This window comes from Caenispirillum bisanense (assembly GCF_039523075.1).
GTDB lineage: Bacteria > Pseudomonadota > Alphaproteobacteria > Rhodospirillales > Rhodospirillaceae > Caenispirillum > Caenispirillum bisanense.
The window spans coordinates 1-45,020 of sequence record NZ_BAAAEP010000042.1 but is presented as its reverse complement, the minus strand read 5'-3'; the positions used below and the strand labels follow the sequence as shown (position 1 = coordinate 45,020).

The 45,020-nt window shown below is 69.5% G+C and carries 44 protein-coding genes; 25 read left to right on the top strand and 19 right to left on the bottom strand.

The window, feature by feature from the left end:
- Window positions 1-162 precede the first annotated feature (162 nt).
- From ABD056_RS16810 to ABD056_RS16795, 4 genes are all read left to right on the top strand, one after another.
- Window positions 163-1,281 (top strand): CgeB family protein, encoded by a 1,119-nt coding sequence (locus ABD056_RS16810; protein WP_343868492.1) that lies wholly within the window; start codon window positions 163-165, stop codon window positions 1,279-1,281.
- The gene (locus ABD056_RS16805) at window positions 1,282-2,382 is read left to right on the top strand and encodes a CgeB family protein (RefSeq protein ID WP_343868490.1); all 1,101 of its coding nucleotides are present in this window, start codon (window positions 1,282-1,284) and stop codon (window positions 2,380-2,382) included.
- Window positions 2,379-3,509 (top strand): CgeB family protein, encoded by a 1,131-nt coding sequence (locus ABD056_RS16800; protein ID WP_343868488.1) that lies wholly within the window; start codon window positions 2,379-2,381, stop codon window positions 3,507-3,509. The genes ABD056_RS16805 and ABD056_RS16800 overlap by 4 nt, the downstream gene beginning before the upstream one ends.
- 82 nt (window positions 3,510-3,591) lie before the next feature.
- Entirely contained in the window at window positions 3,592-4,011 is a 420-nt protein-coding gene (locus ABD056_RS16795) for a CBS domain-containing protein (protein ID WP_343868486.1), read from the top strand.
- Between the two features lie 84 nt (window positions 4,012-4,095).
- Here the strand turns inward: ABD056_RS16795 and ABD056_RS16790 are convergent, their stop codons facing one another.
- Together ABD056_RS16790 and ABD056_RS16785 are read right to left on the bottom strand one after the other, a co-directional pair.
- The gene (locus ABD056_RS16790) at window positions 4,096-4,590 is read right to left on the bottom strand and encodes a DUF4870 family protein (RefSeq protein WP_343868485.1); all 495 of its coding nucleotides are present in this window, start codon (window positions 4,588-4,590) and stop codon (window positions 4,096-4,098) included.
- Window positions 4,591-4,656: 66 nt separating this feature from the next.
- On the bottom strand, window positions 4,657-4,851 hold the full coding sequence (locus ABD056_RS16785) for a hypothetical protein (protein ID WP_343868483.1): 195 nt from the start codon (window positions 4,849-4,851) through the stop codon (window positions 4,657-4,659).
- Between the two features lie 624 nt (window positions 4,852-5,475).
- Here ABD056_RS16785 and ABD056_RS16780 point away from each other — a divergent pair.
- The 5 genes from ABD056_RS16780 to ABD056_RS16760 all read left to right on the top strand — a co-directional run bounded on the left by ABD056_RS16780 (window position 5,476) and on the right by ABD056_RS16760 (window position 9,628).
- Window positions 5,476-6,003, top strand: coding sequence for a putative pterin-binding protein (locus ABD056_RS16780; protein ID WP_343868481.1), 528 nt, complete (start codon window positions 5,476-5,478; stop codon window positions 6,001-6,003).
- Complete coding sequence (locus tag ABD056_RS16775) at window positions 5,973-7,814, top strand: sensor histidine kinase (RefSeq protein ID WP_343868479.1); 1,842 nt, start codon at window positions 5,973-5,975, stop codon at window positions 7,812-7,814. Before ABD056_RS16780 ends, ABD056_RS16775 begins: the two co-directional genes overlap by 31 nt.
- A complete protein-coding gene (locus ABD056_RS16770) occupies window positions 7,811-8,881 on the top strand; it encodes a response regulator (RefSeq protein ID WP_343868477.1) in 1,071 nt (356 codons plus the stop codon). Before ABD056_RS16775 ends, ABD056_RS16770 begins: the two co-directional genes overlap by 4 nt.
- Window positions 8,878-9,282, top strand: a complete 405-nt coding sequence (locus ABD056_RS16765) for a hypothetical protein (protein ID WP_343868474.1) — start codon at window positions 8,878-8,880, stop codon at window positions 9,280-9,282. The genes ABD056_RS16770 and ABD056_RS16765 overlap by 4 nt, the downstream gene beginning before the upstream one ends.
- A 124-nt stretch (window positions 9,283-9,406) precedes the next feature.
- Window positions 9,407-9,628 carry a hypothetical protein gene (locus ABD056_RS16760; RefSeq protein WP_343868472.1) on the top strand — a complete coding sequence of 74 codons (222 nt, stop codon included), beginning with the start codon at window positions 9,407-9,409 and terminating at the stop codon, window positions 9,626-9,628.
- A 35-nt stretch (window positions 9,629-9,663) separates the two neighbouring features.
- Here the strand turns inward: ABD056_RS16760 and ABD056_RS16755 are convergent, their stop codons facing one another.
- From ABD056_RS16755 to ABD056_RS16740, 4 genes are all read right to left on the bottom strand, one after another.
- The gene (locus tag ABD056_RS16755) at window positions 9,664-10,149 is read right to left on the bottom strand and encodes a YbaY family lipoprotein (protein WP_343868470.1); all 486 of its coding nucleotides are present in this window, start codon (window positions 10,147-10,149) and stop codon (window positions 9,664-9,666) included.
- Between the two features lie 2 nt (window positions 10,150-10,151).
- A complete protein-coding gene (locus tag ABD056_RS16750) occupies window positions 10,152-10,523 on the bottom strand; it encodes a ribonuclease HepT family protein (protein ID WP_343868468.1) in 372 nt (123 codons plus the stop codon).
- Window positions 10,524-10,805: 282 nt separating this feature from the next.
- Window positions 10,806-13,733, bottom strand: a complete 2,928-nt coding sequence (locus tag ABD056_RS16745; RefSeq protein ID WP_343868467.1) for a PAS domain S-box protein — start codon at window positions 13,731-13,733, stop codon at window positions 10,806-10,808.
- 79 nt (window positions 13,734-13,812) lie between these two features.
- Window positions 13,813-14,652 (bottom strand): alpha/beta hydrolase, encoded by an 840-nt coding sequence (locus ABD056_RS16740; protein WP_343868465.1) that lies wholly within the window; start codon window positions 14,650-14,652, stop codon window positions 13,813-13,815.
- A 269-nt stretch (window positions 14,653-14,921) separates the two neighbouring features.
- Here ABD056_RS16740 and ABD056_RS16735 point away from each other — a divergent pair, with 269 nt between their 5' ends.
- From ABD056_RS16735 to ABD056_RS16720, 4 genes are all read left to right on the top strand, one after another.
- Window positions 14,922-15,545, top strand: coding sequence for a PadR family transcriptional regulator (locus ABD056_RS16735; RefSeq protein ID WP_343868464.1), 624 nt, complete (start codon window positions 14,922-14,924; stop codon window positions 15,543-15,545).
- Between the two features lie 8 nt (window positions 15,546-15,553).
- Window positions 15,554-16,693 (top strand): efflux RND transporter periplasmic adaptor subunit, encoded by a 1,140-nt coding sequence (locus ABD056_RS16730; RefSeq protein WP_343868461.1) that lies wholly within the window; start codon window positions 15,554-15,556, stop codon window positions 16,691-16,693.
- Complete coding sequence (locus tag ABD056_RS16725; RefSeq protein ID WP_343868459.1) at window positions 16,690-19,839, top strand: efflux RND transporter permease subunit; 3,150 nt, start codon at window positions 16,690-16,692, stop codon at window positions 19,837-19,839. The genes ABD056_RS16730 and ABD056_RS16725 overlap by 4 nt, the downstream gene beginning before the upstream one ends.
- Before the next feature lie 288 nt (window positions 19,840-20,127).
- Window positions 20,128-20,616: a hypothetical protein gene (locus ABD056_RS16720; RefSeq protein WP_343868457.1), complete on the top strand. Its 489-nt coding sequence runs from the start codon at window positions 20,128-20,130 to the stop codon at window positions 20,614-20,616.
- Between the two features lie 77 nt (window positions 20,617-20,693).
- On the opposite strand, the gene ABD056_RS16715 is transcribed toward ABD056_RS16720, so the two are convergent.
- The 3 genes from ABD056_RS16715 to ABD056_RS16705 form a co-directional block, all read right to left on the bottom strand.
- Window positions 20,694-22,397 (bottom strand): methyl-accepting chemotaxis protein, encoded by a 1,704-nt coding sequence (locus tag ABD056_RS16715; protein ID WP_343868456.1) that lies wholly within the window; start codon window positions 22,395-22,397, stop codon window positions 20,694-20,696.
- Window positions 22,398-22,881: 484 nt separating this feature from the next.
- Window positions 22,882-23,784, bottom strand: a complete 903-nt coding sequence (gene pssA, locus ABD056_RS16710) for a CDP-diacylglycerol--serine O-phosphatidyltransferase (protein ID WP_343868455.1) — start codon at window positions 23,782-23,784, stop codon at window positions 22,882-22,884.
- A gap of 4 nt (window positions 23,785-23,788) precedes the next feature.
- Window positions 23,789-24,499: a phosphatidylserine decarboxylase gene (locus ABD056_RS16705; protein ID WP_343868453.1), complete on the bottom strand. Its 711-nt coding sequence runs from the start codon at window positions 24,497-24,499 to the stop codon at window positions 23,789-23,791.
- Window positions 24,500-24,672: 173 nt separating this feature from the next.
- On the opposite strand from ABD056_RS16705, the gene ABD056_RS16700 reads away from it, so the two are divergent.
- The 3 genes from ABD056_RS16700 (at window position 24,673) to ABD056_RS16690 (ending at window position 26,289) form a co-directional block, all read left to right on the top strand.
- Window positions 24,673-25,110 (top strand): hypothetical protein, encoded by a 438-nt coding sequence (locus tag ABD056_RS16700; RefSeq protein WP_343868450.1) that lies wholly within the window; start codon window positions 24,673-24,675, stop codon window positions 25,108-25,110.
- A 92-nt stretch (window positions 25,111-25,202) separates the two neighbouring features.
- Window positions 25,203-26,033, top strand: coding sequence for a DUF3108 domain-containing protein (locus tag ABD056_RS16695; RefSeq protein WP_343868447.1), 831 nt, complete (start codon window positions 25,203-25,205; stop codon window positions 26,031-26,033).
- 37 nt (window positions 26,034-26,070) lie between these two features.
- Window positions 26,071-26,289, top strand: a complete 219-nt coding sequence (locus tag ABD056_RS16690; protein WP_343868445.1) for a hypothetical protein — start codon at window positions 26,071-26,073, stop codon at window positions 26,287-26,289.
- 105 nt (window positions 26,290-26,394) lie between these two features.
- Here the strand turns inward: ABD056_RS16690 and ABD056_RS16685 are convergent, their stop codons facing one another.
- Complete coding sequence (locus tag ABD056_RS16685) at window positions 26,395-30,102, bottom strand: vitamin B12-dependent ribonucleotide reductase (protein WP_343868443.1); 3,708 nt, start codon at window positions 30,100-30,102, stop codon at window positions 26,395-26,397.
- A gap of 543 nt (window positions 30,103-30,645) precedes the next feature.
- Here ABD056_RS16685 and ABD056_RS16680 point away from each other — a divergent pair.
- From ABD056_RS16680 to ABD056_RS16665, 4 genes are read left to right on the top strand one after another with little or no spacing between them, the layout of a single operon-like run.
- Window positions 30,646-30,999, top strand: a complete 354-nt coding sequence (locus tag ABD056_RS16680; protein WP_343868442.1) for an NADH:ubiquinone oxidoreductase subunit NDUFA12 — start codon at window positions 30,646-30,648, stop codon at window positions 30,997-30,999.
- A 37-nt stretch (window positions 31,000-31,036) separates the two neighbouring features.
- Window positions 31,037-31,672 (top strand): MlaD family protein, encoded by a 636-nt coding sequence (locus tag ABD056_RS16675; RefSeq protein ID WP_343868439.1) that lies wholly within the window; start codon window positions 31,037-31,039, stop codon window positions 31,670-31,672.
- Between the two features lie 29 nt (window positions 31,673-31,701).
- Entirely contained in the window at window positions 31,702-32,184 is a 483-nt protein-coding gene (locus ABD056_RS16670) for an MlaD family protein (protein ID WP_343868438.1), read from the top strand.
- Between the two features lie 23 nt (window positions 32,185-32,207).
- Window positions 32,208-32,657 carry a DUF2155 domain-containing protein gene (locus ABD056_RS16665; protein WP_343868436.1) on the top strand — a complete coding sequence of 150 codons (450 nt, stop codon included), beginning with the start codon at window positions 32,208-32,210 and terminating at the stop codon, window positions 32,655-32,657.
- Here the strand turns inward: ABD056_RS16665 and aat are convergent.
- From aat to aroQ, 4 genes are all read right to left on the bottom strand, one after another.
- Window positions 32,600-33,259 carry a leucyl/phenylalanyl-tRNA--protein transferase gene (aat, locus tag ABD056_RS16660; protein WP_343868435.1) on the bottom strand — a complete coding sequence of 220 codons (660 nt, stop codon included), beginning with the start codon at window positions 33,257-33,259 and terminating at the stop codon, window positions 32,600-32,602. The two genes, ABD056_RS16665 and aat, sit on opposite strands and share 58 nt — an antisense overlap.
- A gap of 63 nt (window positions 33,260-33,322) precedes the next feature.
- The gene (accC, locus tag ABD056_RS16655; RefSeq protein WP_343868433.1) at window positions 33,323-34,666 is read right to left on the bottom strand and encodes an acetyl-CoA carboxylase biotin carboxylase subunit; all 1,344 of its coding nucleotides are present in this window, start codon (window positions 34,664-34,666) and stop codon (window positions 33,323-33,325) included.
- 20 nt (window positions 34,667-34,686) lie between these two features.
- On the bottom strand, window positions 34,687-35,151 hold the full coding sequence (gene accB, locus ABD056_RS16650) for an acetyl-CoA carboxylase biotin carboxyl carrier protein (RefSeq protein WP_343868430.1): 465 nt from the start codon (window positions 35,149-35,151) through the stop codon (window positions 34,687-34,689).
- On the bottom strand, window positions 35,152-35,607 hold the full coding sequence (gene aroQ / locus ABD056_RS16645; protein WP_343868429.1) for a type II 3-dehydroquinate dehydratase: 456 nt from the start codon (window positions 35,605-35,607) through the stop codon (window positions 35,152-35,154).
- A 295-nt stretch (window positions 35,608-35,902) separates the two neighbouring features.
- Between aroQ and thiS the strand changes: the two genes are divergently transcribed.
- On the top strand, window positions 35,903-36,904 hold the full coding sequence (gene thiS / locus ABD056_RS16640; RefSeq protein WP_343868427.1) for a sulfur carrier protein ThiS: 1,002 nt from the start codon (window positions 35,903-35,905) through the stop codon (window positions 36,902-36,904).
- A gap of 93 nt (window positions 36,905-36,997) precedes the next feature.
- Window positions 36,998-38,113: an App1 family protein phosphatidate phosphatase gene (locus tag ABD056_RS16635; protein ID WP_343868425.1), complete on the top strand. Its 1,116-nt coding sequence runs from the start codon at window positions 36,998-37,000 to the stop codon at window positions 38,111-38,113.
- Here ABD056_RS16635 and ABD056_RS16630 read toward each other — a convergent pair.
- From ABD056_RS16630 to ABD056_RS16620, 3 genes are all read right to left on the bottom strand, one after another.
- Window positions 38,108-38,944: a hypothetical protein gene (locus ABD056_RS16630; RefSeq protein ID WP_343868423.1), complete on the bottom strand. Its 837-nt coding sequence runs from the start codon at window positions 38,942-38,944 to the stop codon at window positions 38,108-38,110. The two genes, ABD056_RS16635 and ABD056_RS16630, sit on opposite strands and share 6 nt — an antisense overlap.
- Before the next feature lie 136 nt (window positions 38,945-39,080).
- A complete protein-coding gene (locus tag ABD056_RS16625; RefSeq protein ID WP_343868421.1) occupies window positions 39,081-40,298 on the bottom strand; it encodes an NADP-dependent isocitrate dehydrogenase in 1,218 nt (405 codons plus the stop codon).
- A gap of 178 nt (window positions 40,299-40,476) precedes the next feature.
- Window positions 40,477-41,079, bottom strand: coding sequence for an LOG family protein (locus ABD056_RS16620; RefSeq protein WP_343868419.1), 603 nt, complete (start codon window positions 41,077-41,079; stop codon window positions 40,477-40,479).
- Between the two features lie 277 nt (window positions 41,080-41,356).
- Between ABD056_RS16620 and ABD056_RS16615 the strand changes: the two genes are divergently transcribed.
- Both ABD056_RS16615 and ABD056_RS16610 read left to right on the top strand, forming a co-directional pair.
- A complete protein-coding gene (locus tag ABD056_RS16615; RefSeq protein WP_343868416.1) occupies window positions 41,357-41,806 on the top strand; it encodes a c-type cytochrome in 450 nt (149 codons plus the stop codon).
- Between the two features lie 138 nt (window positions 41,807-41,944).
- The gene (locus tag ABD056_RS16610) at window positions 41,945-42,721 is read left to right on the top strand and encodes a membrane-associated sensor domain-containing protein (RefSeq protein WP_343868414.1); all 777 of its coding nucleotides are present in this window, start codon (window positions 41,945-41,947) and stop codon (window positions 42,719-42,721) included.
- 26 nt (window positions 42,722-42,747) lie between these two features.
- Here the strand turns inward: ABD056_RS16610 and ABD056_RS16605 are convergent, their stop codons facing one another.
- Both ABD056_RS16605 and ABD056_RS16600 read right to left on the bottom strand, forming a co-directional pair.
- A complete protein-coding gene (locus ABD056_RS16605; protein ID WP_343868412.1) occupies window positions 42,748-43,173 on the bottom strand; it encodes a DoxX family protein in 426 nt (141 codons plus the stop codon).
- Window positions 43,174-43,305: 132 nt separating this feature from the next.
- Window positions 43,306-44,127, bottom strand: a complete 822-nt coding sequence (locus tag ABD056_RS16600) for a cytochrome b/b6 domain-containing protein (RefSeq protein WP_343868410.1) — start codon at window positions 44,125-44,127, stop codon at window positions 43,306-43,308.
- A 189-nt stretch (window positions 44,128-44,316) separates the two neighbouring features.
- On the opposite strand from ABD056_RS16600, the gene ABD056_RS16595 reads away from it, so the two are divergent.
- Window positions 44,317-45,020 (top strand): hypothetical protein (locus ABD056_RS16595; protein WP_343868408.1); only part of this gene is annotated, 704 nt, incomplete at its 3' end.

Sequence of the window (45,020 nt, the reverse complement as noted above, 5' to 3'; positions counted from 1 at the left end):
CGCCGCGCCGGCCGAGCGCGACGCCCTGGCCGCCGCCGCCGGCCTGCGCGCCCGCCTGTACGGCGCCGAGGCCATGACCGGCGGCTACCTCGCCGCCTATACCGAGCTTCTCGCCCGCCGCCCGCAGCCGGCGGAGCGGAGCGCGACGACGGAGGTTCCCCTGTGAAGTTCGTGCTGTTCTACCATTCGCTGCTGTCGGACTGGAACCACGGCAACGCCCACTTCCTGCGCGGCGTGGTGCGCGAGCTGCAGGCGCGCGGCCATGCGGTGTCGGTGTGGGAGCCGGCCGACGGCTGGTCGCGGCAGAACCTGCTGGCCGACCACGGCGAGGCGGCGCTGGCCGCCATCCAGGACACCTTCCCCGGCCTGCGCTCCACCCTCTACGACCCGGCGACGCTCGATCTCGATGCGGCGCTTGAGGGCGCCGACGCGGTGCTGGTGCATGAATGGAACGACCCGGCCCTGGTCGCCGCCATCGGCCGGCGGCGGGCGGCGGGCGGGCGCTTCCGCCTGCTGTTCCACGACACCCACCACCGCAGCGTCAGCGCCCCGCAGGAGATGGCGGCCTACGACCTCTCCGCCTACGACGGCGTGCTGGCCTTCGGCGAGGTCATCCGCCGCCTCTACCTCGACCAGGGCTGGAGCGACCGCGCCTGGACCTGGCACGAGGCCGCCGACACCGCCCTGTTCCGCCCCCGCGACGGCATCGCGCCGGAGGGCGATCTGGTGTGGATCGGCAACTGGGGCGACGGCGAGCGGTCGGAGGAACTGGCGCGCTTCCTGCTCGCGCCGGTGGAGCGGCTGTCCCTGCGCGCCAAGGTCCACGGCGTGCGCTACCCGGACGAAGCGAAGCAGGCCCTGGCGGCGGCGGGCATCGCCTACGCCGGCTGGCTGCCCAACCACCGGGCGCCGGAGGTCTTCGCCGCCCACCGGGTGACCGTGCACGTGCCGCGCCGGTTCTACAGCGAGATCCTGCCCGGCATCCCCACCATCCGGGTGTTCGAGGCGCTGGCCTGCGGCATCCCGCTCATCTCCGCGCCGTGGGACGATGCCGAGGGGCTGTTCACCCCCGGCGCCGACTTCCTGGTCGCCCGCGACGGCGCCGAGATGGAAGCCCACCTGCGCGCCGTGCTGAACGATGCCGACCTTGCCGCCGCCCTGCGGGCGCGCGGCCTCGCCACCATCGGCGCCCGCCACACCTGCGCCCATCGGGTCGAGGAGCTGCTCTCCGTGCTCGCCGACCTGGGTCTCACCGAAGCCTCGCCCGTGGAGGTCGCCTGAATGCAGATCGCCTTTTTCGGCTCCAGCATCGTTTCCGCCTACTGGAACGGCGCCGCCACCTATTACCGCGGCATCCTGGGGGCGCTGGCCCGGCGCGGCCACCGCATCACCTTCTACGAGCCCGACGCCTTCGACCGCCAGCAGCACCGCGACATAGAGCCGCCGCCGTGGTGCCGGGTGGTGGTCTACAAGCCCTGCGAGGATGCCGCCGCCCGCTGCCTGGAGGAGGCGCGCGGCGCCGACCTGGTGGTGAAGGCCTCCGGCGTCGGCGTGCTCGACGCCTATCTGGAACAGGCGGTGCTGGCGCTGAAGTCACCGCGCACCCGCGTAGTATTCTGGGATGTCGACGCCCCGGCGACGCTGGAAAGCATCCACACCAGCCCCGACGACCGCCTCGGCCCGCTGGTGCCGGACTTCGACATGGTGCTGACCTACGGCGGCGGCCCGCCGGTGGTCAGCACCTATGAAGCCCTCGGCGCCCGCGCCTGCGTGCCGGTCTACAACGCGCTCGACCCCGCCACCCACCATCCGGTGCCGGCCGATCCGGCCTTTGCCGCCGACCTGTCGTTCCTCGGCAATCGGCTGCCCGACCGCGAGGCGCGGGTGGAGGAATTCTTCCTGCGCGCCGCCGCGCTGGCGCCGGACAAGCGCTTCCTCATGGGCGGGTCGGGCTGGGACGACAAGCCCATGCCGGCCAACGTGCGGTCGCTCGGGCACGTCTATACCCACCAGCACAACGCCTTCAACTGCTCCGCCCGGGCGGTGCTGAACATCACCCGCGACAGCATGGCGCGCACCGGCTATTCGCCGCCGACACGGGTGTTCGAGGCCTGCGGCGCCGGCGCCTGCCTCATCACCGACGCCTGGACCGGCATCGACCAGTTCCTGGAACCCGACCGCGAGGTGCTGGTGGCCGCCGACGGCGCCGCCGTCGCCGCCCATGTGGCCGACCTGAGCCCCGAGCGCGCCGCCGCCATCGGCGCCGCCGGCCGGGCGCGGGTGCTGGCCGACCACACCTACGACCAGCGGGCGCTGGAGGTGGAACGGCTGCTGGAAGGCCGCGATACCGGCGCCGCCGTGGCGACGGAGGGCGCATCATGAGCCGCAGCCTGTCCATCGTCTTCATCGGACTGTCCATCACCTCGTCGTGGGGCAACGGCCACGCCACCACCTACCGCGCCCTGGTGCGGGAACTGGATGCCGCCGGCCATCGCGTCACCTTCCTGGAACGCGACGTGCCGTGGTACGCCGCCAACCGCGACATGCCGCATCCGCCGTGGTGCGTCACCCACCTCTACCCGTCGCTGGACGCCCTGAAGCAGCATGCCGCCACGGTGGCGCGGGCCGATCTGGTGGTGGTCGGCTCCTACGTCCCGGACGGGGTGGAGGTCTGCCGCTGGGCGCAGCAGACGGCGCGCGGCGTCGTCGCCTTCTACGACATCGACACGCCGGTGACGCTTGCCAAGCTGACCCGCGGCGACTTCGAGTATCTGGCGCCGGAGGTGATGCCCGGCTTCGACCTCTATCTGTCGTTCACCGGCGGCCCCACCCTGCGCCGCATCGAGGACGACTACGGCGTGCCCATGGCGCGGGCGCTGTATTGTTCGGTCGACCCGACGCTTTATTACCCGGAGGACACGGGGGAGCGTTGGGGCCTCGGCTACCTCGGCACCTATTCCGACGACCGCCAGCCCACCCTCGACCGCCTGCTGCTGGAACCGGCCCGGCAGGCGCCGGACAGCCGCTTCGTGGTGGCCGGGCCGCAGTATCCGGGCGACATCGCCTGGCCGGCCAACGTGGAGCGGATCGAGCACTGCCCGCCGGCCGACCACCGCAGCTTCTACAACGCCCAGCGCTTCACCCTCAACGTCACCCGCGCCGACATGATCCGCGCCGGCTGGAGCCCGAGCGTGCGGCTGTTCGAGGCCGCCGCCTGCGGCACGCCCATCGTCTCCGACCGCTGGGAGGGGCTGGACGCCCTGTTCGAGGCCGACCGCGAGATCATCATCGCCGAGCGACCGGAGGAGGTCGCCCGCCTGCTCACCGACATGCCGGCGGACGCAGCACGGGACATGGGCGCGCGCGCCCGCCGCAAGGTGCTGGCCGCCCACACCGCCGCCCACCGCGCCGGGGAACTGGTGGCGGCGTGGGAGGAAGCGGCCGAGGCGCGCAAGGCCAGGACCGCCCGCCGCCCTGCTGCCGCCGCCTCCACCGCCGCCCGCGCCTGAACCCGGCCGGCAGGGCCGCCGTTGTCTGAGCAAGAGCCGGCACCCGGCCGGCCGCCCCGCTCACGGGAAACGGAGGAAGACCATGGCGCAGCGCGTCAAGGAAATCATGGCCAAGAACGTCCGTCTGGCGGACCCGACGATGACCCTGAAACAGGTCGCCAATGCCATGAAGCAGTACGACATCGGCATGATGCCGGTGTCGGACAACGGCCGCCTGGTCGGCACCATCACCGACCGCGACATCGTGCTGAACGGCACCGCCAAGGGGCTCGACCCCAACACGGCCAAGGCCTCCGACGCCATGACGGAAGGCGTCGAGTACGCCTATGAGGACGACACCATCGACGAGGCGGCGCGCATCATGGCCGACCGCCAGATCCGCCGGCTGGCGGTGCTCAACAGCCGCAAGGAACTGGTGGGGCTGATCGCCACCGCCGACCTTGCCACCCGCGCCGCCGCCGAAACCACCGCCCGCACCGTCTCCGGCATTTCGGAAGGCTGAGGCGACTCGGACGGCACCGACGCGGAAGACGAAGACGAAGGGCGGGGGCCGTGCGGCTCCCGCCCTTTCTCCGTCGCCGCGCCGTTACGGCGGCGGGGCGCCGCGGTCGCCGGGGCGTTCCGGCCCGCCGCCGCCGAACATCCAGCTTTCCGGCACCGGCACCGGCTCGCCGCGACCGGCCCAGCTCATGCCCTTGACGGTGCGGATGACGATCCAGAACGCCCACAGCATCAGGATCAGCCAGCCGACATAGGCGTAGCTGAGCAGGGCGCCGATGACCACCGCCGCCAGCGTGCCCCAGAAGGTGCCGATCTGGAAGGTGTAGTGGGTGCGTTCCTCGGGCGTCGCGGTGCGCCGGGCGGAGCCGGCCCAGATGGCGCCGGCGGCGGTGGCGAGCGGAATGAACACCCCCACCAGGAACAGGATGTAGATGTTGGTCACCGTGCGCGACACGCCGACATAGACCGGCTTGCCGGCGTGCGGCCCGTGGGCGCCGCGCGGGGTGGACGGCGGATCGCGGTCGGTCAGGGTTTCCGGCGGCGGCCGGTCGGACAGCGGACGACGATCGTCCTCAGCCATGGCTCGGGCTCCGTGCTGTGTTGCCTGTTGTGAAAGCAACACCTGGCCCGCCCCGGCGGTTGTATCTCAGGCGCCGGGGGCGCCGTGAGCGGCCGGCGGCGGCGCCAGCAGCAGGGACAGCAGGGAGTCGGGCAGCGGCTCGGTCAGCACGTCCTCGCCCAGGCGGCGCAGCACCGCATCCAGCGGATCGGCGGCGCCGGCGGGCTCGGAACCGGCCGTCGGGCGGGCATCGGGTGCGGCGCTCTGGTGCGAGTGTATCATGACGAACGATCGGCTGTTGCCACTTATGGGTAGTGAGCATCCCGGGAGGATCGCCCGTCGGTATTAGGCATTTCCACCGCCGGGGGGTCAACGTCTCGTTGAACATCATGCACAAAAAAGGCACCCCTGCGACAAAGGCCGCAGGGGTGAAGGCTCTGGTCGGTGAGCAGGGTAAGGGTAGGAAGGTGCCGCCGTCTGCCGGGGAAGGTGGCGGGTCCCGGCAGACGGCGGGCTTGGCCGATGGCGGCGGGTCCACGCGGGGGGCGGGCACTGCCATCGGTGTTGCGGCGGGGGCAGACCGGTGCCGCCAAGTTTCCCCCCAGGGCGGCACCGGTCCCCCGGACAGGCCCTGGCGGATGGGTGCGCCGGGCCGGACGTCGGACATCTGAACATCGCGCCGTGGATCGGTCGGCGTCGATGAGCGGACAATGCCGCGCCGCCCGCCCCGCCGCCCCGTTCGGATGAACAGGGCACGGCGGATTTTTGTCGGCGGAGCGAAAAATCCGCCCCCGGGCTGACGCTTGCCAGCCAATCGCGACGGTTCCATACTTCCGGCCTTGCCCTTCCGTTCCTCCGGCTTGGCGCGCCCGCGCCGCCGCAGCCCGCCGTGAAAGGTCCGCCGCCGTGCGCGTAGTCGCCGCCCTGTTGGTGCTGCTGGTGCTGGCTGCCGTGACGCCGGCCTCCGCCGCCGCCATTGCGCGGCCGGATCCGGTCGCGCTGCCGGAACCGACGCAACCGCCGCTGCTGGTGGTCGAAGGCGCCATCGGGGCCACCAACCGCGACGGCGCGGCGGTGTTCGACCGCCCCATGCTGCACGCCCTCGGCCTGCGCACTCTGCGCACCTCCACCACCTGGACCGACGGCGTGCCCACCTTCGAGGGCGTGCTGCTGCGCGACGTGCTGCGGGCGGTGGCGGCGCAGGGCGAGACCGTGGAGGCCATCGCCCTCAACGACTACCGCATCCGCATCCCGGTCAGCGACTTCGAGACCTACGACGTGCTGATCGCCCTGAGTATGAACGGCAAGGAGCTGACCGCCCGCGACAAGGGGCCGCTGTGGATCGTCTATCCGCGCGACGACCATCCCGAACTGAAGAACGGCCGCAGGGACCACCGATGGGTATGGCAGCTGAAAACCCTGCGCGTGCGCTGAGCGCCCCCGGCCGTCGCGCCTACCTGCTGTCTCTGGCGGCGGTGGTGGTGTTCGTGGTCAGCATCGTGGTGGCCGGCGTCCGGCTGGCCGAGATCGAGGCCGACATCTCCCGCGGGGTGCCGGAAAACCTGGTGTGGCTGAGCGCCCAGGCGCAATACGAGGCGGTGCGGGTGGCCGATGCCGCCGGCCGCTATGCCATCGCCGACCCGGACATGGAGGCCGACGCGCTCGGCGCCCGCTTCGACATCCTGCTCAGCCGGCTGGCGGTGCTGCAGGCGGGCGCCCCCGCTGCCTACTTGCGCAGCCTGGGCGAGGACGCGGCGCTGACGGGGCTGGAGACCGCGGCGGCGACCCTGGACCGCCAGCTGGCGGAGGCCCAGGCCGGGAAGATCATGTCGGCGGAGGAGCTGCGCAGCGGCGCCCTGGCGCTGGGGCAGGAGCTGCGCGACCTCACCAACCGGGTGATGCTGGCGGAGCGCGACCACGCCATCACCCTGCAGTCGCGCCGCCACCTGCTGCTGCTGGAACTGCTCGGCTACGGCGTCGGCATCATGGCGAGCGGCACCGTGCTCGCCCTCAGCCTCATGCGCGGCCTGCGCCACCGCGCCGAGGCGGAGGCGGAACTGTCGCGCCACCGCGACCATCTGGAAGACATGGTGGCCGCCCGCACCGCCGACCTGGTGCAGGTGGAGGAGCGGCTGGTGTCGGCCATCGACACCGCCCCCGACGGCTTCGCCGCCTATGGCCCCGACGGCCGCCTGATGCACGCCAACCGCCACATCCAGACCCTGCTGCCCGGCCGCCCCGACCTGTTCGCCGATGCCGCGCCGCTGCCGGCGGTGGCGGCGGAACTGGCGCGGCTGGGGGTGCCCGGCATCCTGGACGGCGACGCCGACACCGACGTGGAGGTGCGGCTTGCCGACGACTGCTGGTGCCGCGTCTCCGTCCGCCGCATGCCCGGCGGCGGCACCGTGCTGCGGGTGGCCGACGTGTCCCCCTACGTGCGGGCCACCACCGCCCTGGAACAGGCGCTGGCGCGGGCGCAGCGGCTGACCGACCTCTACCGCAGCTTCGTGTCCATGGTGTCGCACCAGTTCCGCACCCCCATGGCCATCATTGACGCCGCCGCCCAGCGCCTGCAGCGCCGCGCCGACGACACCGACCCGGAAGAAGTGCGCGACCGCGCCGGCAAGATCCGCAGCGCCGTGCTGCGGCTGACGGCGCTGATGGACAGTACCCTCAACGCCGCCCGCCTGGATGCCGGCGAGGTGACGGTGGAGCCGCGCCCCGGCGATCTGGCCGCCCTGGTCCGCTTCGTCGCCGAGCGGCAGCGGGAAATCGCGCCCGACCGGGTGATCGCCCTCGACCTCGGCGCCCTGCCGCCGCTGGTGACCATCGACACCACCATGATGGAACAGGCGCTCAGCAATCTCCTGTCTAATGCGGTCAAGTACTCGACGGCGCCCGCTCCGGTTGAGATACTGGCACGGACGGAAGGCCGGGACGTGCTGATCAGCGTGCGCGACGCCGGCGTCGGCATTCCCGCCGACGACCTGCCGCGCCTGTTCGAGCGCTTCTTCCGCGCCCGCACGGCGTCCGGCATCGCCGGCACCGGCATCGGCCTGGCCTTCGCGCGCCACATCGTGCGGCTGCACGGCGGCGACATTCTGGTGACGAGCCGCGAAGGCGCCGGCTCCACCTTCACCGTGCGGCTGCCGGACGCTGTACCGTCCACCGCCGCCGATACCGCCGCCGACGCCGGCACGGCCACCGCCGTGGCCGGCGTTCTGGAAGGGATTGAGGGGGCATGAGCAAGAAGATCCTGTGCGTCGAGGACGAACCGGGCCTGCGCGCCGACATCGCCGACGAGTTGCGCGACGCCGGCTATGACGTCACCGAGGCGGGCGACGGACGCGAGGCCCTGGCCGTGCTGGAAACCCTGACACCCGACCTGGTGCTGTGCGACATCACCATGCCCGGCATGAGCGGCTATGACGTGCTGAAGGAGGTGCGGGAGCGCCGCCCCGACCTTGCCGACGTGCCCTTCGTGTTCCTGACCGCGCTGGCCGGCCGCGCCGACGTCATCGCCGGCAAGCGCGCCGGGGCCGACGACTACCTCACCAAGCCCATCGACTTCGACGACATGCTGGCCACCATCGGCGCCCGCCTGTCGCAGGTGGAGCGCATGCGCGAAAAGGCGGTGGGCGAGTCGGAGAAGGCACGCGACGCCTTCATGGCGCTGGTCGAACGCTCCGCCCGCGTGACCTTTGAAGTGGCGACGGAAGCCTTCAACCGCGTCGCGCTGGGCATGTTCCTGCTGGATGCGGAGCGTCGGCTGGTGTTCGCCAACCAGACCGGCCGCGCCCTGCTGGACGAACAGGACGGCCTGCTGCTGTCCGGCGGTCATCTGCGCGGCGCCACGCCGAAGGAAACGGCGCAGCTGAAGACGCTCATCGACGCCGCCCTGGCCGCGGCGCTCGGCGGCGACTGCCAGGGCCAGGGCGAGGGCGGCGTCGCCCTGCCGCGGCCGTCGGGGGCGCGGGCGCTGGTCACCCTGGTGTGCCCCCTGCACCGCCCGGACGACGCCGGGCCGGAGCATCCGGCGGTGGTGGTCTTCGTGTCGGACCCGGAGCGCAAGCCACGCATCCCGACCGACCTGCTGGCCCGCCTCTACGGCCTGACGCCGGCCGAAACCCGGCTGGCGGTGGCGCTGGCCGACGGGCAGCGGCTGGACGAGATCGCCGAGACCTTCGGCGTCGCCCGCACCACCATCGCCTTCCACCTGCGCAGCCTGTTCCGCAAGACCGACACCAACCGGCAGGCGGAACTGGTGGCCCTGTTCTCCGGCAACCCGGTGACGCTGGGCGGCGGCGAATGAGCCCGGTCGCCCTGCTGCTGGCTCTGGGCCTCGCCCTGCCCGCCGTTGCCCAGGACGTGGGCGGCGACAAGGTGCTGTCGGCCGACGGTCTGGCTGACCTGCTGGCCGGCGGCGCCGCCTGGGACTTCCGCGCCCCCGGCTCCACCGGCAGCCAGAGCTTCGCCGCCGACGGCACCGCCCGCATCGTCTGGCAGCGTCGCGACGGCAGCGGCGGCGGCGAAAGCGCCGGCCAGTGGCGGCAGGACGGCGACACCCTCTGCGTCCGCTGGGACCGACTCGGCCAGGGCAAGGAAAGCTGCGTCCGCTTCTTTGCCTTCGGGGCCGGCGTGTGGCGTACCCTGGATGCCCGCACCAACGACGACCGCGCCGTTTTCATGCCTCCAGGAACATCGCAGGATTAGGATTGTTACCCACGCACCGGACGGTGCCGCCGCCTGTGACGGCCGTCACTGTCCCGGGCGCCGCCCCTCGGCCAGACAGGGCATGGGGGCGAGGCTAACACTGAAAAGGTCCGAGGGACGGGACATGACGCCGACCATCACCGCGCCGCGCTGCGCCACCAAGCTGACCACCCAGAAGCCGCTCGGCCAGATCGAGCGCTGGCTGGAACGCTACTGCATGGGGGACTGGAGCGTGCAGGTGCAGGAGATCGCCGACGACATGGTGACCAAGACCATCACCATCTACTTCTCGCGCGAGGACGACCGCGCCTCCTTCCGCCGCGCCCTGCAGACCCGCTCCGTCTGACGCTCCGGCCCGCCGGCCCGCCGACCGGCGGCGGGTCAGCCGCCGATGGACACCGTGTCCCACTGCCCGTACAGCGGCACCACCAGCGCATCGGCCGCCGGTGACCGCGGCAGGGTGACCGGCACCGGCCGTTCGGTGCTGAACAGCGTGTGGTGGCGGACGCTGATCACCGCCGCCACCCCCAGCCGGCCGCCCACCGCCGCCACATAGGACGGATCATAGAGCAGCCGGAACGGCGTCACCGGCAGCAGCGGCCCCGGCATCTCGGCGGCGGCGACGAGGTGATCCGGCGTCCCCTCGGCGTCCAGGCGCACCAGCCGCACGTCGGCCAGCGCCTCGGGCGGCAGGATCAGCGGCTCGCGATAGACCAGATACCCGTCCAGCACCTCCGCCACCGCACCGGCGGCAGCGCCATCCTCCCCCGTGCCCGGCGTCTGGCCGGCACAGGCGGCAAGGAGCAGCGCCAGCAGCAGCGCCGCCGCCACCGGCGGACGTCGGACCCGGCGGGTGGCGGCCGCCACCGTCACCGCACCAGGCCGCGGATGGCCTGCGACAGGGTCGGCAGTTCGACCTCGATCTGCTGCCACAGCGGGCCGGCGGTGGCGCGCGGATGGGTTTCGACCAGGATTTCGGCCAGATCGACGAAGCCCTGCCAGTCCACTTCCGGGTGGCCGGCCACCGGCACGGCGTCGCGCTCGCGCCCGCTGCGGCCGCCGGCCATCATGCCGCCCACCAGCTGGCCGATCTGCACCAGCTGGAAGGCGATGGCGGCGGCGAAGGTCCAGTCCTTGTCGTAGGTTTCGATGAAGCGCGTGCGGTCCATGCCGCGGCACAGAATGCCGATGCGGTCGATGGCGGTGGAGATCACGCGCAAGGCGTCCTGATCGGAAATCATGCGGCCGTCACCCTGCCCTGCTGTCCTGGTGGAGAAGGAGCGTCCTGCCCTTCAGTATCGTGCGCGGGCGTCGGGTTTCCAAGGGGCCGTCGCACCATGGCGAAGGGTGGAAAAATTTCGCGCCGTCGTGGAACCACCCGCGCAGCCGGGCGTTGTATGAGTGATACCCCTCCGGCCCGCACAGGCCACCGGTATCCCCTCCCGAGGCGTCTGGTCGTCCCCCCGCCAGACGCCTCCCCCTTTTTGCGGGGTCGGCTGGCGATGGCGCCGGCTGGCGATGCGTCAGCCGACCACCGCCTCCACCTCCTGCAAGGGCCGTCCGAGCAGCGCGCGGAACTCCTGCGGCGGCAGCGGCCGGCCGAACAGGAAGCCCTGGAACAGGTCGCAGTACTGGCCGAGCAGCCAGTCCAGCTGCGCCGCCGTCTCCACCCCTTCCGCCACCACCGACAGGCCGAGCTTGCGGGCCATGGCGATCACCGTCTCCACCAGCACCTTGTCCTCGGCATCGTCCAGCACGTCGCGGACGAAGGAGCGGTCGAGCTTCAGAGTGCCGAAGGGGAAGCGGCGCAGGTGCTGCAGCGACGAATAGCCGGTGCCGAAATCGTCCACCACCAGCCGCACGCCCTGCGCGGCGATGCCGCCCAGCACCTCGTCGATGACCGGCAGGTCGCGCACCAGCAGGCTTTCGCCCACCTCCAGCGCCAGACAGCGGGCCGGCAGGCCGGTTTCCGTCAGCACTTGGTTGACCAAAACATGCAGGCGGCCGGTGGTGACCTGACGGTCGGCGACATTCACCGACACCACCAGATCCTCGTGCCCCGCCGCCCGCCACACCGCCGCCTCGCGGCAGGCGGTGCGCAGGACCATCAGGCCGATGTCCTGGATAAGGCCGATTTCCTCCGCCACCGGCAGGAACTCGCGCGGCGGCACCAGCCCGCGCTGCGGGTGGTTCCAGCGCACCAGCGCCTCCGCCCCGGTGACGGCGCGGGCGCCGGCATCGACCACCGGCTGGAAGTGGACCACCAGTTCCCCCTGCTCCACCGCCCGCCGCAGGTCGGTTTCCAGCAGCAGGCGGCTGACCGCCTCGGCGTTCATCTCCGGGGTGTAGAACTGGTACGTATTGCGACCGTTCTCCTTCGCCCGGTACATGGCGGTATCGGCGTTCTTCAGCAGGGTGGCGGTATCCTCGCCGTCGGCCGGGAACAGGGCCACGCCGATGGAGCCGCCGACGAACACCTCCCGCCCGCCGGCGATGAGGAAGCGTTCGCGCAGCATTTCCAGGATGCGCACGGCGACGGCGGTGATGTCCTTGTCGGCGCCGGGGTCGGGCAGCAGGACGGTGAACTCGTCGCCGGCCAGACGCGCCACGGTGTCGCTCTCCCGCACGCAGGAGGCCAGCCGCACCCCCACCTCGCGCAGCAGTTCGTCGCCCGCCTCGTGGCCGAGGGTGTCGTTGACGTACTTGAAGCGGTCAAGGTCGATGAACATGACGCACAGCCGTTCCCCGCGGCGGCGGCGGGCGCGGGTCAGGCTCTGGGCCAGGCGGTCCTGGAACAGCACCCGGTTGGGCAGGCCGGTGACGGCGTCATAGTTCGCCTGCTGCCACACCCGATGTTCGCTTTCCTTGCGGCGGGTGATGTCCTCCTTCACCGCGACGTAGTGGGTGATGCCGCCGTCGGCATCGCGCACCGGGGCGATGGAGGTGTGCTCCCAATAAACCTCGCCGGTCTTGCGACGGCCGCGCGCCTCGCCCTTCCACGGCCGCCCCTGGCTCATGGCCTTGGCCATGGCATCGGCTTCCGGGCCGCCGTCGGGATCGGCCAGGATCTCGGCCGGGCGGCCCTTCACCTCGTCGGCGTCCCAGCCGGTGAGCTTGGTGAAGCGGTCGTTGACGTATTCGATGATGCCGCGCGCATCGGTGATCACCACCGCCGCCGCCGACTGGTCCAGCGCCGACGACAGCGTGCGCAGCTCGTCCTCGATGCGCTTGCGCTCGGTGATGTCCTTGATGGTGGCGATGTGCAGGCGGGCGCCGTCGGGCGCGGTGATGAGGGTGGTGTGCAGGTTCACCACGGCGCGGCTGCCGTCGGCCCGCACCAGCCGCGCCTCGTACTCCTTCGGCACCGGTTCGCCGCGCAGGCGGCGGTCGTAGCGGTCGGCGATGAGGGCCTGATCCTCCGGCGCCACCACCGACAGGAACGGCCGCCCCACCAGCACCGCCGGCGACAGGCCGACGATGCGGCCGGCGGCCTCGTTCACGAAGTCGAACCGGCCGTCGCGCAGCAGGATCAGGCCATCCTGCATGCTGTCCACCAGCCGGCGGTAGCGCTCCTCGCTGGCGGCCAGGGCGCGTTCCGCAAGGCTGCGTTCGGTGGTGTCGACGATGACGGCGATGAAGCCGCCCGCCCCGCCGCCGGCGCCAGGCCGGTCGGCCAGGCCGGCCGGGTAGACCTGGGTCAGCACCTCGCGCCCCAGGGCATGGCGGAACGACAGGCTGAAGGCGCGGTCCATCAGGCCGTCGCGGCGGTCCATCTCCACCGCCAGGGCGGCGGCGCCCTCGGGCGTCAGGAAGCCGGTGAGCGGGCGGCCGACGATGTCCTGGCGGCCGACGCCCAGCATGCCGCACAGGGCGTCGTTGACCTCGACGATGCGGCCGTCGCCGTCCACCTCGGCGAAGCCTTCCGACAGGGCGGAGAAGATGGTGCGATGGCGGCGCTCGCTGGCCAGCAGCATCTGTTCCATCTGCTTGCTGTCGGTGATGTCGCGCACCACCGCCACCAGCCGCGGCGGACGCTCCAGCCCGCCCAGGGCGGCGATGGAGGTGAGGGAGTGCGCCGGCCCGGCGCCCGCCTCGTCGCCCGGCCCGCTGCCGGTATCGGCGGCCAGGCTGAGGGTCAGGGCCGTCCACACCAGGGCGCCGCGGGCGTGGAGGAACCGGGTATCGCGCCGCAGCACCCGCAGCGGCCCGCGCAGCAGGCGGTCGAGGCGCCCGGCCAGGGCGGCGCGGTCGCGCGGTTCGATGAAATCGGTGAAGGGACGGCCGAGCAGGTCGCCGGCCGGACGGCCGAGCAGGTCGCAGAGGGCGGCATTGGCGGCCAGGATGGTGCCGTCGAGGCTGCAGACCATCTGCCCCTCGCCGCCCTGGGCGAAGACCGCGGCAAAATCCGGGGCGGCCGGCGCCGGATTGGCCTCAGGCTCCTTGTCCCTCATTTTTATGCAGCCTCCATCCCCACTCGACAGCATAGGAATGGAAACCAGGGCCACTTGCAACAGAAAGCTGGCCCGGTTCCTACCTGCGCCGGTCGAAGCGCATCAGCCACGTTTCCAGGTATTCCGCCACCTCGTGCCAGTGCGGTTCCAGCATCATGGCATGGGCGGTATCGGGGAAGATCCGCAGGGCGTCGGCCTTGTAGTAGCAGGCGGTCGCCTCCACCACCGCCGGGGGAACGAAGACGTCCCGCTCCGCCCCCAGCACCAGCACCGGCGGCCGCGACTCCGGCAGCACCGTCGGCAGCGGCGGCACCAGCCACGACAGCTGCACCGTCGCCAGCCGCGACTCCGGCTGCATGAGGGCGTACCAGCGCTCGGCGTCGCGCGGGTCGGCGTGGTCGGACAGCATGGCCGCCTTCATGCCGGCCGGCGTGGCGGCTTCCGGCCCCACCAGCTGGATCATGGCGATCTCGCGCAGCAGGTCCGGCCGGGCGGTCATCATGAAGGTGCTGGTCGGCCACAGGCCCCAGGGCGACAGCGACGCCATCAGCACCACGCCCACCGGCCGCGGGGCGCCGGGCGGCGGCGCGTCCATCACCTTCTGCACCACCATGCCGCCCATGGAATGGCCCACCAGCACCGCCGGCCGGCGCAGATCCGCCATTGCCTGCCCGACATCGGCGATGAAGTCCGACATGCCGTAGCGGTCGAGGTCGTCGCGGTTGCCGCTGCGGCCGTGGCCGCGCAGGGATACGGCGCAGGCCTCCCAGCCGCGGTCGGCGAAGAACGGCAGGAAGTGTTCCTCCCAGATCCAGGCGCCGCAGAAGGCGCCGTGGACGAACAGCAGCGGCGGACGCTGCGCCGCCATGGCCGCCAGTTCGGGCTCCTTGGGCACGGCACGCAGGATCTCCAGACTCACCGACTTCTCCTTCCGGGCGGGGGACAATCTCTCGCGCCGCCAGTATACCCGCGCAAGCCGGAGCGTCACGAGCCATTCTGCTGCATTGCAGCATTGCGTCGCAGGGCCACGCGCCGGGGCGCCCGTGATCCGCGCGCCGCCGCCTGCGTATACCAGCCGTGCGGGCACCACCGGCAGAAGGGCTTGCGCATCTATATCAGGTCGTTATATATCGATCCGATATTTTGCTATATCGGTCCGATACCCCCTGCCGCCGTGGAGCCTTTCGAATGGACGCCAAGACCTTGTGCCTGGGGGCGCTCGTGAACGGGCCGGCGTCCGGGTACGACATCCGCAAGATGTTCGAGGAAGGCAGCTACGGCTGCCTGCATCCTATCAGCTTCGGATCGATCTACCCGGCCCTCACCGCCCTGACGGCGGAGGGGCTTGTGGAGTGTACGGCCGAGGAACAGGCCCGCCGCCCCGACAAGAAGGTTTACCGCCTCACTGCCGAGGGGCTGAAGGCGCTGACCGCGCGGATGATGGCGCCGCCCCAGCCCGACAGGTTCCGCTCCGACACGCTGGTCGTCCTCACCTTGGCCCATCTGCTGCCGTCGGATCATGTGGCCGGGCTTCTGCAGGCCTATCGGGCCGCCCATCAGATGGAACTGGACATGATGATGCAGTGTCCGCCGGAAAACCTGACACCGGGCCAGAAATTCGTCCATGACCTGGGCTTCACCATGTACCGGGCCCTGATCGACCACATTGACCGGCATGGCGAGGCGCTGGTGGCGGCCCTCTCCGATGCCGAGCAGACCCTGCAATCGCGCGGCGATTCCGTCGCGACGGCACCGGCGCCGGGGGACGCCATGCCGTCGCCCGGTGCCTCGTCCCGCCTAGCCGCGAAGTGAACTCCGCCATGCGCCGTTCGACCGTCATCGCCGCCCTCATCCTGCTGGCCGCCGTTGCCTGGATCGGGTCGGGAGCCTTTTCCGCCAGCGGCCCGGCCGCCGATTCCCCCGCCGACCGCGAGGTGGAGCGTCAGCCGACGCCGGTGCGGGTGGCCGAGTCCATCGCCGCCGAGCGCATCGACACCCTGGTCGCCAGCGGCCGCACCATCGCCGACCGCACCCTCACCATCCGCTCCGAAACCTCCGGCCAGGTGGCGGAGGTGCTGAAGCGGCGCGGTGATCTGGTCAAGGAAGGCGACGTGCTGCTGCGCATCGCCCCCGGCGACCGCCAGGCCCGCCTCGGCCGCGCCCAGGCCAAGGTGGAGCAGGCCCGCATCGAGCACGACGCCGCCCGCGACCTGCAGGCGCGCAACTTCGCCTCCCGCGTCAAGCTGGCCCAGGCCAAGGCGGCGCTGGAGGAAGCCCAGGCCGACCTGGCCGAAATCCGCCTCGACATCGACCGCACCACCATCCGCGCCCCCTTCGGCGGCGTGCTGGCCAGCCGGCCGGTGGAAGTGGGCGACGTGCTGTCGCCGGGCGGCGAAGTGGCGACCCTGGTCGACCTCGACCCGCTGGTCATCCGCGCCGAAATCGCCGAGCGCCGGGTGGGCGACATCGAGGTGGGCGCCATCGGCCATGCCTCCATCTTCAACGGCCCGGAACTGGACGGCACCGTCACCTTCGTGTCGCCGGTGGCCGACCCCAACACCCGCACCTTCATCGTCGAGGTGGAGGTGCCGAACCCCAACATGAGCCTGCGCGAGGGCCAGACCGCCGAACTGCGGCTGCCGCTGCGGCACGTGACGGCGCACCGCATCTCGCCGGCGCTGCTGACGCTCGACGATGCCGGCACCATCGGCATCAAGACCGTCGACGACAGCGACACCGTGCATTTCCACCCGGTGGAGATGATGGGCGCCAGCACCGAAGCCGTGTGGCTGACCGGCCTGCCCGACCGCATCCGCGTCATCACCGTCGGCCAGGAATTCGTCGGCGCCGGTGACCGGGTGACGCCGGTGCTCGCCCCGGCCCCCACCGCCCCGCCCGCCGCCGCCGGCCCCTCCATCGGGCAGGTGCCGGAAGGCGTGCAGGAGGGCCTGACCCAATGAACGCCATCATCGACGCCGCCATCCACCATGCGCGCACGGTCCTGTCGACCCTCGCCCTGATCCTGCTGGCGGGCAGCATCACCTTCGTGCAGATCCCCAAGGAATCGGCGCCGGACATCAACATCCCGCTGATCTACGTGTCGCTCAGCCACACCGGCATTTCGCCGGACGATGCCGTGCGCATGCTCATCAAGCCGATGGAGAAGGAGCTGCGCACGGTGGAGGGCGTCAAGGAGATGCGCTCCACCGCCTTCGAGGGCGGCGCCAACGTGCTGCTGGAGTTCGAGGCTGGCTTCGACGCCGACAAGGCCCTGAACGACGTCCGCCGCCAGGTGGACAAGGCCAAGACCGAACTGCCCTCCGACACCGACGAGCCGAAGGTGAACGAGGTTAACTTCAGCCTGTTCCCGGTGCTGGTCATCGCCCTGTCGGGCAACGTGCCGGAACGCACCCTGCTGGCCGTCGCCAAGGCCCTGCAGGACGAGGTGGAAGGCCTGCCGCAGGTGCTGGAAGCCAACATCGGCGGCGACCGCGAGGAACAGGGCCAGGTCATCATCGACCCGACCCTGGTGGAAGCCTACAACCTCACCGCCGACGACTTCGTGCGCTTCTTCTCCGGCAACAACACCCTGGTGGCCGCCGGCAACCTTGACAGCGGCGCCGGCCGCTTCGCCGTCAAGGTGCCGGGCCTGATCGAGACGGTGCCGGAGGTGATGAACCTGCCCATCAAGGTGCAGGGCAACAGCATCGTCAGCCTGGCCGACATCGGCACCGGCCGCCGCGGCTTCGAGGACCCGGAAGGCTTCGCCCGCGTCAACGGCAAGCCCGGCCTGACGGTGGAAGTGGTCAAGCGCACCGGCGAGAACATCATCGAGACGGTGGCGGCGGTGCGCGCGGTGGTAGAGCGCGAGCGCCAGGGCTGGCCGGTCGGCATCGACGTCACCTACATGCAGGACCAGTCCATCGAGATCCGCAACAGCCTGAACGACCTGACCAACAACGTCATCGCCGCGGTGCTGCTGGTGATGGTGGTGGTGGTGGGGGCGCTCGGCCTGCGGTCGGGTCTGCTGGTGGGCGTCGCCATTCCCGGCTCGTTCCTCATGGCCATCCTGGTCATCGGCGTGGCCGGCCTGACCATCAACATGGTGGTGCTGTTCGGCCTCATCCTGGCCGTCGGCATGCTGGTGGACGGCGCCATCGTCGTCACCGAATATGCCGACCGCAAGATGACCGAGGGCCTGCACCGCCGCGAGGCCTATGCCCTGGCCGCCAAGCGCATGGCGTGGCCGGTCATCGCCTCCACCGCCACCACCCTTGCCGCCTTCCTGCCGCTGGCGTTCTGGACCGGCGTGGTGGGCGAGTTCATGAAGTACCTGCCCTATACCCTGCTGGCGACGCTGACCGCCTCGCTGTTCATGGCGCTGATCTTCGTGCCGACCCTGGGCGCCATCTTCGGCCGCCCCGGCGAGGCCGACCCCGAGACCATGAAGGCCATCGCCGCCAGCGAGGAAGGCGACGTGCGCGACCTGCGCGGCCTGACCGGCACCTATGCCCGCGTGCTCGACTTCACCCTGAAGCGCCCCGGCAAGGTGCTGCTGGCCGCCGTCGGCCTGCTGATCGGCAGCCAGGTGCTGTACGGCGCCTTCGGCCGTGGCATCGAGTTCTTCCCCGATGTCGAGCCGGAAATGGCCTTCATCTACGTCCACGCCCGCGGCAACCTGTCGGTCCACGAGATGGACGCCATGGTGCGGCAGGTGGAGGACGTGGCGCTGGAGATGGACGGCCTGGAAGCCGTCTACGTCAAGACCGGCCGCAACGCCGCCGACCGCGAGGCGGCGGAGGACGTCATCGGCTCCGTCGGCCTCGACTTCGCCGACTGGGAGAACCGCCGCCCGGCGCGCGAGATCCTGGCCGAGATCCGCGAGCGCACCAGCGCGCCCGAGTTCGCCGGCCTGACCATCGAAGTGCGCGAGCAGGAACAGGGCCCGCCGGTCGGCAAGCCCATCCAGGTGCAGATGAGCGGCACCGACAAGGACATGCTCTATGCCTCGGCGGCGCGCATCCGCCAGGGCATGGCGCAGCTGGGCGGCTTCACCGACATCGAGGACACCCGCGCCATTCCGGGCATCGAGTGGAAGCTGACCGTCGACCGCGCCGAGGCCGCCCGCTACGGCATCGACGTGCGCAGCGTCGGCGACATGGTGAAGATGGTCACCAACGGCCTCAAGTTCACCTCCTACCGGCCGGACAATACCGACGACGAGATCGACATCGTCGCCCGCTACCCCGACGAATACCGCACGCTGGACCAGCTCGACCGCATCACCGTCAACACGCCCAACGGCACGGTGCCGGTGGGGGCCTTCGTCACCCGCCAGGCGCAGCCCAAGACCGGCGAAATCCGCCGCGTCGACGGCCAGCAGGTGGTGACCGTCTCCGCCGACGTCGCCCAGGGCCTGCTGGTGGCCGACAAGCTGGCGCAGTTGCAGGCGTGGATGCGCGATGAAGGCGACCTCGACCCGCGCCTGACCATCGAGTTCAAGGGCGAGGACGAGGAACAGGCGAAAAGCCAGGCCTTCCTCATGCAGGCCTTCGGCATCGCCCTGTTCCTGATGGCGATCATCCTGGTGACGCAGTTCAACAGCTTCTACTCGGCGTTCCTGATCCTGAGCGCGGTGGTGATGTCGACCATCGGCGTGTTCCTCGGCCTGCTGATCTTCCAGCAGCCGTTCGGGATCATCATGTCGGGCATCGGCGTGATCGCGCTGGCGGGCATCGTGGTGAACAACAACATCGTGCTGATCGACACCTACGACCGCCTGAAGCACGAGATCGCCGACCCCCACGAGGCCATCCTGCGCACCGGCGTGCAGCGCCTGCGGCCGGTGATGCTGACCACTATCACCACCGGCCTCGGCCTGCTGCCGATGATGTTCCAGGTGAACATCGACTTCGTGGCCCGCCACGTTTCGGTGGGGGCGCCGAGCATGCAGTGGTGGTCGCAGCTGTCCATCGCCCTGGTGTGCGGCCTGACCTTCGCCACGGTACTGACGCTGATCGTGACGCCGAGCGCGCTGATGATGCGGGTAAAGGCCCGCCGCTGGCTCGACCGCCGCCGCGACCGCCGCCTCGCCCGCACTGCTTGAGGGGGAAGCCGCGCAGCGCCCGCTGCGCGGCTTCTTTTTTCGTGGACGAACTGCGCAAGTCCCCAACGCATCATCAAGACCACCATTGCGGCCCGCCCCGTCGGCGGTGAGCTGAAGATCGAGTTGGTGACGCCCCACAAGCCGGGCTCGACCTGACAGCCCAGGGCTGCACGGTGCCGACCGGCTCGGGCCGTGACATGGCAGGAGCCCTGGTGACCTTGGAGTCGCCCAGTTGAGAACATACCTGAGGCAAGGCATGATGACCCCTGAAGTTGTGCGGGGATCACCATGCCTCTTTTTCCGGATGCCGAAGCTCTGGTGCGACTCAATCTGTCGATGATCGCCGCGGGATTGCGCCCGGCATTCGTCGTCATTGGCCGGCTGACAGATGCGCAACATGCCGCCATCAATGTCGGACGCCTTCGGCACGGCCTGCCTGTGCTGGAGAACCCGGAGGTTCTCTACCTCGGGCGACACCATTACACCAGCCGCAGCGGCCAAGGCTACGGCGTCGACGACATGTGGATGCAGATCGCAAGCGCCCTGGGAGCAGCCAGCATCGTACACCTGACCGGTCGCATGACTGCGCTGGAGAACCCGACCCAGCGCAACGACGGCTACGGCAATCTGGTCAGGGATCGAGCCATTCTGGAGTTGACGGCGCGCAAGCCGAGGGCGGAGTTGTTTTCCGTGATCCCGAAGGGCGACAAGAACCAACCCGCCAAAACGAAAGCCTCCCCGGCAGCCGGGGAGGCTTCGAAAGGTGATCCTGGGTAACAGGTGTATCCAGCGCCCTCACCTCAGTCCAAGTATAGTGCCGGCAGGGCAGCAGTGCAACGCCCCCGGCTGTCGGGTCACGCCGCCCGGACGGTGGCGATGAACTCGCGCACCTGGGTCTTCAGGACGCTCGCCTGCCGCGACAGCTCGCCGGCCGACGACAGCACCTGATGGGCGGCGGCGCCGCTCTCGCCGGCGGCCTGACGGACGCCGTCGATGTTGGACGAGACCTCGCGGGTGCCGCTGGCGGCCTGATCGACGTTGCGGGCGATTTCCTGCGTGGCGGCGTTCTGCTCTTCCACCGCCGAGGCGACGGAGGTGGAAATCTCGTTCAGGCGCCGGATGGTCTTGCCGATGGTGTCGATGGTGGCGCTGGCGTGGCGGGTGGCCTGCTGCACCGCCTGGATCTGGCCGCTGATCTCGTCGGTGGCGCGCGAGGTCTGGTTGGCCAGGGCCTTCACCTCGTTGGCGACCACGGCGAAGCCCTTGCCAGCATCGCCGGCGCGGGCGGCCTCAATGGTGGCGTTCAGCGCCAGCAGGTTGGTCTGGTCGGCGATGTCGGTGATCAGGCTCACCACTTCGCCGATGCGACCGGAGGCTTCGGCCAGGCCCTGCACTTCGGCGACGGCGGCCTCGGCCTGACGGTTGGCGTCCTGCGAGATCTGGCTGGCGTCGGCGACGCGGCGCGAGATTTCGGTGATGGAGGCCGACAGTTCGTCAGCGGCGCTGGCCACGGTCTGCACGTTGGTGGTGGCCTGTTCCGAGGCGGCGGCGACGGCGGTGGACTGGCGGGAGGTTTCCTCGGCCATGGCCGACATGCTCTCGGCGCTCGACTGCAGTTCGGTGGCGGCGGAGGACACCGCCTCGACGATGCCGTTGACCGTGGTTTCGAAGGTGTCGGCCATGGCGTTCATGGCGCGCTTGCGTTCCTCGGCGTTGCGCAGTTCGGTCTGGCGGGCCTCTTCCTCCATCTCCTTGGTGCGCAGCATGTTCTGCTGGAACACCAGGGTGGCGTGGGCGATGTCGCCGATCTCGTCCTTGCGGTCGGTGCCGAACACGGTCACCCGCAGGTTGCCGCCGGAGAGTTCACGCAGCACTTCGACGATGCGGTCGATGGGCCGCACGATGCCGAAGCGCGACACCATCAGGCCGCCGGCGAAGCCCAGCACCACGCCGATGATCGCGACGGTGATCATGACGGTGGAGAAGAACGACGAGTCCTTCATCGCGGCAGCGCTGAGGCCGTCGCCCTTGGCGGTGGTGTAGTTGGTGTATTCCAGCACCTGCTGGCGCAGCGCCGTGGCGGCCACCTTGCTGTTCTCGACCGAGGTCAGCACCTTGCGCTGGGCCTCGGACACCACCACCTGCGCCGCCGCCTCGGAGGCGACCTTGAAGGAGTCTTCCAGCTCGACGATGTAGGCCTGCAGGCGGTCTTCCACCCGCGACAGCAGCTGCCGCTGGTCGTCGTCGGCGGAGGCCTTGAGCGCCGCCAGACGGTCGGTGAGTTCCTTCATGATGCCGTCGGCTTCGGCACGGCCGTCGCGGTGGGTGGTGGGGTCGGCCGCCAGGGCGAACTCGACCCGGTTCAGCTCGATGATGTTGCGGCCGAGGCGGGCGCTTTCCCGCATTTCCGTACCGGCGACGTTCAGCTCGCGCGCGTCGTAGGCAAGGCGGTTGATCCCGGTGGAGCCGGTGGCGGCGATGGTGATGGCAACCAGCGACATCAGGCCGATGACCAGCAGCATCTTGGTGCCGATCCGAAGGCGGGCGAACAGGGACATGGTGGTCTCTCCGGTACGGGCCGCCCGGTGGCGGCGCAGACACAAGGCCCGGCAGCAGGGCAGGCTTGATGGCCTCCGCCGGTGATCGGACCGAGGCCAGCAAGCCGGATGCCAGGGAGGCTCGTCCTCCGTCTCCGACCTTGTGGGTGTTCCGGCAGTATGAGGCAGAACCACTTCCAAAGGATGACTTTCGTCAAGACCCGGGCACAGCGTCACTCCGCTCAAATTGCATGAAAACGCAGAAAGACGGCAGCGAAAACATGGACTTGCGGCCAGACCGGGCAAGACTACACGCAAAAGGACGCATGGCAGATTTCCACTTTCCGCATGGCTAGATGCGCCGGGACAGGCGCGAACGGAAACCGCCCGCACCGGACATGTCTCCGGGCGGGCGGCGCAGAATGGATGGGAAGTGGGAGGCGATCGGCGTTCTGCGGCGCGAAGTGCGACGGGCGTCGCAACCATCGGCCGCGTCGGCGCCGGCTCAGCTGCGACTCGGCGGCGGCCGGTCGGCGCTGTCGGAGGATGCGGTCTCGGCGCCGTCCGGGGCGACGGCGGCATCGGCGGCGACGGTGCCGTCGGTGGTGCCCGGTTCCAGCGGCAGGCTGCCCTGTTCCTCCAGCTCGGCAAGGCGGCTCTTGGCCTTCAGGCGGTGGTAGCTGCGCCAGGCCAGCGGCAGGGTGGCGAGATAGACCAGCCCCACCACCGACAGCGTCGTCCACGGGTTGGTGACCAGGAAGGCCGCCAGCAGGCCGACGACGATCATCAGCGGCAGCGCCATGCGGCGCGGGATCTGCACCCGCTTGAAGCTGTAGGTGGGCATGCGGCTGACCATCAGCAGACCGACGCCGACCATGAACACCGCCACCAGCACCGGCTGGGCGAAGACGGTGGGGCCAAGCTGGAAGCTCAGCATCATGGGCAGCAACGCCAGGAAGGCCGCCGCCGGCGCCGGCACGCCGACGAAGTAGTTGCGCGACCACGCCGGCGGCTCCGGCTCGCCCAGCATGGTGTTGAAGCGCGCCAGACGCAGGGCGGAGCAGGTGGCGAACAGCAGCACCAGCGCCCAGCCCAGGCCGCCGGCATCGTTCATGGTCCACAGGTAGAGCAGCATGGCCGGCGCCACGCCGAACGACAGGAAATCGGACAGGCTGTCCAGCTCCGCCCCGAACTTGGTCGTCCCGCGCAGCATGCGGGCGATGCGCCCGTCCAGGCCGTCCAGGATGCCCGCCAGGATGATCGCCACCACCGCCCGCTCGAACTCGCCGCGCAGGCCGTAGCGGATGGAGGTGAGCCCCGCGGCCAGCGCCAGCAGGGTCACCATGTTGGGGATCATCTTGTTGATCGGCAGCGCCCGCAGGCGGGGACGACGGTTCGGAGCGAGCATGAGGTCAGCGGGCCTCCCCTTCGCGGCGCTTTTCATCGGACAGCGCATCGGCGATCACCGTCTCGCCCGACACGCACGACTGGCCGAGGGTGACCAGCGGCTCGACGCCCGGCGGCAGGTAGATGTCCAGCCGGCTGCCGAAGCGGATCAGGCCGTAGCGTTCGCCGGTGCGGAACTTCTGGCCCTCGCGGGCGTCGCAGCGGATGCGGCGGGCCACCAGGCCGGCGATCTGCACGAAGGCGATGTCGCGGCCATCGTGCATTTCCAGCCGCACCAGGTTGCGCTCGTTGTCCTCGCTGGCCTTGTCCAGGCTGGCGTTGACGAACTTGCCCGGCACGTAGACGATCTTCTTCACGATGCCGCCGGCCGGCACGCGGTTCACGTGGCAGTCGAACACGCTCATGAACACCGAAACGCGCCAGCGCGGTTCCTCGCCCATGTCCAGCTGGCGGGGCGGCGGCACATGGCTGATCAGGCTGACGATGCCGCTCGCCGGAGTGATGATCAGCCCCTCGCGGATGGGGGTGGAGCGGTCGGGGTCGCGGAAGAAGTAGAAGCACCACACGGTCAGCAGGGCGCCGACGATGCCCAGCGGCGCCCACGCCCACCACAGCAGCAGGCCGATGACGGCGAAGATCGCCACGAACATCGGACCTTCGGGATGCAGCGGCGGCAGCAGGTAGCGGCGCCAGGAAACGTTGAACTCGGTGGTCACGGGAACAGGGCCTCCAATCGAAGACAGAAAACGGCGCGCGGCCGGTGGCCGTTGCGACCTTACCCCGCGCCGGGATTGCCCGTAAGGCGGTTTTTTCAATGCCGTGGCGAAGCCGGCGCGGGCGGTGGTAGAGTGGGCCCCCGCCGCCGCCAGACAAGGGCCGACATCATCCCATGACCAAGGTGAGAATCGATCAGGCCGGGCTGCCCATGCGGCTGCGCCACGTCAGCGTGGCGGCCGACGGCACCATGGTCGCCCAGCAGGACCGCACCACCCAGCACTTCCGCTTCCGCTGGCAGGACACCGACTTCGTGGCCCGCTACCGCCACGACGCCGATGGCGCCCGCGTGCGCATCGCCGCCGACATGGGCGCCCTGCCCTATGCCGCCGACGCGCCGCAGGCCTACGCCAACCTGAAGCGGATCGTCGAGGCCATGCGCGAGGATCTGGGGCCCGTGGTCCACATCACCCGCGACCGCCGCATCGTGGTCGGCAGCCGCGAAATGCTAGACCCGCCGATGACCGCCGACCGCCTGATGGCCACGCTGGTCACCTTCCTGCTGCGCGTCGGCCCCTACCTGCCGCTGCTGCACCGCCACCGCGCCGGCTGAGGGCCGGCGGGCGTAAGGGTTGGCGGCAGCCGCCGCCGGGACCATATGGAGGGGCAACGACCACCGCCGCAGCCGCTGCAGGAGGATACCGCATGCGCCCGCCCGGTCCCCGCTCCGCTTCCGTCGCCGCCCTGCCGCTCGCCCTGGCCCTTGCCGCCCTGGTGGCGGCCCCCGCGCCGGCCGCCGCCTACGACGCCGTGCTGACCTATCAGGTGCGGCTCGGCGGCTTCGACGTGGCGGAGGGGGAATTCGCCCTCGACCTGCCGGAGGGCATCGGCGACGGCGCCTATCGCCTGCGCTCCTCGGTGGTGGCGGGCGGGCTGCTCGGCACCTTCACCGCCTTCACCAGCGAGTCCGGCACCACCGGCCGGCTGGATGAGGGCTCGGCGGCCCCGCAGGCCTTCCGCAGCGACAGCACCTGGCGCGGCGAGGCCCGCCTGGCCGCCGTCACCTGGCCGCCCGAAGCCGGCAGCGCCGCCCCGCAGGCGGTGGTGCAGCCGCCGCCCGAGGCCGACGAGCGCGACCCCATCCCGCCGCGCCTGACCGAAGGCAGCATCGACCCGCTGTCGGCGGTGCTGCACCTGGTCGCCGCCGTTGCCCGCGACGGCAGCGTCGACCGGCCGGTGACGGTCTACGACGGCCGCCGCCTCTACCGTCTGTCAGTGGACGCCCTGGCCGAGACCGATGTGGAGGCCGCCGCCTTCCGCGGCGCCGGCTGGCGCGCCGACGTCCGCTACGAAACACTGGGCGGCACCTCCCGCAAATGGAAGAACAACCGCCGCGAGGTGGCCGCCGACGTCCTGCTGGCCCCGGGAGACGCCTTCGGCCTGGACGTGCCGGTGCCGCTGCGCGTGACGGTCCCCACCCCCGGCCTCGGCGCCCTGGTGGTTGAACTCACCGCCGCCCGCCCCGGCGGGGTGTGAGGGGCCTCGTCTATCCACCAGGGCAAGGATGACGCCGATGGTCGATCCGTACACGTATCGGGTGGGATGGTCGGCTGAGGATGAGGAATTCGTGGGGACGTGCGCCGAGTTCCCCGGCCTGTCGTGGCTGGACGAAGCCGAGGGCGAGGCCGTTCGTGGCATTCGGACCCTCGTCCGTCAGGCCGTGGCAGAGATGGCCGCCGCCGGTGAGCCGGTTCCCGAGCCGATGCCGCCGCACGGCACGCTGATGGGCTGACATCCCCCCAGACAAAGGCCGTGCCGCATGGGGTGAACCATGCGCCACGGCTGTCGTTCAAGCTGGAAGCTTCTCACTGCCCCGTCAGGCGGGGGGTGATCGCCCTCACGAACACCCGGTCGTGGCGCCGCAGCTGTCGCACTTCAGGCAGGTGCCGTTGCGGACCAGGGTGAAGTTGCCGCATTCCGGGCAGCTGTCGCCCTCGTACCCCTTCATGCGGGCCTGGGCGATCTGGCGGTCGCGGCCGGCGGCGATGCTGCCCGCCACCGCCGAGGCCGAGGCGCCGGCGGTCGAGATGCTCGCCGTCGCGCCCGCCGTCACCGTGTGGCCGTGGCCGTCGGTGCCGGTGGCGCGGGCGGTGACCGTCAGGTTGTCGCCGCGCTCGCCGCCCTTGCTCAGCACATAGAGGTTGGAGCGCACGTAGCCCTTGGAAATGCCGCGCTGGTAGGCGACGTCGCCCCACTCGTCGATGTCGCCCTCGTTGTGGCCGCCGCCCATGACGTCGTGGCCGATGTTGGCGGGGTCGACGTGGGCCAGTTCATTGCGGCCGAGGTAGCTGATCGCCAGCTCGCGGAACAGGTAGTCGATGATGGAAGTCGCCATCTTGATGGCGGCATTGCCCTCCACCATGCCCGAGGGCTCGAAGCGGGTGAAGGTGAAGGCCTCGACGTATTCCTCCAGCGGCACGCCGTACTGCAGGCCGATGGAGACGGCGATGGCGAAGTTGTTCATCAGCGAGCGGAAGGCGGCCCCTTCCTTGTGCATGTCGATGAAGATCTCGCCGAGCTTGCCGTCTTCATATTCGCCGGTGCGCAGGTAGACCTTGTGGCCGCCCACCACCGCCTTCTGGGTGTAGCCCTTGCGGCGGTCCGGCATGCGGCGGCGCTGGGCGGTGTAGCGCTCGATGATCTTCTCGGCCACCATCTCGGCCCGCTGCACCGGGTTCGGCGCCGCCGCAACCTTCTCGGCGAAGGTGACCGGCACGGCCTCGGCGGCCTCGTCGTCCTCCTCCTCCGGCAGGTCGTCAAGCAGGGCCGACGACAGCGGCTGCGACAGCTTGGAGCCGTCGCGGTACAGCGCATTGGCCTTCAGACCCAGCTGCCACGACAGCATGTAGGCCTTCTTGCAGTCCTCCACCGTGGCGGAGTTCGGCATGTTGATGGTCTTGGAGATGGCGCCGGTGATGAAGGGCTGCGCCGCCGCCATCATGCGGATGTGGCTTTCCGCCGACAGGTAGCGCTTGCCGATGCGGCCGCAGGGGTTGGCGCAGTCGAACACCGGCAGGTGCTCGGCCTTCAGGCCCGGGGCGCCTTCCACCGTCATGGCGCCGCAGACGAAGGTGTTGGCGGCCTCCACCTGATCGCGGCTGAAGCCCAGCGCCTTCAGCATGTCGAAGGCGTAGTCGTCCAGCTGCGCGTCGGTGAAGCCCAGCACCTCGCGGCAGAAGTCTTCGCCGAGCGTCCACTTGTTGAACACGAACTTGATGTCGAAGGCGCTGGCGAGGTTCTGTTCCAGCTTGCCCAGCTGCTCCGGCCCGAAGCCCTTGGCGCGCAGCGAGTCGTGGTTGATGTGCGGGGCGCCGGCCAGGGTGCCGTGGCCGACCGCATAGTCGATGATGCCCTGAACCGCCGCCTCGTCGTAACCGAGGGTGCGCAGCGCCGTCGGCACCAGCCGGTTGATGATCTTGAAGTAGCCGCCGCCGGCCAGTTTCTTGAACTTCACCAGGGCGAAGTCGGGCTCGATGCCGGTGGTGTCGCAGTCCATCACCAGGCCGATGGTGCCGGTCGGCGCGATCACCGAAACCTGGGCGTTGCGGAAGCCGTGCGCGCTGCCCAGCTCCAGAGCGCGATCCCAGGCGGCGGCGGCGGCGGCAACCAGATCGGCCTGCGGGCAGTGGGCGCCGTTCAGGGCCACCGGCTTCACCGACAGGCCCTCGTAGCCGTGGTGCTCGCCATGGGCAGCGCGGCGGTGGTTGCGGATGACCCGCAGCATGCCCTCGCGGTTGTCGGCATAGCCGGGGAAGGCGCCCAGTTCCTCCGCCATCTCGGCGGAGGTGGCATAGGACACGCCGGTCATCAGGGCGGAGATGGCGCCGCAGATGGCGCGGCCGGCGTCGCTGTCGTAGGGGATGCCGTTGGCCATCAGCAGGCCGCCGATGTTGGCGTAGCCGAGGCCGAGGGTGCGGAAGCGGTAGGACAGTTCGGCGATGCGGTCCGACGGGAACTGCGCCATCAGCACCGACACTTCCAGCACCACCGTCCACAGGCGGCAGGCGTGCTCGAAGGCGGCGACGTCGAAGCTGCCGTCATCGTTTCGGAAGGTCAGCAGGTTGAGGCTGGCCAGGTTGCACGCCGTGTCGTCGAGGAACATGTACTCCGAACACGGGTTGGAGCCGTTGATGGGGCCGGACGCCGGGCAGGTGTGCCACTCGTTGATGGTGGTGTCGAACTGCAGGCCGGGATCGGCGCAGGACCATGCCGCCTCGGCGATCTTCTCCCACAGCTCCTTGGCCTTCAGGGTCTTGGTGACCTTGCCGGTGGTGCGGGCGGTGAGCTGCCAGTCCTCGTCGCGGGTGACCGCCTCAAGGAAGTCGTTGGTGATGCGGACCGAGTTGTTGGAGTTCTGGCCCGAAACGGTCAGGTAGGCTTCCGAGTCCCAGTCGGTGTCGTAGCTCTCGAACTCGATGGCGGTGTAGCCCTGGCGGGCGAACTGCATCACGCGCTGGATGTAGTTTTCCGGCACCAGCGCCTTGCGGGCGGCGATGATGGCCTTCTTCAGCGCCTTGTTGAGCTTGGGGTCGAAGCGGTCTTCGCCGTCGGCGGCGCCGTCCCATTCGGTGGTCGCCTTCAGCACCGCGTTCAGGTGCAGGCCGCAGGTCTTGGAGCCGGTGACCAGCGCCGCCACCTTGCGTTCCTCGCGCGCCTTCCAGTCGATGAAGGCCTCGATGTCGGGGTGGTCGACGTTGACGATGACCATCTTGGCGGCGCGGCGGGTGGTGCCGCCCGACTTGATGGCCCCGGCGGCGCGGTCGCCGATCTTCAGGAAGCTCATCAGGCCGGAAGACTTGCCGCCGCCGGCCAGCCGCTCGCCCTCGCCGCGCAGGTGGGAGAAGTTGGTGCCGGTGCCGGAGCCGTACTTGAACAGGCGCGCCTCGCGCACCCACAGGTCCATGATGCCGCCTTCGTTCACCAGATCGTCCTCGATGGACTGGATGAAGCAGGCGTGCGGCTGCGGGTGTTCATAGGCGGAGCGCGACTTCACCAGCTTGCCGGTCTTGAAGTCGACATAGGAATGGCCCTGGGCCGGACCGTCGATGCCATAGGCCCAGTGCAGGCCGGTGTTGAACCACTGCGGGCTGTTGGGGGCGCCCATCTGGGTGCACAGCATGAAGCGCATTTCGTCGAAGAAGGCGCGCGCGTCGCCCTCCGAGTCGAAATAGCCGCCCTTCCAGCCCCAGTAGGTCCAGGTGCCGGCCAGACGGTCGAACACCTGGCGGGCGGTGGTCTCGCCGCCGTTGCGCTCGTCTTCCGGCAGCTTGGCGAGGGCCTTGGCGTCGGCCTCCCGGCGCCACAGCCATTCCGGCACGTCGTCTTCCTTCACCGGCTTCAGCACGGCGGGAACGCCGGCCTTGCGGAAGTACTTCTGGGCCAGCACGTCGCTGGCGACCTGCGACCAGTCGGCGGGAACCTCGATACCGTCGGCCTTGAACACCACCGATCCATCCGGGTTGCGGATCTCGCTGGTGGTGCGCCGGAACGCGATGTCCGCATAGGGCGACTGCCCTTCCTGTGTGAACAGGCGACGGATCTGCATGTCGATGCTCCCCTATATGTAGCGTGCTGGCAGCGCGTCTGCGGCCCATGCCGGCGTCCGGAAGCCCCGTTCCGGGTGCCGAGGTGCAGCGCGAGGGAGCCAGACCGGCCCCCGGGCGACGGGCACCGAGACTAGGCGAAGGTCATAGCCACGGCAACATGATTTTGTGTCTCATTTGGCCAAGGTCATACCACATCTCGTATGCCATGTGGACAGATCGGGGGACGAGGCTGCGCAATGGCGGCCAACGCAAGGCCCTGCGCCGAGTCCCGGCCCGCCGCGGGCGGCGGCGGTTGTTATCCACAGCTGTGGACATCGGCGCAGAGCGGATTGGACCACAAGATGTAGTGGCTGATAGTGACGCCGGTCACAGCCGGCCATGCATGCTGGACGCAGGGCGACATCTGCGCCATAGTGCGGCCTCGGTTTTCGCCCCGGCCTCGCCGCGCGGGCGTAGCCGCACCAGATAGACAAGGGGGCCGCCGCCGCACCCGGCATCGGCCCCGGCGACGTCCGCATCGTTTGCTCCGGAGCGACCGAGACATGATTACCGGGACCCTGTTCCTCACCTGGCTGAAGGGTGAGTTTGTCGGCAAGGACCAGTACGGCAACCGCTACTTCCAGGAGCGCCGTCAGCCGAAGTCCGGCCGCCGCCGGCGCTGGGTTCTCTACAACGGCAAGATCGAGGCCTCCAAGGTGCCGCCCGAGTGGCACGCCTGGCTGCACTACACGGTCGACGAGCCGATCAAGATCGACCAGAAGAAGCCGTGGATGAAGGAACACCTGCCCAACCTGTCGGGCACGGTGAACGCCTACGTGCCCAAGGGCGACGACCGCCGCGGCGGCCAGCGCGCCAAGGGCACCGGCGACTACGAGGCCTGGACGCCCGGCTCCTGAGGGAGCCGGCTGCGCCCGGAAGCGGCGCCTGATCATCATGTTCAGCCGGTCCAAGGAAACGCTGTTCGGTCTCGTGACGGTCGCCGTCGTCGGGGCGCTGCTCGCCTATAATTTCGTGCAGCGTCACGAACGGCGGGCGGAGAACGGCGGCGGCATCACCCTGATCGCCCAGTTCAACCGCACCGACGGCCTGCGCGAAGGCGCCGCCGTGCGCATGGCGGGGGTGCCGGTGGGCGTGGTGGCCGACATGCGCCTCACCGACCGCTACAAGGCGGAAGTGCTGCTGGGCGTGCGCCGCGACCTGGAACTGCCCGACGACAGCGCCGCCATCATCGAAACCGACGGCCTGTTCGGCAACAAGTACATCGAGCTGCAGCCCGGCGGCAGCGACGACATGCTGGGCGACGGCGACCGCATCGCCTACACCCAGGATGCCGTCATTCTGGAAGAACTGCTGACCGCCGTGGTGGCCCGCGCCAAGGCCGCCCGCGCCGCCGCCGAGGCCGGCGGCCATGGCGGCGGCGGCGGGACCCCCGCCGGCGACATCATGACCCCGGCCGCTCCGGCGGCCGAGGGCGAGAACGGCGACGCAGACGCGGATGCCGGCGGCGGGGGTCCGGCCGGCACGGCGGCCCCGCCGGGCGCCAGCCCGTTCCCGTCGCTGACCGACTGAGCCCGCAGGACAGGGAGACGAGGCACCCCATGGGACGCAATCCGATCGAGACCATCCTGGGCGCGGTGGTGCTGGTGGTGGCCGGCCTGTTCCTGGCCTTCGCCTATTCCATGGCCGACATCCGCCCGGTGCAGGGCTACCCGCTGAAGGCGGTGTTCACCAAGACCGGCGACCTGCAGGTGGGATCGGACGTGCGCGTGTCCGGCATCAAGGTCGGCTCGGTGGTGGAGCAGCGGCTTGACCGCGACACCTTCAACGCCCTGGTGGTGATGACCATCGTCCCCGACGTGCGGCTGCCCGCCGACAGCACCGCCACCATCGTCTCCGACGGCCTGCTGGGCGGCAAGTATGTGCGCCTGCAGCCGGGGTCTGCCACGGAAATGCTCGATTCCGGCGGCACCATCACCAGGACCGAGGATTTCCAGTCCATGGAAGACCTGGTGGGCGAGATCATCTTCCTCGCCACCCAGTCGCCCTCGGCCCAGGGGGCGGCTCAGCCGCCGCAGCAGTAACCGCGCCTTACCGGACAGGGGTCATGAAGGTCTTGCCGTCGCCGTCCTCGCCGTCGCCGTCGTTCCGCCGCCGCCGCGTCACCGCAGCCGGTGCCCTGGCGGCCGCCGTCGCCTGCCTGGCCCTGGCGGCCCCGGCCGCGGCGGAAGACCTGGATGGCGACAAGGCGGTGCTGCAGTGGCTGGACAAGGTGACGGCGCGCGTCACCACCGTGACGGCGCCGGTCGGCCAGAAGACCCGCATCGGCAACCTGGAAATCCTGGTGCGCGCCTGCCGCTACCGGCCGCCGGAGGAAACGCCCGAGTCGGCGGCCTTCCTCGACATCGTGGAACTGGAGCCCGGCGGCCCGGCCAAGGAGGTGTTCCGTGGCTGGATGTTCGCCTCCAGCCCTGCCCTCTCGGCCATGGAACACCCGGTCTACGACGTCTGGGTGCTCGACTGCCTGAGCAGCGACGACACCAGCCCCACCGGATAATCGCCGTCAAATCGCGCCTGCCGCCGCAGCGCCTCCGACAGCAGGCTGTGGTACTGCAGGCGGGGGATCTCCATGGCGCCGAAGCGCTGCAGGTGGTCGGTGATGAACTGGGTGTCGAGCAGCACGAAACCGCCGCCGATCAGCCGCGCCACCAGATGGCAGAGCGCCACCTTGCTGGCGTCGGTCTCGCGCGAGAACATGCTTTCCCCGAAGAACGCCGCCCCTAGCTGCAGGCCGTAGAGCCCACCCACCAGGGCGCCGTTGCGCCAGCACTCGACGCTGTGGGCATAGCCCATGTCGTGCAGCTGGCAGAACAGCTTCAGGATGGTGTCGTTGATCCAGGTGTCGCTGCGGCCGGGGCCGGGGGCGGCGCAGCCTTCCATGACGGCGCGGAAGGCGGTGTCCACCTTCACCTCGAACACGCCGCGCTTCACCGTCTTCAGCAGCGACTTGGGGGCGTGGAAACCGTCCAGCGGGATGATGCCGCGGTCGTCGGGATCAACCCAGTACAGCGTCCGCCCGCCGCGCGACCGCGCCATGGGGAACACGCCGCTGGCATAGGCGCGCAGAAGCAGGTCTGGGGTGACCGGAAGCTCTGTCAACCGCCGCTGCCCCCTTTCAGCCGGATGGCGGGGCCCCGCGGCCCCGCCTGATGCTACCCGCGATCACAGCTCGCCGGCGACAAACTTTTCCAGCCAGCGGATGTCGTAGGCGCCGTTCTGGAAGTCCGGCACGTCCATCAGCCGCTGGTGCAGCGGGATGGTGGTCTTCACGCCGTCGACGACGTACTCGCCCAGCGCCCGCTTCAGCCGCATCAGGCATTCGGTGCGGCTGGAGCCGTAGACCACCAGCTTGGCGATCATGCTGTCGTAGTGCGGCGGGATCGACAGGCCGGCATAGAGGCCGGAGTCCACCCGCACGCCCAGGCCGCCGGGCGCGTGGTAGCCCACCACCTTGCCGGGGTTGGGGGTGAAGGTTTCCGGGTCTTCGGCGTTGATGCGGCACTCGATGGCATGGCCGGAGATGACCACGTCGTCCTGGGTGTAGCCCAGCGGCGCGCCGGCGGCGATGCGGATCTGCTCGCGCACCAGGTCGATGCCGGTGATGCTCTCGGTGACCGGGTGTTCCACCTGCAGGCGGGTGTTCATCTCGATGAAGAAGAACTCGCCGTTCTCGTACAGGAACTCGATGGTGCCGGCATTGCGGTAGCCAAGGGTCTTCATGGCGTCGACGGCGACCTTGCCGATGGCGGCCCGCTGGTCGGCGTTGAGGGCCGGCGACGGCGCCTCTTCCAGCACCTTCTGGTGCTTGCGCTGCAGCGAGCAGTCGCGCTCGCCCAGGTGCACCACGTTGCCGTAATGGTCGCCGAGCACCTGGATCTCGATGTGGCGCGGCTGGCCCAGGTACTTTTCCATGTAGACTTCGGGGTTGCCGAAGGCCGCCTGCGCCTCGGTGCGGGCGGTGGACCAGGCCTCCAGCAGTTCCGAGGCGTCGCGCGCCACCTTCATGCCGCGACCGCCGCCGCCGGCCGAGGCCTTGATGAGCACCGGGTAGCCGATCTGCTCGGCGATCTCCTTGGCGTCTTCGGCGGTGTCGACGGCGCCGGGGCTGCCGGGCACCACCGGCAGGCCGCTTTCGATGGCGGCCTTCTTGGCGGTGACCTTGTCGCCCATCAGGCGGATGTGTTCCGGCGACGGGCCGATCCAGGCGAAGCCGTGGTCCTGCACCATCTCGGCGAAGTCGGCGTTTTCCGACAGGAAGCCGTAGCCGGGGTGGATGGCATCCGCCCCGGTGATGGTCGCCGCCGACAGGATGGCGGCACGGTTGAGGTAGCTTTCGCGGGCCGGGGCGGGGCCGATGCAGACGCTTTCATCCGCCAGGCGCACGTGCATGGCATTGGCGTCGGCGGTGGAATGCACCGCCACCGTCTTGATGCCCATCTCGCGGCAGGCGCGGTGGATGCGCAGGGCGATCTCGCCGCGGTTGGCGATAAGGACCTTGTCGAACATGCTTATCCCCGTCTGGGCACTCACTCGATCACGCACAGCGGCTCGCCGAATTCGACGGCCTGGGCGTTGCCGACCAGAATGCGGGTGACCGTGCCGGCCTTCGGCGCGCGCACCGGGTTGAAGGTCTTCATGGCTTCGATGAGGAACAGGGTCTGGCCCACGCTCACCTTGGCGCCTTCGGTCACGAATTCCGGCGAGCCCGGCTCGGCGGCGGTGTAGAGCACGCCGACCATCGGGCTGGTGACGGCCCCGGGGTGCTTGGACACGTCTTCCACCGCCACGGCGGCGGCGGGGGCGGCGGCGACCGGCGCCGCGGCCGGGGCGGCCATGGCCGGACCGGCGGCATAGACCGCCTGCGGCGCGGCGCGGCCGACGCGGATACGGACGTTTTCCGTCTCGTATTCGATTTCGGTCAGGCCGGTCTCGTCCAGCAGGGTCGCCAGGTCGCGGACCGCGGCGCTGTCGATCAAGGGCTTGCTGCTCATCTAGCTCTTCTCTTTCTGGCTTCGAATGAGGCGGGCGACGGCGTCCAGCGCCAGCACATAGCCGTGGGACCCGAACCCGCAGATCATGCCGTGGGCGGCCTTGGACACATAGGAATGGTGCCGGAAGGGCTCGCGCTTGTGGATGTTCGAAAGGTGGACCTCCACCACCGGCCGGTCGACCGCCAGCAGGGCGTCGAGCAGGGCGACGGAGGTATGGGTATAGGCGGCGGCATTGACGATGAGGCCGGCGGCGGCGGTGCGCGCCTCCTGCACCCAGGTCACCAGTTCCCCCTCGTGGTTGGTCTGGCGGAAATCGACGCCAAGGCCGAGGCCGGTGGCGTGTTCTTCGCACAGGTGGCGGATGTCGGCCAGCGTCTCGCGGCCATAGACCTCCGGCTGCCGGGTGCCCAGCAGGTTGAGGTTGGGTCCGTTCAGGATGAAGACGGTGGGGGACACGCGCGCGTTTGCCGTCGCCAGTTGCCGCAATGAAAGTAAAGCCTAGTCCTATAGCAGGCGGCCCGTGCTGGCAACGCCTGGATTGGCGGCAGGGTGCCCTGTCATGCGCCATACGCATGGCAATCGCACGAGAACCGCCGGAAAACGCACCCATGGCGCCCCATACCGCCCGCCGCGCCCGCGACATTATGTTGCGCGAGCCGAGGCCGGGCGGCGTTCTCGCGGTTGCGGGATGCGCGCCGTCGCCCCATACTCTCGCCACGTTCCGTCCCCTCTGTTCAGAGACCACTGCCCGATGCAGGTGACCATCAACGGCGAAGCCCGCCCGCTGTCCACCCCCACCACCGTCGAGGGACTGCTGACCAGCCTCGGCATCGACCCGCGCAAGGTGGCGGTGGAACGCAATCTGGAGATCGTGCCCAAGTCGGCCTTCGGCGCCACCCCGGTGGCCGACGGCGACCGGCTGGAGATCGTCCACTTCATCGGCGGCGGCCTGCCCGACGGCGACCGGGTGCCGGCGCAGGGCGCCGACGACACCTTCGTGGTCGCCGACCGCACCTTCCGCTCCCGCCTGCTGGTCGGCACCGGCAAGTACAAGGACTTCGAGGAAACCCGCCTCGCCATCGAGGCCAGCGGCGCCGAGATCGTCACCGTCGCCGTGCGGCGGGTGAACGTGTCGGACCCGAGCCAGCCCATGCTGGTGGATTACGTCGACCCCAAGGTCTACACCTACCTGCCCAACACCGCCGGCTGCTACACCGCCCAGGACGCCGTGCGCACCCTGCGCCTCGCCCGCGAGGCCGGCGGCTGGGATCTGGTGAAGCTGGAGGTGCTGGGCGACCAGAAGACCCTCTACCCCAACATCACCGAGACGCTGGCCGCCGCCGAAGCCCTCATCAAGGACGGCTTCAAGGTGATGGTCTACACCAACGACGACCCCATCGTCGCCAAGCGGCTGGAAGACATGGGCTGCGTCGCCGTCATGCCGCTGGGCTCGCTCATCGGCTCCGGCCTCGGCATCATGAACCCGGTGAACATCCGCCTCATCAAGGAAAGCCTCTCCGTGCCGGTGCTGGTGGATGCCGGCGTCGGCACCGCCTCCGACGCCGCCGTGGCCATGGAACTGGGGTGTGACGGCGTGCTCATGAACACCGCCATCGCCGCCGCCAGGGACCCGATCAGGATGGCGCGGGCCATGAAGCTGGCGGTGGAGGCCGGGCGCCTGTCCTACCAGGCGGGCCGCATGCCGAAGAAGATGTATGCCGACCCGTCGAGCCCGCTGGCCGGCCTGATCTGACCGGCCGGGCGCCGCCGCCCGAAACGATTGCCGCCGAAAGCCCGTTTCCCCTGGAGACGGGCTTTCTTTCTGGCAGGACGGAGCGGAGCGGACATGCGGTTCGGCAGGGCGGTTTCCCTTCCCGGCAAGGCGGCGCGGCGGTTGCTGCGGGTGGCCGGGCGGCCGGTGCGGCGGGCGCAGGGGCGCGGCGGCGTGGTGGTGCAGCCCTATCGCGGCTACGGCTCGGCCACCGAGGTGTTCCTCATCGGCCGCGTCTTCCACCAGAGCCCGACGCCGCGCGGCGGCCTGATGACGCTGGGCCGCCTGCTGCACGACGTCGGCCGGCGGGTGGCGCGACGGGCGGTGGCCGATGCGCCGGTGGTCGCCCGCTTCGCCGGCTGCACCCGGCGGGTGCGCACCGACCCCGACGGCTATTTCCGCCTCCACCTGACCCTGCCGGCGCCGCTGCCCGAGCCCGGCGGCTGGCACAGCGTCGCCCTGACCCTGGAGGCGCCGGAACGGGTGGAGGCGACGGCGGCCGTCTACATCCCGCCGGCTGACTGCCGCCAGGTGGTCATCAGCGACATCGACGACACCGTCATGGTCACCGGCGTCGCCAACGTGGCGGCCATGCTGTGGCGGCTGTTCGTGCAGGGGGCCGGGCGGCGCACCGCCTTCCCCGGCGTCTCCGCCTTCTACCGCGCCCTGCACGACGGCACCGGCGGGCGGGAGGGCAACCCCATGCTCTACGTCAGCCGGGCGCCGTGGGGCATCTACGACGTGCTGGACGAGTTCTTCCGCCGCAACGCCATTCCGGTCGGGCCGATCCTGTTCCTGCGCGAATGGGGCCTGCGGTGGACCAGCCCGCTGCCGCGCAAGGCGGAGGACCACAAGGAAAGCCTCATCGACCACATGCTGGAGATCTACCGCGACCTGCCGGTGGTGCTGATCGGCGACAGCGGCCAGCACGACCCCGAGGTCTACCGCCGCATCGTCGCCCGCCATGGCGACCGGGTGCGGGCGGTGTACATCCGCAACGTCTCCGGCACCTCCGCCCGCGCCGAGGAGGTTCGGGCCATGGCGGCGGAAGCGGCCCGCCACGGCGCCGTCCTGGTGCTGGCCGACGACACCGTGGCCATGGCCGAGCACGCCGCCGGCCTCGGCCTCATGGACCCCGCCCGCATCGCCGCCGTGCGCGGCGAGAAGGCGGCGGAGGAAGTTAGTTTATAGCTGAGAAAGCCCCCACTTAGCGCACTCGTTCCCCCAGCTCGTGTAGTCTGAAAGATAAAGCTCAAGATTGTCAAAGTGCACTATATCCACTAGGAGGCTTTTATAGGCATACTTTTCGGATACGTAGTTAAATATGTACGGGATATGACTCTTCTCTTCTATAATCATTTCTCCATACGAATCTATATAAGCCTCATAGAGGCCGCCTTGAACAACAACAAGCCCATGAGATATCCCGCAGAAGTATGATTTCTTACTCTCCTTCGTCCACAGGTCTTGGTTATTTTGCCCTTGCTGATGCTTCTGCAACTCGCTAGCCGCCTTAAAGCAGGACACAAAAGCGTTGAACGTTTGATGATTGCGCGATGGGTCATTTGCCTTCTTCTTATCATTAAATTCTGACTCTTGACCCGATAAATAAGCTTGGCATGCTGATCGCCCGGTTCTCTTAAATCTTTTGAGATGATGGTTATCTAGGAGCTCACGAAACCAGATCTCTTGGATATGAAGCCTCGCCAAAGTGGCATGTATCACGGACTCTGGAGGAGACCCACTTGAGTCATCCGTCAACACAACCCAAGGCTTGCTTGCTGACTTCTTTATCTCCACAGATAGTGCAATATTAAGATTAAATACTTTCTTATCATTTTCTTGAACGAAGTTTTTTAGAATAAACGCATCGATCTCACGCCCCTTATTCTCGTCGGCATCGAGATAATAAGGATGATCCAGCGTGAACCACTCCTGATTGCGAAACAACCTGTTGCAACGCAACTCAAGAGGATACCCTGTTTTTTCTAGCTCAACCCTTATCCTCTCAATCCCAGTCATGCACTGGTTGCTCAAGATACCCCCCTTCTAGTCCTCCGAGCATTTTCGCTTAGGCGTCCTGCCTAGCGCAACGAAAAACCCGCCGGAGCGACTGCTCCGGCGGGTTCGTCCGCGCGATCCGGCGAGAGGATGGGACTTAGAGGCCCATCTTCTTGCGCAGGTTCTCGTCCAGCTTTTCCAGGAACTGGGTGGTGGTCATCCACGGCTGGTCCGGGCCGATCAGGATGGCCAGGTCCTTGGTCATGTAGCCGGCTTCCACCGACTCGATGCACACCTGTTCCAGCTTCTCGGCGAAGTCGACCACCTCGGGGGTGTTGTCGAACTTGCCGCGGAACTTCAGGCCACGGGTCCAGGCGAAGATCGACGCGATCGGGTTGGTCGACGTCTCCTTGCCCTGCTGGTGCAGGCGGTAGTGACGGGTGACGGTGCCGTGGGCGGCTTCGGCCTCGATGGTCTTGCCGTCCGGCGACATCAGCACCGAGGTCATCAGGCCGAGCGAACCGAAGCCCTGGGCCACGGTGTCGGACTGCACGTCGCCGTCGTAGTTCTTGCAGGCCCACACGAAACCGCCGGACCACTTCATGGCGCAGGCGACCATGTCGTCGATCAGACGGTGTTCGTAGGTGATGCCCTTGGCCTTGAACTGATCGGCGAACTCGGTGTCGAAGACCTCCTGGAACAGATCCTTGAAGCGGCCGTCATAGGCCTTCAGGATGGTGTTCTTGGTGGACAGGTACACCGGCCAGCCGCGATCCAGGCCGTAGTTGAAGCAGGCGCGGGCGAAGCCCTTGATGGACTCATCAAGGTTGTACATGCCCATGGCGACGCCGGCGCCGGGGAACTTGAACACCTCGAACTCGACCGGCTCGCCGCCGTCTTCCGGGGTGTACTTCATGGTCAGGGTGCCCTTGCCCGGCACCTTGAAGTCGGTGGCGCGGTACTGGTCACCGAAGGCATGACGGCCGATGACGATCGGCTGGGTCCAGCCCGGCACGTAGCGCGGCACGTTCTGGCAGATGATCGGCTCGCGGAAGACGGTGCCGTCGAGGATGTTGCGGATGGTGCCGTTCGGCGACTTCCACATCTTCTTCAGCTTGAATTCCTCGACGCGCTGCTCGTCGGGGGTGATGGTGGCGCACTTCACGCCGACGCCGTACTGCTTGATGGCGTTGGCGGCATCGACCGTCACCTGGTCATCCGTGGCGTCACGGTGTTCGACCGACAGATCGTAGTATTTCAGGTCGACGTCGAGGTACGGCAGGATCAGCTTGTCCTTGATGAAGGACCAGATGATCCGGGTCATCTCGTCGCCGTCCAGCTCGACAATCGGATTCTTGACCTTGATCTTGCTCATGTTGACGGTTCTCCCGATGGGTGACGAACTCGGGTGTCCGATGGGGTGCGCCCCATGTCTATGGTTTGACCACTACCGGATGCGTGCGCCGCGGACGCGCGAACCATAGACGCCGCGGCGGCTTTGGGCAAGACCCGCCCGTTCGGGCGGTATGGGTGGGGCGGCGGAAAGGGCTGATTCACAGGCGTTCATCGGCGTCGGCGGCCACCGTGCCGACCCCGGCGCGGGCCAGTTCGGCGCGGATGGTGGGGAGAATCCGCTCCACCGTGTCGACCACCGTGAACAGCTGGCGGTGGCCCTCGCGGGCGAAGCGGCGGGCGATCATGTGGTCGACCAGGGCCAGGAACGGCTCCCAATAGCCGTCGATGTTGGCCAGGATCACCGGCTTGTTGTGGATGCCGAGCTGCCGCCAGGTGAGGATCTCGAAGGTCTCGTCCATGGTGCCGAAGCCGCCCGGAAACACCACGAAAGCGTCGGAGCGCTGGAACATGGCGTGCTTGCGGACGTGCATGTTCTCCACCACGTGCAGCTCCGTCGCGCCCTGATAGGCCGCCTCCAGCCGGGTCAGGTGCTCGGGGATGAAGCCGACGACGCGGCCGCCGGCGCCCATCACCGCTTCCGCCGCCACGCCCATCAGCCCCACGTGCCCGCCGCCGTAGACCAGCTGAACCCCGTCGGCCGCCATGGTCCGGCCGAGCGCCGCGGCGGCGTCGGCATAGGTCGGGGCGTCGCCGACGGAAGCGCCGCAGAAAAGGCAGAGGGAGGAAAGCGTGCTGGTCATGGGCGGTATCCTTGTCCTGAACCTGGACCCCGCGCCTTGGCAAGACGCCGCCGCGCGGGGACGAAAAGGGGCCGGTCGGCAAGCGACGGCGGCCCCTTTGCCTGTGTATATGGTCGCGGCGGCGCCGCCGCCAGGGGGCATGGCTCCCCCGTGTGACTCAGTCACCGACGGGGATCACGCAATTGTGGCTTGATGCCGGGGAGTGGATCAGATAGTTGCCTTGGCATCGTTTGATGCGAACTCATAAACCAAATAAACGGATCAAGAGGAGATTCAAATGACGTCGCGTCTTGTCGCCGCGCTGGCGGTTGCCGCCGCCGTTGTTACCGTTCCGGTCGCCGCCTCCGCCAATGAAGCGGCGGTGAAGTACCGGGAAAACAACATGAAGACCATCGGTGCCTACATGCAGAACACCGTCGCGGTGCTGAAGGGCGACGTGCCCTACGCCGAGCAGCTGGAAGCCAACGCCCTTGGCCTCGCCGCCGCTGCCAAGCTGTCGCCGGCCGCCTTCAAGACCGACACCTCGGGCTCCAACGTCAAGACCACCGCCAAGCCGGACATCTGGCAGAACTGGGACAAGTTCGAAGGCGGCCTCGGCATGATGTCCGAGCGCGCCGATGCCCTGGTGGCCGCCGTGCAGGGTGGCGACAAGGCCGCCATCGGCCAGGCCGTGCAGGCGGTGGGCGAAACCTGCAAGACCTGCCACGACAACTTCCGCACGAAGTAAGCCGGAAGGGTCACGCCGCGAAAAGGGTCGGTTCCTGTGGAGCCGGCCCTTTTTGTATCCGGTGGTGCGTAAAAGGCAGTGCCGGGCCAACCGCCGCCGTGCTATCACACGAACGGATTGTGGACATCGGAGCCGCCCATGCCCGTTCGCACCGTTGCGGTGCCGCTGCTGTCGCTTGCGCGCGGCACCCTCGTGCCGGCCGCGGCCTCGGCCCTGCTGGCGGGCATGCTGCTGTTCGGCTACCTGCCCTTCCACATCGCGGCGGAGCTGTTCTGCGTCTGCGTCGGGCTGTCGCTGTTCTTCGTCAGCGCCGCGCTGTCGCGGCTGTCGCCCACGCCGGTGCTGTCCTATGTCGGGGCCGGCTATTTCTGGGTGGCGCTGCTCGACCTCATGCACATGCTGCTGTACCAGGGCATGAACCTGCACCCGCTGGGCGGCGCCAATGCCTCGACGCAGTTCTGGCTGGCCGGCCGGGTGGTGGAGGCGCTGGTGCTGGTCACCCTGCCGCTGCTGCTGGACCGCCGCGCCGCCGGCCAATGGGCCTTCGGAATCTACGGCGCCCTGGCGATCGCCTCCTACGGGCTGATCGTCGAGGGGCGGTTCCCCACCGCCTATGTGGACGGCGCCGGACTGACGCCGTTCAAGATCGGCACCGAGTACGCGGTGATCGTGCTGCTGGCCGGGGGGCTGGTGCTGCTGCGCCGCATCCGCCACCGGCTGGACGACGAGGTGGTGCGGCCGCTGGTGGCCTCCATCCTCTGCACCATGGCGGCGGAGCTGATGTTCACGCTCTACGTCGACGTCTTCGGCATCGTCAACGCCGCCGGGCACATCCTCAAGTTCTGGTCCTACTGGTTCATCCTGCAGGCCCTGCTGCGACGCGGCCGGGAAGCGGCGGACACCTTCCCCGCCTGATCCCGGCCGCCGCCGCCGCCAGCCCGTCAGGTCCGCGCCGCCCCCAGGTCGAGCAGCCGCACCGGCGTCCGCACCGCATGGGCGCCATCCCCCAGCAGCGCCTGCACCAGCAGGGTCATGGTCCAGAAGGCGGGAAACTCCCAGCCGCCGCCCTCAGCGCTGAACACCCAGCCGTTGCCGGCATGGACCCACAGCGCACCCAGCAGCACCGGCACCAGCAGCAGCGCCGCCAGCCGCGTCCACAGGCCGAGGATGAGGGCAATGCCGCCCGCCACCTCGGCAAAGATCACCAGATAGGCCGCCGCTGCCGGCAGGCCGAGGCTGCCGAAGTACTGGGCGGTGCCGGCGGGGGTGAAGACGACCACCTTCAGCAGCCCATGGGCCAGGATGGTGACGCCGAGGGTGAGCCGCAGCAGCAGGGCGGCATAGGGGGCAAGGCGGGTATCGGTCATGGCACGGATCTCCGGGTCATCGGGGTGGGGTGGGCGGCAGGGCGCCGCCCGTCATGCCTCCGACTATGCCGCTCGGGATTGCGGTGAACAATCCGGCGATCCGGAAATGGATTGTGTCTTGCCTGGAAACGCCTACAGCTGCGTCACCACCGCCCATACCACCGTCACCGCCACCGCCAGCGCCGCCACGGCGACCAGCGGCGAGGCAAAGCGCACCTGCCGGCCGTCGGTGCCGACGGCGGTGGTGCCGGCGGCGGCGGGCAGGGTCTTGCGGCCGGTGACCATGGCGCGGATCAGGTTGTCGCGCTTGACCGCCAGATAGAACAGCGCCGCCGCCACATGCAGAGCGATGAGCGCCAGCAGCGACGGGAACAGGATGTTCTTGTGCCAGCCGGTCAGGGAGTCGCTGGTTTCCTTGCTGACCAGCCGCACCAGCGGGCCGTCGGTGAAGATGTCGTCGTTGGAGAACAGGCCGGTGGTCGCCTGCGCCGCCAGCACCGCCAGCAGCACCAGGATCATCCAGCCGCCGGCCGGGTTGTGGCCGAGCACCGCCGGCGCCGCCGCCTTCTCGCCGCCGCCGAGGGCACCGCGCAGGTAGGCGATCACCGCCGCCGGACCGCGCACGAAGCCGGCAAAGCGCGAGGTGGACGACCCCACCAGGCCATAGAGCAGGCGCCAGATCACCAGCGTCAGCACCGCATAGCCCATCAGCATGTGCTGCGCCATCTGCCCGGTCGGCACCGTCCAGCCGAGGATGGAGGCGCCCGCCAGCGGCCCGAGCGGCAGGGTGCCGGAGGTGCCGGTCCACCACAGGCCGGCGATCAGCAGCACCAGCACCCAGTGGAACAGCCGCGTCGGCAGGTCCCACACGCGCACGCTGACCGGCCCGCCGGCAGCGGCGGTGCCCGGCCCGGAGCCGGCGGCGGAAGCGGATGAGGCGGAGGGGCGGGTCATGGTCGTGGTCCTTCGTTCGGCTGCGGTCGTGACGGCTGCGGACATCCTCCTCCCGGAGAGCCCTGGCGGAACCGGTTGAACCCGGCGGCCGGTTGGTGTTGGGTACAGGCTCGGCGGAGCCCGACCTTAGGCCACCGCCGCCGCAGCCGTCCATTCACCCCTTCGTGACCAAAGGGTTTATCCGTTCCCATGGTGGAGATGGTCCTGTCCCTCGCCCTGCCCTTCCTGGTGGCCGTTGCCGTCGCCGGGGTGCTGCGCCTGTCGGCGGCCTCCGGCGGGGCGGCCGGGCGGCTGGGCGGCGCCGGTCTGGTGGCCGGGTTCCTCGGCTGGTGGCTGTGGGCGCGCGGCCTGTCGCCGGCGGTGGGCGAGGTGCTGCATCTGGCGCCGCACGTCATGCTCGGCGGCCTGCTGCTGGGGGCGGTGGCCGACGGCTGGCTGGACCGCCGGCCGCCGGCCTGGGCGGTGGCGGCGCTGTTCGCCGTCGTCTGCCTGTGGGCGCTGGCCGGCCGACCGGTGGCGGCTGCCGAACTGGGGGCGCAGGGGCTGACGGTTACCGCCGGGCCGGCGGCGCTGTGGCTGCTGGTGACCCTGGCCCTGAGCCGGCGCATCGAGGCGGCGGTGGCGGCGGCGCCCCTGCTGCTGCTGGCGGTGGCCTGCCTCGGGCTGGCCGCCCCCCCCGCCGCCCTGGGCCAGGGGGCGGTGGCCGGGGCGGCACTGGCGCTGGCGGCGGCGACGCTCGGCCTGCTGGTGTGGGGGCCGGCGGTGACGGCGGCGCCGGGCTGGATCGTCACCCTCGGCGGCGGCGGAACGTTCGTCACCCTGGCGGCGGCCCTGCTGGCGGCGACGCCGGCGGCGGCGGCCATGCCGGCCTCCGCAGGTTGCAGCCGCCGCGG

Excerpts from the sequence above, each read along its gene's own strand:
- ABD056_RS16805 (WP_343868490.1), top strand. The coding sequence starts at position 1,282 with ATGCAGATCGCCTTTTTCGGCTCCAGCATCGTTTCCGCCTACTGGAAC.
- ABD056_RS16800 (WP_343868488.1), top strand. The coding sequence starts at position 2,379 with ATGAGCCGCAGCCTGTCCATCGTCTTCATCGGACTGTCCATCACCTCG.
- ABD056_RS16795 (WP_343868486.1), top strand. The coding sequence starts at position 3,592 with ATGGCGCAGCGCGTCAAGGAAATCATGGCCAAGAACGTCCGTCTGGCG.
- ABD056_RS16790 (WP_343868485.1), bottom strand. The coding sequence starts at position 4,590 with ATGGCTGAGGACGATCGTCGTCCGCTGTCCGACCGGCCGCCGCCGGAA.
- ABD056_RS16785 (WP_343868483.1), bottom strand. The coding sequence starts at position 4,851 with ATGATACACTCGCACCAGAGCGCCGCACCCGATGCCCGCCCGACGGCC.
- ABD056_RS16775 (WP_343868479.1), top strand. The coding sequence starts at position 5,973 with ATGGCAGCTGAAAACCCTGCGCGTGCGCTGAGCGCCCCCGGCCGTCGC.
- ABD056_RS16770 (WP_343868477.1), top strand. The coding sequence starts at position 7,811 with ATGAGCAAGAAGATCCTGTGCGTCGAGGACGAACCGGGCCTGCGCGCC.
- ABD056_RS16765 (WP_343868474.1), top strand. The coding sequence starts at position 8,878 with ATGAGCCCGGTCGCCCTGCTGCTGGCTCTGGGCCTCGCCCTGCCCGCC.
- ABD056_RS16760 (WP_343868472.1), top strand. The coding sequence starts at position 9,407 with ATGACGCCGACCATCACCGCGCCGCGCTGCGCCACCAAGCTGACCACC.
- ABD056_RS16750 (WP_343868468.1), bottom strand. The coding sequence starts at position 10,523 with ATGATTTCCGATCAGGACGCCTTGCGCGTGATCTCCACCGCCATCGAC.
- ABD056_RS16745 (WP_343868467.1), bottom strand. The coding sequence starts at position 13,733 with ATGAGGGACAAGGAGCCTGAGGCCAATCCGGCGCCGGCCGCCCCGGAT.
- ABD056_RS16735 (WP_343868464.1), top strand. The coding sequence starts at position 14,922 with ATGGACGCCAAGACCTTGTGCCTGGGGGCGCTCGTGAACGGGCCGGCG.
- ABD056_RS16730 (WP_343868461.1), top strand. The coding sequence starts at position 15,554 with ATGCGCCGTTCGACCGTCATCGCCGCCCTCATCCTGCTGGCCGCCGTT.
- ABD056_RS16725 (WP_343868459.1), top strand. The coding sequence starts at position 16,690 with ATGAACGCCATCATCGACGCCGCCATCCACCATGCGCGCACGGTCCTG.
- ABD056_RS16720 (WP_343868457.1), top strand. The coding sequence starts at position 20,128 with ATGCCTCTTTTTCCGGATGCCGAAGCTCTGGTGCGACTCAATCTGTCG.
- ABD056_RS16715 (WP_343868456.1), bottom strand. The coding sequence starts at position 22,397 with ATGTCCCTGTTCGCCCGCCTTCGGATCGGCACCAAGATGCTGCTGGTC.
- pssA (WP_343868455.1), bottom strand. The coding sequence starts at position 23,784 with ATGCTCGCTCCGAACCGTCGTCCCCGCCTGCGGGCGCTGCCGATCAAC.
- ABD056_RS16700 (WP_343868450.1), top strand. The coding sequence starts at position 24,673 with ATGACCAAGGTGAGAATCGATCAGGCCGGGCTGCCCATGCGGCTGCGC.
- ABD056_RS16695 (WP_343868447.1), top strand. The coding sequence starts at position 25,203 with ATGCGCCCGCCCGGTCCCCGCTCCGCTTCCGTCGCCGCCCTGCCGCTC.
- ABD056_RS16690 (WP_343868445.1), top strand. The coding sequence starts at position 26,071 with ATGGTCGATCCGTACACGTATCGGGTGGGATGGTCGGCTGAGGATGAG.
- ABD056_RS16685 (WP_343868443.1), bottom strand. The coding sequence starts at position 30,102 with ATGCAGATCCGTCGCCTGTTCACACAGGAAGGGCAGTCGCCCTATGCG.
- ABD056_RS16680 (WP_343868442.1), top strand. The coding sequence starts at position 30,646 with ATGATTACCGGGACCCTGTTCCTCACCTGGCTGAAGGGTGAGTTTGTC.
- ABD056_RS16675 (WP_343868439.1), top strand. The coding sequence starts at position 31,037 with ATGTTCAGCCGGTCCAAGGAAACGCTGTTCGGTCTCGTGACGGTCGCC.
- ABD056_RS16670 (WP_343868438.1), top strand. The coding sequence starts at position 31,702 with ATGGGACGCAATCCGATCGAGACCATCCTGGGCGCGGTGGTGCTGGTG.
- ABD056_RS16665 (WP_343868436.1), top strand. The coding sequence starts at position 32,208 with ATGAAGGTCTTGCCGTCGCCGTCCTCGCCGTCGCCGTCGTTCCGCCGC.
- accC (WP_343868433.1), bottom strand. The coding sequence starts at position 34,666 with ATGTTCGACAAGGTCCTTATCGCCAACCGCGGCGAGATCGCCCTGCGC.
- accB (WP_343868430.1), bottom strand. The coding sequence starts at position 35,151 with ATGAGCAGCAAGCCCTTGATCGACAGCGCCGCGGTCCGCGACCTGGCG.
- thiS (WP_343868427.1), top strand. The coding sequence starts at position 35,903 with ATGCAGGTGACCATCAACGGCGAAGCCCGCCCGCTGTCCACCCCCACC.
- ABD056_RS16635 (WP_343868425.1), top strand. The coding sequence starts at position 36,998 with ATGCGGTTCGGCAGGGCGGTTTCCCTTCCCGGCAAGGCGGCGCGGCGG.
- ABD056_RS16630 (WP_343868423.1), bottom strand. The coding sequence starts at position 38,944 with ATGACTGGGATTGAGAGGATAAGGGTTGAGCTAGAAAAAACAGGGTAT.
- ABD056_RS16625 (WP_343868421.1), bottom strand. The coding sequence starts at position 40,298 with ATGAGCAAGATCAAGGTCAAGAATCCGATTGTCGAGCTGGACGGCGAC.
- ABD056_RS16620 (WP_343868419.1), bottom strand. The coding sequence starts at position 41,079 with ATGACCAGCACGCTTTCCTCCCTCTGCCTTTTCTGCGGCGCTTCCGTC.
- ABD056_RS16615 (WP_343868416.1), top strand. The coding sequence starts at position 41,357 with ATGACGTCGCGTCTTGTCGCCGCGCTGGCGGTTGCCGCCGCCGTTGTT.
- ABD056_RS16610 (WP_343868414.1), top strand. The coding sequence starts at position 41,945 with ATGCCCGTTCGCACCGTTGCGGTGCCGCTGCTGTCGCTTGCGCGCGGC.
- ABD056_RS16605 (WP_343868412.1), bottom strand. The coding sequence starts at position 43,173 with ATGACCGATACCCGCCTTGCCCCCTATGCCGCCCTGCTGCTGCGGCTC.
- ABD056_RS16600 (WP_343868410.1), bottom strand. The coding sequence starts at position 44,127 with ATGACCCGCCCCTCCGCCTCATCCGCTTCCGCCGCCGGCTCCGGGCCG.